Raw genomic sequence first — 54,809 nt, forward strand, 5'->3', positions numbered from 1 at the left:
TCCGTGGTCTTCCTGGACACCACGGAAGAGCTGCGGCCGAGAGGGTCGCCACCCAGGAACTGCCGGAGCACCGGCCATCCCATTGGAGTCTTCCGTGACATGAGCCCCACCCTAGTCGATGTCAGGCCCCACGTCAGGAGCCACCCCTCTTCCCTTTCAGTCGCTTCGACCCTAAGATGTGACGGAACTTAAAGTCAGGTCGACCAGAAGGGGTGTCGCCATGGTGCAGGAGCGGGAGCCTCCGGGATCGCACGGATCTCAGGGATCGGGGCCGCAGGGAGCGCCCCCGGCGATCGCTGTGTCCACCGTCATCTTCGCCCTGCGGCCGGAAGGCGATGCCACTGGTTCCACGCCATCATTGTGGACTCCGTTCGTGCTGCGCACGCGTGAACCGCATCTGGACCGTTGGGCCCTGCCCGGGGGGTGGCTTCCGGGAGGCGAGGAGCTGGAGTCGGCCGCGGCCCGCACCCTGGGCGAGACGACGGGGCTGCATCCCAGCTACCTGGAGCAGCTCTATACCTTCGGCGGGGTGGACCGCTCGCCCACCGGCCGCGTGGTGACCGTGGTCTATTCCGCCCTGGTCCGCACGGACGAGGTGGAACAGGCGGCCCCCGGGGAGAACGTCCGGTGGTTCCGCGCCGACCGGCTGCCCCGGCTCGCTTTCGATCACAACGCGATCGTGGACTACGCCCTGGAGCGCCTGCGCACCAAGGTCGAGTATGCGCACATCGCCCACTCCTTCCTCGGCGAGACCTTCACCCTCTCCCAGCTCCGGTCCGTCCACGAGGCCGTGCTCGGACAGGAGCTCGACGCCGCGAACTTCCGCCGCTCCATGGCTGCCTCCCCCGAGATCGTGGCCACCGGTGAGCTGATGGCCGGCACCCCGCACCGGCCACCCAAGCTCTACCGCTATCGCAACCAGACGCACGCCACCCGGCACCGTGACGCCCAATCCGAGAATCCCACCGCAGAAAGGGTCCGACCATGACGGCCCATCCCACCGCCACCGTCCTCCAGCACTCCCCCGCAGAGGCGTCTCCCTCAGACGGGACTCCGATCGACGCCTCCGTGGACCGGACCCTGAAGCTCATCGCCGCCGGTTCCGCCAGCGGGTCCTCCTGTGCGCCCGCATTGGACTCCGCACCCTGGATGCTCGACGCCGGCCCCGCCGGAGCACTGCCCGAGCCCGGCTACGGCCCGGGGGCCTCGCAAGACGATCCCATCCCCGGTGCCGCACCGCGCCAGGGTGCGCTGCCGGCGTCGTACACCGAGGCCTCTGAGGCCGAACTGCACGAGCGCATCCGCGCGGCCAAGGCCGACCTCGGCGACCGCGTGGTGGTGTTGGGCCACTTCTACCAGCGTGACGAAGTGGTGGCACACGCAGATTTCGTGGGCGACTCCTTCCAGTTGGCCAAGGCCGCCCGCACCCGCCCCCAGGCCGAGGCGATCGTCTTCTGCGGCGTGCACTTCATGGCCGAGACCGCCGACCTGCTCTCCACTCCCGAACAGTCCGTGATCCTGCCGAACCTCGCCGCGGGCTGCTCCATGGCGGACATGGCCGACCTGGACTCCGTCACGGACTGCTGGGAGCAGCTCGAGGAGATCTACGGGACCGCGCCGGACGCCGATGGCAGGGCGCCGGTCATCCCGGTGACCTACATGAACTCGTCCGCGGCGCTCAAGGGCTTCGTGGGCCGTCATGGTGGGATCGTCTGCACGTCCTCGAACGCGGCACAGGTGCTGGAGTGGGCCTTCGAACGCGGCCAGCGCGTGCTGTTCTTCCCGGACCAGCACCTCGGCCGCAACACCGCGAAGGCGATGGGCATCCCCCTGGAGCAGATGCCCCTGTGGAATCCGCGCAAACCACTGGGCGGCAGCACCGAGGACGAGTTGATGCGGGCCTCAGTGCTGTTGTGGCACGGCTTCTGCTCGGTCCACAAGCGCTTCACCGTCGCCCAGATCGAGAAGGCCCGGGCCGATTTCCCCGACGTCCACGTGATGGTGCACCCGGAATGTCCCATGCCGGTGGTGGACGCCGCTGATTCCTCGGGTTCCACGGACTTCATCGTCAAGGCCATCGAGGCGGCTCCGGCCGGGTCCACCTTCGCCATCGGCACGGAGATCAACCTGGTCCAGCGGCTCGCCGCGCAGTACCCGCAGCACACGATCTTCTGCCTGGACCCGGTGATCTGCCCGTGCTCCACCATGTACCGCATCCATCCCGGCTACCTGGCCTGGGCCCTGGAATCACTCCTGGAGGGGGAGGTCGTCAACCAGATCACCGTGTCCGAGGACGTGGCTGACCCGGCCCGCCTGGCCCTGGAACGGATGCTGTCCGTGGTTCCGGCCGGGGCGGCCCGATGACGGATCTCCGGCACATCGACGCCCTCGTCACCGCCGCGCTCGACGAGGACGCCCCCTGGGGTGACCTGACGTCCGAGGCCCTCATCCCGGCGGAAGCCATGCTCGATGCCCGGTTGATGGCCCGCGAGCCGGGCGTGTTCAGTGGATCCGAGGTGTTCGCCGCGGCCTTCCGGCTCGTCGATCCCCGGATCCGAGTCCACCTGCTGGCCGCCGACGGCGAGCGCTTCGAGTCCGGTGCGGTACTGGCCGAGGTCTCCGGTCCGGCGCGCGGCGTCCTCCGGGCCGAACGGATCGGACTGAATTTCGTGCAGCGCATGTCCGGCATCGCCACGCAGACAGCCCAGTTCGTGGCCGCCGCGGCCGGTACCGGGGCGCGGATCGTGGATACCCGCAAGACCACCCCCGGACTGCGTCTGCTGGAGCGTCAGGCCGTGCGCGACGGCGGCGGGCGCAACCACCGCACGACGCTCTCGGACGCGGTCATGGTCAAGGACAATCACCTGGCGGCGGTGGCCGGGGCCGGGCTGTCCGTCACTGAGGCGCTGGTACAGATGCGTGCCCGCCTTCCACACACCGCCCATGTGGAGGTCGAGGTGGATCGCCTGGACCAGATCCCGTCCGTCCTCGCGGCCGGGGTGGACACCGTGATGCTGGACAATTTCACCCTCGACGAGTTGCGTCAGGGCGTGGCCTTGATCGGCGGCGCAGCCCTCGTGGAGGCCAGCGGCGGCGTGGATCTGAACACCGTGGCCGGGATCGCGGCCACCGGGGTGGATGTCATCTCTGTCGGCGCCCTGACGCACTCGGTCCGATCCCTGGACCTGGGACTGGACGTCGCCTCGGTGGCTGCTTCGGTGGGACCCGTGACCGCCGAGGCTCGCCTCCCCGATGAGACCGCGCCCGAGCCGGCCACCGCGCCATGATCTATGCAGACCATGCCGCCACCACGCCGGTGCGCCGGGAGGCGTTGGAGGCCATGTGGCCGTATCTGACGGGGCAGTTCGGCAACCCCTCCAGCCATCACTCGGTGGGCGAGGCGGCCGCCGCGGGGCTGGAGGCGGCCCGGGCCTCCGTCGCCCAGGCCCTGGGGGTCCGGGCCGGTGATCTGGTCTTCACCGGCAGCGGGACAGAGGCGGACAACCTGGCCGTCAAGGGAATCGCCCTCGGACGTCCCCGCGGTCGTCACCTCATCACCAGTTCGCTCGAGCACGAGGCCGTCCTGGCCTCCGCCGACCACCTCGCCCGCCTCCACGGCTTCGAGGTCGAGTTCCTCACGCCCGATCGGGACGGCCTGGTGTCCGCCGACGAGCTGGCCGGACTGATCCGACCGGACACCACCCTGGTGTCCGTGCAGTACGCCAACAACGAGATCGGCACCGTGCAGCCACTGGCCGACCTGGCGCGGGTGACACGGGCGGCCGGGGTGCCCTTCCACACCGACGCCGTCCAGGCCGCCGGGTGGCTGTCCCTCAACGTGGCTGCACTCGGCGTCGACGCCCTCAGCCTGTCTGGGCACAAGCTCGGCGCCCCCAAGGGCATCGGCCTGCTCTGGGTCCGCGGGCGGTTCCCCCTGGAGCCGGTGCTGCACGGCGGTGGCCAGGAACGGGGCCGGCGCAGCGGCACGGAGAACGTGCCCGGAGCCGTGGCCCTGGCCGCCGCGCTCGCCGCAGCCGAGACCGAACGGGAGGCGGTCTCCGCACGGCTGACTGAACTCCGCACCAGGTTCACGTCCACTGTGCTGGGCCAGGTACCCGGCGCCCAGCTGACCGGTCATGCGGAACGCCGACTACCGGCGTCGGCGTCCTTCGTCTTCGACGGGACCGGCGGCGAAGCCGTCTTGCTGGAACTGGAACGCCGGGGCATCCTCTGCTCCTCTGGTTCAGCCTGCGCGGCCGGTTCAGACGAGCCCTCCCACGTCCTGACAGCCCTGGGCCTAGCGGACGATCTCGCCCGGACCTCCGTGCGGTTCACCTTCGGGCCCGAGACCACGGAGGCCGAAGTCGAGGGGGCCGCCCGGGCGGTGATCGAGTCCGTGGCGGCCATCCGTCAGGCCTTTCCGGCCGGGATGAGCCTCCCGTAGCGTGACCGACACCACGGGCCACCCCGGCTCGGGAGTGATGAACGGAGAACACCTTGGCCAACAACGTGTACAACGTGACCGAGCTCGTCGGCACCTCCCCCGACAGCATCGACACCGCCGTCACCAATGCCGTCACGGAGGCCGGCAAGACCCTGCGGAACCTCGACTGGTTCGAGGTCCAGTCGGTACGCGGTCACCTCTCGGACGGCAAAGTCGCCGACTGGCAAGTCACCGTCAAGATCGGTTTCCGTCACGAGGGCTGATACCGGGACTCCACCAGGAAAGGCCGTGCCGTGAAGGCTGTACAGGCGTGCGTGGCCGGTCCGGCGACAAAGGCTCCGGTCGCAGCCAGGGCGTACCTGACTAGGGCCGCACCTCGGCCAGGAGCCCTGCCTCCAAGGCCGCCCACACGGTACGGTCCGCGGCCACAGCCAGCCCGTGTGGTTCGCTTCCCGGCGTCGGCAAGTCGATCAGGATCATCGCGCCGTCCTGAGCGATGTGTCCGAGCTGGGTGGAGCCCCACCGTGATGCCCACGGGACCGGCAGCGTCAGTGGGCAGGTCGAAGGCCTCGACGGCATCTCCTCCGGCCGGGAGCCGACCGATGGCATTGCCCTGGTTGAGGGTGAACACGATCTCGTCCCCGGACGACGCGATCATCGATGGCATCCCGCCGGCAGGTCCCGACGGGATCTCGGTGACGGTGCCGTCGGGATGAAGGCAACCGATCGAGTCGGCCTGCATCTCGGTGAACCAAACAGCCCCCGCGATGGTGACTGCGACGCCGAACAGGCCGGCGTCGGGCGTGGGCACGAAGACCGCTCTCCGGACACCCTCCGGACCGATCTGTATGAGGCGGCCGCCCGCGGTGTCCGTCACCCATACAGAGTCCTTGGAGGCCGTGGCGCAGAGGGCCGGTCGTGATGCCTCCCCCAGTGGGATCCTGCTGATGGCGCCGTCCACCGTGCGCCGCAGGACGGCGCGCCCGGATATCAGGGTGATCCAGACTGCACCATCGCCGGTCACCGCAACGTCGTAGGGCTCGTCTCCGGTACCGGTGATGCGGTGTTCGACGATGGTCGGTGACCGGGCCATCCGGTGAGACCGTTCAGTCATGGTCCGGTGTGGCTGTGACGCCCAACTCTGCGGCGTGATCGCTGATGATGCGCGCGAGGTCGATGTCCCGGCTGGTGATGCCGCCGACGTCGTGGCTGGACAGCGTCACGGCCACCTCGGGATAGGTGAGGGTCAGGTCCGGATGGTGGTTGGCGTCCTCCGCGGAGGCACCGATTCGGTTCACGAATTCCAGGCCGGTGGTGAATCGCTTGGTGGCGAACCGCACCGTCAGGGTCTCCTCCACCTGGCGCCAGCCGGTGAGGCCGGCGTCGGAGATCTCGGACGGGGTCAGCTTCTGCTTCGGATCACTCATGAACCCATCCTGCCGCCGGCCCAGGTTGAGATCTACCTCTAACCGCTCATCGGCCGGTCATCGGCCGGAGCACTGGTGGCAGCGGCAGCGCCAGCCCGGGCCTCTCGGTAGCCGCGGCACCAGGTGAGTGCCTTACCGTGAGGGAATGCTCCAACGCCTCACCGCCCGTGCGTTCTGGACGTTCAGCCGCTGGAAGCTGGTCTCCGAGCCCGCGCCCGACCGACCCACCGTACTCATCGGCGCGCCGCACACTTCCAACTCGGACTTCGCGTTCATGCTCGCCATCACTTGGCAGCTGGGCATCGACCTGCGCTGGCTCGGGAAGAAGAGCCTGTTCCACGGATGGCGCGGCCCGATCATGCGCACCCTCGGCGGCATCCCCGTGGACCGTGCTGATCCCGGCCGCGTCGTCTCCGAGATGGTCGAACGGGTGCAGTCCGGGGAGGTTTTCGGCCTGGTGGTCACTCCGGACGGCACCCGAGGGGCGCATACGCACTGGAAGTCTGGTTTCTACCGCATCGCCCTCGAGACGGGAATGCCGGTGACCCTCGGCTTCGTGGATCGCACCACGAAGACCACCGGCCTAGGACCGACCTTGGAGCTGACCGGGAACATTGGCACCGACATGGACCGCATCCGCACCTTCTACGCGGACAAAACCGGATTCCACCCCGATCTGCGCGTGGAACCGCGGCTGCGCGAGGAGGACGAGACCGACTGACCACCAGGACGCGGTCTCGCCGGATCTCTCGCCTCGACTCTCCCCGGCTCTCCCCAACTCGCCCCGCGTGGCAGCGCCCAGGGCCTCGATCCGGCACACTCGTGGTGTGGACGATCTGCATGTGCCCCCAGGCCCCGGCGCGCCCCGCGGCCTCACCGTGCCGGCGGGAGAGCTGCTCGAGCAGTTCTCCCATGCCTCCGGCCCCGGCGGCCAGGGCGTCAACACCACCGACTCCCGGGTACAGCTCAGCCTGGACCTGGCCACGACGACGGCCCTGAACGAGGTCCAGCGCGAGCGTGCCCTCGACCGGCTCGCCGGGAAGCTCACGGGCACCGTCCTCACCATCAGCGCGGCGGAACACCGTTCCCAGCGGCGCAACCGCACGGCAGCACGGCAACGCCTCGCTACACTGCTCCGCGAGGCCCTGGTCCCGGCGATCGCACGGAAGCTGACCCGGCCCACCCGAGGCTCACAGCGGCGCCGGATCGAGGCCAAACGCCAGCGCGCCGAGACCAAGCGCCGCCGCAGGCGCCCCGACCGCGATTGATCATCCAACCTTGTTGAGGCGTCCACTCCTGGAAAGGAGCATCCGAGACCGTGCCACTCGATCTCGACTATCCCTTCACCGGCCGGTGGCTGGTGCAGAACAGCCCGGCAAATCGGGTGCCGAGCCACGGCACCCCGCTGTTCGGCCTCTCCCACGCGATCGATTTCGTCCCGGTGGACGACGCCGGCCGCTCAGCCCCATACACGCTCACATCGTTCCTGCGACCGGAACCGGCCGCGGTCTTCCCTGGGTTCGGCCGCCCGCTCACGGCCCCGGTCGACGGCGTCGTGATCGGCGTGCACGGTGACGAGCCGGACCACCGTTCCCATCGAGGTCTTCCGTCGGTCGGGTACGCCATGACCCAACGGCGGCGGCTGGCGGCCGGGTGGCTGGGGTTGAGCGGCAACCACGTGCTCATCGAGACGCGTGGAGCCGACGGCGAGGTGGCCGTCGTCGTGCTCTGTCATCTCCAGCAGGGCAGTCCTGTGGTCAGGCTGGGACAGCCCGTCAGGCGGGGAGAGGCTCTCGGACAGTGCGGGAACTCCGGGAACAGCACCGAACCGCACGTACACGTCCACGCCGTGGACGGGCGGGACATCAGCCGCGCCACGGCCGTGCCGATCTCGTTCCACGGCAGCCTCCCCCGCAATGGTGAAATCGTGGACGCTGGCCAGTGAGCCTCAGGTAGGGGTTATAGCGTGGCGGTCAGCGTTCCGTGACACGGCCTACGTCCACGTTCCACCGTCGGTCGGTCCGGACCGTGGAGAGCATCCTCCGGTCGTGCGTGACCAGCAGCAGCGCGCCGTCGTAGGACTCGAGGGCCTGCTCGAGCTGCTCGATGGCCTCCAGGTCCAGGTGGTTCGTCGGCTCATCGAGCACCAGCAGGTTGACCCCGCGCGCCTGAAGCAGGGCCAGCCCGGCACGCGTGCGTTCCCCCGGCGAGAGATCGTCCACCGGGCGGTTCACATGCTCGGCCCGCAACCCGAACTTGGCCAAGAGCGTTCGCACCTCCGCGGCAGACTGGTCCGGGACAAGCGCCTCGAAGGTGGCCGCGAGCGGCAGGGATCCCGCCAGCAGGGAACGGGCCTGATCGATCTCCCCGATCCGCACACTCGCCCCCAGGCTCGCGGATCCTTCCTCCGGCTGTTGACGGCCGAGCAGTCCGCGCAGCAGCGTCGACTTCCCGGCACCGTTCGGCCCGGTGATGCCGATGCGCTCCCCCGCATTCACCTGGAGCGAGACCGGCCCGAGCGCGAAGGTCCCCTGCCGGAACACCGCCGCACTGAGCGTCGAGACCACGGAGCTCGAGCGGGGCGCCGCACCGATGGTGAACTCGAGCCTCCACTCCTTGCGCGGTTCCGCGACCTCCTCGAGCCGCGCGATCCGGCTCTCCATCTGCCGCACCTTCTGGGCCTGCTTCTCACTGGATTCTGTGGAGGCCTTGCGCCGGATCTTGTCATTGTCCGGCGCCTTCCGCATCGCATTGCGCACGCCTTGGCTCGACCACTCCCGCTGGGTCCTGGCACGCGAGACAAGGTCGGCCTTCTGGCCGGCGAACTCCTCGTACTGCTCCCGCAGATGCCGGCGGATGGTCGCGCGCTCCTCCAGGTAGGAGTCGTACCCGCCGCCGTACACGCGGTTCGAGTTCTGCGCCAGATCGAGCTCGAGCACCCGGGTCACGCTGCGCGCCAGGAACTCGCGGTCGTGACTGACCAGGACCACGCCGCCGCGGAGTCCGCGCACGAAGGCCTCGAGCCGTTCCAGTCCGTCCAGGTCGAGGTCGTTGGTCGGCTCGTCCAGCAGCACGATGTCGAAGCGGGACAGCAGCAGGGCGGCCAGGCCGACGCGGGCGGCCTGGCCTCCAGACAAAGAGGTCATCAATGCCTGCTCGGCCGGGGCATCACCGAGGTCGAGTCCGAGGTCCGCCAGCACCAGGGGAAGCCGCTCGTCCAGGTCGGCCGCGCCGCTGGCCAGCCAGCGGTCCAGCGCCGAAGAGTACGTCTCCGCGGCCACCTCGGCTGCCGCCGGGTCTGCGAGGGCCTCGGCCGCCGCGTCCATCTCCCGAGTCGCCTCGGCGCAACCGGTGCGGCGGGCGATGTAGTCGGCAACGGTCTCGCCGACCACCCGCTCATGCTCCTGGGGCAGCCACCCGACGAACGCATCGCCCGGGGCCAGGGCCACGGTTCCCGCCTGCGGCTGGTGCACGCCGGCGAGCAGCTTCAGCAATGTCGACTTTCCGGCCCCGTTCGCGCCCACCACCCCGACCACGTCACCGGGGGCGACGGTCAGGTCCAGCGAGTCGAAGAGCGTGCGGTGGCCATAGCCGCCGGCCAGGCCCGTAGCCACCAGTGTTGCGGTCATTCATGACTCCTTTGTGAAGGCGGCTGCCGAGCGGCCGGGAAGGCAACGCCACCTCCAGTGTCCACCACGTGCGGTGGTCGACGTTCAGTCCTGGACGCGGATGACGATCTTGCCTTGGGCCTCACCCTCGCGGCTGAGGCGGTAGGCCTCGGGCAGCTGCTCCAGGGGCAGGGTCCGGTCAATGTCCACCGTGAGATCCCCGGCCTGCACCAGGCTCAACAGCTCGGTCAGGCCGGCCCCATCGGGCCGGACCCACAGCCACCGCCCGCCGTGCTCCAGGACGGCCGGATCGGCGATCGAGACGTGCCGGCCGCCGTCATTCAAGACCGACAGGGTGCTCTCCAGCACTCCACCGACGAAGTCAGCCACGGCGTCCACGCCCTTCGGCGCGGCGTCCCGCACGCGATCGACCAGCCCATCACCGTATTCCAGCGGGACGACCCCGATGTGGCGCAGCTTCTCGAAGTTCTCGGGTGAGCAGGTGCCCAGCACCGTCGCGCCGGTGCGGACGGCCAGCTGTGAGGCGAGGTAGCCGACGCCACCGGAGGCCGCGTGCAGCAGGACGGTGTCCTGGTCCGTGAGATCCAGGGCGTTGACGGCACGCCGGGCCGTCAGCCCGGTGAGGGGCAGCGCGGCAGCGACGTCGTCCGAAACGCCCTCCGGGATCCTGGCGGCGAACTCCACCGGGATCGTCACGAATTCCGCACTGGTCCCGCCCTCATTGACCATCTTCCGTGCATACGCGGCCACACGGTCCCCGACGGAGAACTCCGGGGTGTCCGGACCGACCTTCTCCACGGTCCCGGCTACATCCCATCCGGGGATGGCGGGGAACTTCGTCTCCAGCATCTCGTCCAGACCGCCGGCCATGACCTTCCAGTCCACCGGGTTCACCGAGGAGCGGGTCACCCGCACCAGGATCTGGCTCGGGCCGACCTTGGCCTCGGGGCGCTCGATCAGTTCCAGGACGTTCTCGTCGCCGTACTTCGCATAGGTCATTGCTTTCATGCCCGGTGCAACAGTCCTGGGCCGCGGGCGTATTCCGGAACCCGCCACGAGCCATGGCTCAGTTCTGCGCTCGTACCCGTCACGGATCTTCTGTTTCGGCACGGCATGCCGGCCCTGCGCACGCGTTCGATGACGCGTGGCACAGTGAGTGCGACGCGGACCATGATCACGTGCGAGTGCACCAAATAGCCGGCATCGACGGCATCAGGGGCCCGCGTGGATGACCACGTTGCCGTCCTCGTCGAGCTCGGAGTGGGACTCATCGGCGGCAGAGAACTCAGCAGCGTAGTCCAGCGCTCACCTCAGGGCCGCCATGCCGTCGGCCGACCCTCGGATGGCCTGTTACTGCTCGCTCAGCACGTCGTAGGAGCCGGTCACGCCACCCTCAGCGGCGTGATCGCGGCGACCTGCTCGGCGACACGATCCTCCGCGAGCTCCAGCTCATACCGTGTCTGCAGGTTGAGCCAGAACTGCGGCTCCACAGCGAAATACCGACCCAATCGCAGCGCCGTGTCAGCCGTGATGGCCCGCTGGCCGTGCACGATCTCGTTGATGCGTCGCGGCGGCACACCGATCGACACCGCGAGCTTGTTCTGCGTGATGCCGAACCCCTCGATGAAGTCGTCCATCAGGACCTCACCCGGATGGATCGGCGGGTAGAGCTTCTCGGACATCATCCCTCCTCGGTGGTAGTCAACAATCTCGACGCCATCAGCACCGGCATCCGTCCAACGGAAGCAGATCCGCCACTGGTCGTTCATCGACAACCCAGGGGCGAAACGCCCAGCGAGCTGAGGTTAGACGTTGAAGCGGAACTCCACCCCATTCCGACACCGAGCAATCTCTTCCGCCACTGTCGTTGTGCGGGCCAGCACTGATGAGCCGCGCCTTCGCGCACCGGCGGTCAGACAACGGTGTGAGCGGACTCGTCGCCCTCCGTTCGAGCGCACACCATGAGCAGGTTCCCGTCAGGATCCCGGAACTGGACGAAGGCCACGCTCCCGATGTCGACGACGTCCGAGGCGAGTTCGGCCCCGAGATCGCGCAAATGCGCCACGACTGCGCCGAGGTCATCGGCCCACCAGAAGAAGCGTGGCGGACCGTCCGGCGTGAACGGCGCGTTCGCGTCCAGAGCAAGGCCGGGGCCCGGTTCCATCGGGACGTCGACGATCGTGTCGTCATGCGAAGGCAGGGACACCTCCGCACCGAGCAGCCTGCCGTACCAGTCGGCAGAGCGGTGGATGTCCCGCACCGGGATGAAGACTTGGCCGATCTCGCGGCGTATAGGAGTCGTCACCGCTCAATCGTATGGCAACGCGTCTCGCGGATCGGCTCGCAGGGTCGTCATCCAGCTGTCCACCGACACGAGCGGACCCGGGAGGTCATGGACAAGGGCAGCAACGCGGTGACCAAACGCAGAGGAAGCGCATGACACCACGCGCAACCAGAGGTTATACGGCAAAACGAAATTCCACCGAGTTCCGGCACATATAGCCATCTAAAAGAGACTCCAGATCGTCCGGCACGTTCCGGCGGCACAGCCCGGTAGTGAGAGGCTTGCATCGGCTAGAAGATTGCGCGCCAAGTGCTTCCGCACGATTCACGGCAGCAGTGCTTAGATAGCGCTATGAACAGCGCCGATCGCAGCCAAGAGAGACCTCCGACCGACGCGCCGATCACCTCCTCGGACGAAGATGACCTTGGGCGTGCACCGGTCGCGCACGACTTCGCGGAGTCGATTCGAGAACTCAACGCCAGCCAGGGACTCGTCGTGGGCATATTGGGACCTTGGGGGCACGGAAAGAGCTCATTCATCAACCTGATGCGTGAACAGTTTTCGGTTGTGCCCGCCCTCACTGTCGTCGACTTCAACCCTTGGATGTTCTCCGGCTCGAACCAGCTCGTCAACTTCTTCTTCACTGAGATCGCAGCGGAGCTCAACGTTCTCAGCAAGAGCCGCTTCGGGAAGACTGCAGACTGGCTCGCTCAGTACGCCAACATCCTCAAACCTGTGTCTCAGTTCGTTCCGTTTCCGGGCGCAGCGGCCGTAGGCGAAGTCGCCGCAGCCGCGCTCGGAGGACTGGCTGCGACAACGGACGCAGAGCGCAGCGCGAAGAAGGTGCGGGAAGAGATCACGAAGGAGCTCGTCTCACTCGCGCAACCTATCGTGGTCGTCATCGACGACATCGACCGTCTCACCACTCTCGAGATCCGCGAGATCTTCAAACTCGTCCGTTTGACGGCGAGCTTCCCAAATATTGTTTACGTGTTGGCTTTTGACAGAGAACGTGTGGAACAGGCCCTCACCGAAGACGGAATCCCCGGACGGGCGTACCTCGAGAAGATTGTCCAGTTGAGCTTCGATGTTCCGCATGCGCCAGAGAAGCTTCTGCGGTCCCAGGTTTTCGAAGAACTAGATCGCATCCTCACCCCCGTCGCGAACGCCACCCTCGACGACCGCCGATGGAGTGACGTCTATTGGGAAGTGATCGATCCGCTGTTCTCCAACATGCGCGATGTCACGCGCTACGCGATCTCCGCCAGGTCGACGATCAAGAGTCTCGGCGATGAAGTCGATCTGGTCGATCTTCTCGCAATGGAGGCACTTCGCGTCTTCCGTCCTGAACTCGTCCAACGGCTATCGAAGCTTCGAAATGAGCTCACGAGCACACGCGAGATCATGGGACGCAAGGACGAACGGGCGCAGAAGACCATTGCTGCACTGCTCGCTAAGTTTCCTGATGACGACGACGTGATTCGGGCGCTCTTTCATCGTGTATTCCCGGTCGCGCTGCAATACATCGAGAACAATCACTATGGATCTGACTGGTTGAGCGTATGGCGAACCGCACACCGTATGGCCCACATCGACTTCCTCAACCTCTATTTCGATCGAGTCGCACCAGACGAACTCGTCACGTTCCGAAGCTCCGAGCAAGCCTTTACGTTTCTCAGCGACGGAGTAGCGCTCAAGGGATACCTAACCGCATTGGACCCTGAACAGCTCGAAACCGTCCTCGAAGGACTCACCTCATACGAAGCAAAATTCACGACCGAGATGGTCGTCCCAGGATCAATCACTCTTCTGAACCTCATCGACGCCATTCCCGAGAAGAAGGAGCGAGGCTTCTTCGACATCGGACGCCGTGAGATCACCGTTGGCCGCGTTGTCCTTCGACTCCTCCGCCGCGTGGAGGATGAGGCAGAGCGAGAGGGCTTGGTCTCACGAATCCTCGACGGCATCGAAACGTATTCATCCCAGCTCAATTTCATCCACAGCGTGGGCTATCGCGAAGGCGTGGGGCACAAACTCGTCAGTGAAGCGTTCGCAGCGCGGATCCATGAGGAATTTGTTGCACGACTCCAGCGAACCTCACCAGCCGAGCCGTCACGCGAGTGGGATGCCTGGCGCATCTACGATGCCGTCCATACAGCAACAGGCGAAGCACCTCTGACGTCGAATGACAATCCTGTTCTGCTACGAGCGGTACTGCACTCACTTATGTCCACTGCGCGATCACAATCGATGGGCTCTCGACAGGTCAGATCTGAAGACCGTCTCGCTTGGGAGCTTCTCGTCGAGCTATTCGAATCTGAAGCCACAATCGAAGAGGTCCTGAACAACGTGCGCAAGAACCTGGGTGACGACAATGTTCTTCAACTCGCGGACAAATACCTATCGGGCTGGCGGCCGGAGAGCTTCTAGACAACACACAACGACGGGATCAGCCTTTCTCTGGCCGTTAACCCAAGCTATCGAATCAGAAGTCAGGCTGGGCGATAGTTAGACATTAAATCTAAATTCCACCACGTCGCCGCACGTAGGACTATCTGGACCATTCCTTGAGCAGCCCCTGACACCAGTCCACGGCCTGCCTCGGTGATACCGGCTCCTCAGGAGAACACGCTGATGCCGTATAGGACGAACACGAACAGGTGGGCCGCGCCGTGGAGGGCGGTGACCCGCTTGGCGCTGAAGGTCGTGAGGCTGAGCAGCAGGCTCACGCCGAGCAGCAGGAGGTTCGCAGGGCTCTCGGCAAGCACGACGGTCTGATCGGTGAGCAGACCGATCACGAGCACGACCGGGAGGGTAAGACCGACGCAGGAGACGAGCGCGCCGTGGGCGAGGTTGGTAACCCGCTGCGCCTCTCCCATCCAGGCCGCTCGGATCGTGGTGATGCCTTCGGGGAGGAACACGATCAGCGCGATGAGCACGCCGGAGAGAGCCAGCGGCGCACCGAGCCGGTCGAGCCCGTCGTCCAGGAAGACCGCCATGTCGTGCGAGAGCAGGACGATTGGAGTGACCGTGACCAGCAGGAGGAGGATCCGCGCGATGACCTCGGCGCGGTGCTCGCGCAGGATCGCGCCGATGCCCGGCTGCCCCTCGTCTGCTGCGGTGCCCGCGTCCGCATTGGCTCGTGCTCCGCTGACCTCCTGGAAGTCGGTGCTCTGCGCGCCGGTCTGGCGGTAGAGGAAGAACCCGTACAGCACGACCGTGAGCACTGTGATCGGCACCCCCTGGCCGGGCGTGTACGCGCCGCCGGTACCGATGACGGTGGGGAAGGCGAAGGCGACGGCGACGAGGACGACCAGCATCGAGAGGTAAGCGGAGATCCCGGTCGGGTTGACCCGCAGATCGCTGTGGCGCATGCCCCCGATCAGGAGGGCTGCTCCGACGATGAGAGTGAGCACGATCATCGTCGCGGCCATGACGGAGTCACGGGCGATGGTCGCGTGGTCGCCGGGGCCGAGCATGACCGCGGAGATGAGGATAACCTCGATGAGCACGATCGACAGCGTGAGTATGAGGGTGCCGTAGGGATCGCCGATCCGGTGCGCAAGATGCTCCGCCTCGTTGACGACACCGACGGCGCACACGATGATCACCGCCACGATCGCGGCGAGGACCGCGAACAGCAAGAGCGTCGGGAGATGGCCGTCGAGCACTGGTTTGGCAAGAGTCAGGGCGAGAAAGGCGACCCAGCCGAGCACAACGCGCGCGAGAGCGGACGGGGTCAAGACGGTTCGGGGCGAGGTGGTTCCGGACACGGGGCGAGAGGGCCTGTTCTGCGGGGCCGTCCCCGCGCGCGTCGTCTCCCGCCGGGCCGTCCCGTCGGCGTCGTTCCGGCACCGATTCTACCATTCGGCCTGCCTACGACGCCCGCGGTTCGTCGGGGAGCGGTGACCGCGGGTCAGGTTCGATCCCTGCTCCGCTCGACCAGACAGACCGCTGCCGCAGCAGTTGAGAGGGCGGCGACGATTGCGACCGGCAGCCAGGCGGTGCCGCCGATGAGCGCTCCGGCGACGGCGGTGCCGGCCGAGCCGGCGGCGATCTTCAGCGCGCCGACCCAGATGAAGATCTGCCCGCGCGCCTCGGGCGGGGCGTACTCGCTCCGAGCCGCGAGCGTAGCCGCGAAGAACAGTGAGTTCGCAATCCCTGCTGCGCCGAACGCGACGAGGGCAGCAGTGAAGTTCGTCGTCGCGATGACCAGGAGCAGTGCCGCAGGGACGACTACCGCGAGGACGCCGGTGAGCTTGTCGGCGTCCCCGTGCAGCGGCCGGACCATGAGCAGCCCGGAGCCGGCGAGGGTGCCGATTCCGTAGCTTGCGACCAGGCTCCCGGCCAGCGCCGCCCCGCCCAGGGACGGCGCGACCGCGACGGCGTAGATCGGCAGCGCCGCGACGGAGAATGCGACGACGACGGTCAGGACGAGAGTGCGCCGCAGCGGGCCGGATCGCCGGATCGTGACGAGTGTGCGTCCTGGGGACGGGACCGCGCCGGGGTCGTCGAGCGGGGACTGGCGCGGCAGGGCGAGCACGGCTCCGGCCCCGACGACCGCAGCGGCCGCCAGTGCCAGGGTCGCGACGAGCGGGCTCGCGGCTGCGGCGAGCCAGGCGACCGCGGCCGGTCCCAGGGTGCCGCTGAGCCCGTAGCTGGCGACGTCCCAACTCTGCGCCCGCCGCTGGGACTTCTGTGAGGGACCGGCGATCGACGGCAGGCGGCTGCTGACGCCTCCGGTGAGCATCGGGCCGAACAGTCCCGAGACGATCAGCAGCAGCGACGGGACCACGGCCCAGGTGACCGGTAGCAGGAGTCCGGCGACGCCGAGGAGCGTGCCGTGCGCGACCGCGGAGGCTGCGATGACCTTCCGCCCGTCGCGGGCGGTGTCGAGGCGGCGGGCGATGAATGGGCCGAGGAGGTGCGGCGCGGTGATCGACGCGCCGAGCAGGCCTGCGATCCACCCGGGCTGACCTGAGACGTGGGCGAGAAGGACGATCGCGACGACCGCTCCGCCGTCGGCGGAGCGCACGAGCGTGGCCGCGAATACGTAGCGCGCGAGCGCCGACCGCGATCCGGCTGTCGTCGCTGTGTGGGTCTCAGGCAAGGCCGAGCTCGTCCAGGACGCCGGAGATCCTCGTTCGCTGGTCGTCGGAAAGCGGCTGGATCGGCAGTGGCAGGCAGCCGCGCGGGGCGAGACTGAGCTGCTCGGCGATCGCGGCGACGACACGCAGGCTACCGCCGAACTCGGTGAACAGGCCCCACAGCGGCGCGAGCCGCTCCGACTTCGCGACGGCGTCGGCGGCCCGGCCCTCCTGGGCGGCGCGCGTGATCGCCAGTGCTGGCTCGGGCAGGGTCCCGCCGATGACGGAGTACCAGGCCTCGCAGCCGGCGTTGAGGCCTGTCGCGGCGGAGGCGTCGCCGGAGACGCCGATCGTGACGTGCTCGGGGATGACGGCGCGGATCGCGGCGACGTGTTCCCGGGCTGCCTCGGGGTCGGCGGGGACGCCGGGGATCTTGATCGATGCGATTCCGGGCAGCTCGGCGATGCGGGCATAGAGCTCGTTGGTGAACTCGAAGCGCGTCGTGCCGGGGTTGTCGTAGACGATGACCGGCAGGTCGGTCGCGGCGGTGACCGCGCGGAAGAGTTCGACGACGTCGTCGTGGGTCAGGGGCTGGTAGGTCATCGGGGCCAGCAGCAGCCCCGCGGCCCCCGCAGCCCCGGCGCTCTCGACGTTGGCAAGGACCTGGGACGTGCGCAGCGCCCCGACGCCGACGAGCACCGGGGTGCCGTCGGCGTTCTCGACGGCCAGGCGGGCGACACGGGCACGCTCCTCGGCGGTGAGATAGGCGTAGGAGCCGGTCGACCCGAGCGCGGTGATCGAGTCGACCCCGGCGGCAGCGAGCCGCCGGACGAGACCGGCGAACGCGCGCTGGTCGACCGCATCGTCCGCCAGCGGGGTGAGGGGGAAGGCCGAGAGGCCGGTGAAGAGGCTGGTCATGCGCTGCTCCTGTCAGCGATCGAGGGCGATGCCGGCCCGTAGACGGCGATGAGGGCCGCGTCGAGGTCGGCGATGAGGTCCTGGGCGGACTCCAGGCCGATGGCCAGGCGGATCAGGCCGTTCTCGCGGAAAGGGCAGCTCAAGCCAGCGGCACGCGCGGGCGGGTACGCCTCGTAGGCGATGAGTGTCTCGTCGTGCCCGAGTGAGACCGCTGAAGTGATCAGGCGCAGGTCGTTCACGAACCGCACTCGGTCGGCATGGCTGCCCTCGAGAGCGAAGGAGACGACGCCGCCGTAGCCGCCGGACAGCTGCCCCGACGCCGCTGCGTGGTGGGGGTCGTCCATGAGCCCGGGGTAGGCGACGTGGGCGACGCGGGAATCGGCGGCCAGGAACTCGGCGACGGCCTGGGCGTTCTCGCAGTGGCGCTGCAACCGCAGGGGCAGGGTGAGGGAGCCGCGCATTATGAGCCAGGCGTTGAACGGGGCGATCGCCCCGCCGACGTGGTGCAGCGCCCTGAACTTGATCGCATCGACCAGCTCGCGGCCTCCGATCACTGCTCCGCCCATGGCGTCACCGTGGCCGTTGATGTACTTAGTGAGCGAGTGGACGACGAGGTCCGCGCCGTGGTCGAGCGGCCGCATCAGTGGCGGCGGGGTGAAGGTCGAGTCCACGGTCAGGAGGGCGTCGTGCTCGTGGGCGATCCGGGCGAGGGCGGCGATGTCCGCGACCTTCGGGTCGGGGTTGCAGATGACCTCCGTGTGGATGAGCCGGGTGCTCGGGCGGACGGCTGCGCGAACGGCGTCGAGGTCTGTAATGTCGACGAGGTCGACCTCGATGCCCATCTTCTGCGGCAGCAGCGAGCCGAACAGGTCGAAGGTGCCCATGTAGACGACGTCGGAGACGACGACGTGGTCGCCCGGGCTCAGGATCGTGAAGAACGCGCCGTGCAGGGCCGCCATCCCCGTGGCGAACACCGCGGCTGCCTCGCCGTGCTCGGCGCGGGCGAGCTTGTCCTGCAGGCCGAGCTGATTGGCCCCGGACTCTCGCGTGTAGATCAGCAGATCAGGGTCGCCCTCGGGCAGGGCCGCGGGGTCCGCGGGCAGGCGGTAGGAGTTCGCCATCACGATCGGGGTGCGGATCGCGCCGGTGGTCTCGTCCGCGCGGTTGCCGCCGTGGACGGCCCAGGTGTCGTCGGTCAGCGTCGCGTGGTCGCGCCTGTCGGGCCGCGTGCCGGCCGGTGACGGGTGCTCGGTGCTCATGAGTCTGCTCCTAGAGTCGGCGAGGTCGTCGGCGAGGGGTGTTCGGTCACGGCGTCCCGAGCAGCCGGCTGGCAGCCCGAACGCCGGTGCCGAGGTCCGAAAGCGCGTCGACAAGCGCGTCACTGGCGGCGTGCAAGGCCTCGTCGGTGACGGGCGCGAGGGCATCGAGAATGAAGAACGCGGTTCGGGTGTCCTCGGTGAGGGCGGTGCGGCGGCCCTGCCGCCAGTTCCAGCGCCGGCAGGTCACCCCCGCGTCGTCGCGCCAGACGACCTCCCCTGGCTCCGGTTTCTCGATGACCGCCTCCCCGTTCGCGGTCGTCTCGAAGGGCTCGTCGCCGCCGGCCCGGACCAGCCGCGCGGGCCCCTCGTACCGGTCGAAGTCCTCGCCGCCGAGCGGGATCTGGTGGAGGACTGAGATCGCGTTGTAGATGTCGGTGAGCGCGTTGATCCGCGGCAGGCCCTTCTCCGCGCGCCGGGTGAGCGCCTCGAGGCTGTTGCGGGTGCGCTGCGGCTTCGCGCCGAACGCCCGGTACGCCTGCCTCCACGCGGCGACGTGGCCCAGCTCGTCGACCGGAGAGGCGGCCAGCAGCTCTCTTGCATGCGCCTCGGCCCGGTCGATCAGCTCAGCCGCGGCCGCGGAGGACGCTCGAGGGTCGAGCCCACTCACCACGATGAGCAGCGCGCGGTAGTCCGGGCGCAGGTCGAGCACAGCGGGGTCAATCTCGCACGCGGCGAGGAACGCGTCGGGGGCCCGGGTCTCAGTCATCGGCGGTCTCCGTTCTGTGGGCGTGCCCCACTCCTGGCTCGTGGACGCATAGCGCGAATCGGGCCGGGTGGTCGTGCGGGTTGGAGTAGGAGTGCTCGGCGTCGCCGTGAAAGGCCAGCGCGTCGCCGGCGGCGAGCACATGGGGCTGCCCGTCGGCCTCGACCGTGACCGTTCCCTCCAGGACCTGGAGCATCTCGCGGGTGCCCGCGGCATGGGCCTCGCTCTCATGGCGGTCGCCGGGCCCGAGCGTCCAATCCCATAGCTCGACGACGTCCGGCGGCTCCGTGCCGGCCACGAGTACGCCGCGACCGCCGTGCTCGCCGGTCCACAGCACCGCGCCCTCACCGGCGCGGGTCACCTTCGCCGCCCTCGGAGCCAGGGGCTCGACGAGCGCGGGTAGTCCGACCCCGAGTGCGTCGGAGAGCCGCAGCAGCGTGCCCACGCTCGGATTCACCGATCCCTGCTCGACATTGACGACCATCCGCCGGCTCACCCCGGCGGTCTCGGCGAGCCGGTCGAGCGTCCAGCCGTGGACTGTGCGTTCCTGCTTCACCCTCGCGCCGATGGCGCGGGCCAGACCCTCTGCGTTCACATCCATGAGTGCACCATACTGCACTCAATGCGCATTATCATCCCCGAACGGCGAGGCCGCTTGGCCGGGCACTCGCGCCAGACGTTAGAGCGAAAATCTCCATTCGACCACATCGCCGTCCTGCATCACGTACTCCTTGCCCTCCATGCGCACCTTGCCGGCGGCCTTGGCCTCGGCCATGGAACCGGCGGACACCAGGTCGTCGAAGGAGACGATCTCGGCCTTGATGAAGCCGCGCTCGAAGTCGGTGTGGATCACGCCGGCGGCCTTCGGGGCGGTGTCACCCTTGCGGATGGTCCAGGCTCGGGCCTCCTTGGGGCCGGCGGTGAGGTAGGTCTGCAGTCCGAGGGTGTGGAAGCCGGTGCGGGCGAGCTGGTCCAGGCCGGACTCCTCCTGTCCGTTCATCTCCAGCATCTCGCGGGCCTCCTCCTCGTCCAGCTCCACGAGGTCGGACTCGAGCTTGGCGTCGAGGAAAACGGCATCGGCCGGCGCCACCAGGTCGCGCAGTTCCTGCTGCTTCGCAGCGTCACCCAACACGCCGTCGTCGGCATTGAAGACGTAGATGAACGGCTTGGCCGTCAGCAGGCTGACCTCCCGGAGGCGGTCCATGTCCAGCTTCTCGGAGTCGATCGCCGAGTAGATGGTGTCCCCGCGCTCGAGCACGGTCTGGGCGGCCTGCAGGGCCTCGAGCTCCGCGGCCTCACGTTTCTTGCCCTTGACTTCCTTCTCGACGCGCGGGAGCGCCTTCTCGAGGGTCTGCAGGTCCGCGAGGATCAGCTCGGTGTTGATGGTCTCCATGTCCGAGGCGGGGTTGATCTTCCCGTCCACGTGGATGACGTCCGGATCGTCGAAGGCGCGGACGACCTGCGCGATCGCGTCGGACTCCCGGATGTTGGCCAGGAACTGGTTGCCCAGACCCTCCCCCTCGGAGGCGCCCTTGACGATGCCAGCGATGTCCACGAAGGAGACCGTGGCCGGCAGGATCTTCTGCGAGCCGAAGATCCCCGCGAGGGTGTCCAGCCGTTCGTCCGGGAGATTCACCACCCCGACGTTGGGTTCGATCGTGGCGAACGGGTAGTTCGCCGCGAGAACGGTCTGGCGGGTGAGTGCGTTGAAGAGGGTGGACTTGCCAACGTTGGGCAGGCCGACGATTCCGATAGAGAGAGCCACGGTTGTCCATGGTACCGGTGACCGATAGCGTCGAGAGCGTGACTGACCAACCAGAACAGACCACCAACCCAACCACCGACCCCGCAGGCGTTCCCGGCCTCGGGGTGAACGGAGAAAACGGGGACAGCGGCAACACCGCTGACCCGACGACGGACCCGAACCTGGTCGCCGCCGGAACCGCGCTGCCCGAGGGCCAGCCGCAGCCGCCCTCCGAACGCATCTCGCCCCTGGTCTTCCTCGCCATCGAGCAGGCGCTCGAGTTCGCCTCCGAGGGATCCGACGCCGTGGCGCCGTTCCTGCTGGGCTACATCGACGAGGAGCAGAAGGGGATGTGGAAACTGCCCGGTGCCGACGAGGACCAGATGCGGGCACAGGTCGCCCAGCTGGAGCCCCGCCCGGAGATGGCCGTTTCTGTGTTCGACGCCCGCCTCGAGGTCGAGGGCCAGCCGCACGACGCCTTCGTGATCGAGGCCTTCGACAACGCCGAGGGCGTCTCCGCCACCGTCATCCAGCTGTACTCCCCCGCCGATGCCACCGGTGGGGCCGAGGCCGTCGGCGCCCCGCAGCTGTTCGCCAACGGAGAGAACATCCTGCGCGCCTGATTCCCCTCATCGCCGTCAGGGCGTGGGTCGTCAGTTGGCGTGCCGAATGGACGCCCCATGGGCACACGATCTGACGACTCACGGACGGGCCTCGGTGACTGAGGCTCCTCGGATCCTCAGATCGCCGGGGCCCGGTCGGCGTAGCGCGTGGCCTCGTCATAGGCCCGGGCCACTCGCAGCAGGTCAACATCGTGGTCGGGCGCACCCACCAACTGCAGGCCCACGGGCAACCCCGCCGCCGTGAACCCGCCGGGCACCGAGATGGCCGGGCAGCCGGTCGCCGAGATCAAGGTGGCCGAGCGCATCCAGTCCACGTAGGACCCCATCGTCACCCCGGCCACCTCCTGCGGCCAGGCCCACGCAGCCGGGAACGGAACCAATTGCGTGGTGGGCGCCAACAGCACGTCGAACGCTCCCGCGGCGGCGGAACCGGCAGCACCGCCCCGTCCGGCATCACCGACCGCGTTGACGGAGATTCCCGCGGTGCCGGCGGTCCCGAAGAAGCGTGCGATCTCCCGGTCCAGCCGACCCCGCGCGATGGCCACGTCCATGAGCTCCGCCGAGGTCAGCGCCAGCCCGCGCTCCACGTTCCAGATGACCTCCTCCTTGACCTGACCGGGGAATCCGGCCACCACGTCCCGCAGGGCGAGCGCCATGTCGAAGGCCCGGGTCGCGTCGAAGACTCGGTCCGCCTCACGCAGCCGCGGGCACGCCTCCTCCACCGTGGCGCCGAGGTCGGCCAGCACCTCCGCCTCTTCCCGCACGACGGCGGCCACCTCGCCTTCCACGGGCACGCCCAGCCCGAAGTCGGTGGTCACCGCCACCCGGACCCCCGCCAGCGGCCGGTCCGGCGTGGCAGCACGCCGCGTACGGTCGCCTCCCGTTCGCGCGACTCCGTGCCGGCCTGCTCCGACCTGACCCACGGACTCGGTGAGCAGCTCAGCGAAGCCCGCGGCCGGCGTCGGGCACGGCACCGGGACCCGGGCGTCCGGGCCGGCGAGGACGGACAGCGCCAGGATGACGTCTTCCACCGAACGTGCCATGGCGCCCTTCTGCCCGAGCCAGGCGCGAGGGTCCCGCGCGGGGGCGTTGGGCACCACGCCGTGCGAGGCACGAAAGCCGACGACGTTGTTGAAGGCGGCGGGGTTGCGCAGGGAACCGCCCATGTCCGAGCCATCGGCCAGGGGCTGGATGCGCGTGGCCAAGGTGACGGCGGCCCCGCCCGAGGACCCGCCGGCGCTGCGGCTCGGGTCGTAGGGATTGAGCGTGGTCCCGAACACCGTGTTGTAGGTGTGGGAGCCGGCGGCGAACTCGGGGACGTTGTTCTTGCCGGTGGAGATCACGCCGGCGCGCTGGAACCGTTCGATCACCAGGTCACTCTCCCGGGGCACCAGGTCGGCGAAGATCGGGGAGCCGGAGGTCGTGCGGATGCCCGCGGTGGCATGGGTGTCCTTGTGCGTCATCGGGATCCCGTGCAGCGGAGGCAGGTCCTCCGGTGCCGTGGCGGCGGCGCGGTCGTCAGCGGCGAGCGCCTGCTCGTAGGCGCGTTCACGGACCTGGGTCACCACGGCGTTGACGCTCGGATTGACCTCGTCGATCCGAGCGAAGTGGGCTTGAAGCACCTCCCGGGCGGACACCTGACGATGACGCAGGGCGGCGGACAGGGCTCGGGCAGACAGGCTCAACGGGTCCATGCCGGAATCCTAGGCGGTCCTCATCGTCCAGGCCTTCGCGGACCGTCCAGCGCCTCGCGGAAGGCCCGTTCGGCCGCGTCAGAGAAGGGGACGAAGACGACCGAGGCGACCGGGCCGGCGTCGGGACCGACCTCTGCGGCCATGGCGCGGCAGGTCTGCACGGCGATACGGGCCGCGTCGTCCATCGGCCAGCCGTAGACGCCGGCGGAGATCGCCGGGAAGGCCACGCTGCGGGCTCCGAGCCGGGCGGCCACGCGCAGGGATTCCCGGTAGCAGGAGGCCAGCGTCTCGGACTTGTCGATGGTCTTCGCGTACACCGGCCCCACCGTGTGGATGACCCAGCGCGGCCTCAGCCGGCCCCCCGTGGTGGCGACGGCCCTGCCGGCTGGCAAGCCGTCCGGCAGCTCGGTCTCGCGTAAGTGCTTGCATTCGGCGAGGATCTCGGGGCCGCCGCGGCGGTGGATGGCCCCATCCACGCCCCCGCCGCCGAGCAGCGTGGAATTGGCGGCGTTGACGATCGCGTCCACGGACTGGTCCGTGATGTCCCCGGGTTCGATGCGCAGTTCCATGGCGCCACGGTACGTCCCCCGCCGCGTGAGTGGGCAGATCCCGCGGCGGTCGCAGGGTCGATCGGCACATCACCTGACCAGTCACGGCCGGCCACGCTGGCATGACGGATGTCATGGAGCATCGGTGACGCTCGGCAGATCCGCTGTGGGGCACGCTTCCACAGACTGGAGGCATGAACACCACAGCCCCCAGCACTGTCCCGGGCACCGTCCCGCCTTCCGGCCAGCGATCCCCCGCGGCCGGTGCCGACCCTGCCGGCCCCGAGACCGCCGCCACCGCCCTCCACGCCACCGGCGTCCACCGTCAGTTCGGCAGCGGGGCCGGCGCGGTCCGGGCCGTCAACGGCGTCGACCTGCAGATCCAGCGTGGGGAGATCGTGGCCCTGCTCGGTCCCAATGGCGCCGGCAAGACCACCTTCCTCGACCTGGTCCTCGGCTTCACCGCCCCGACGTCCGGCTCCCTCACGGTCCTCGGGATGCCTCCGAAGCAGGCCGTGCTCGAGGGCCGGGTCGGCGCCGTGCTCCAGACCGGTGGCCTGCTGAGCGACCTCACGGTCAAGGAGACCATGTCCATGGTCGCCGCCTGCCAGCCTCGCCACATCCCGGTCGAGACCGCCCTCGAGCGGGCCGGCGCGGCACAGATCGCCGGACGCAAGGTCCGCAAGTGCTCCGGCGGCGAACAGCAGCGGTTGCGCTTCGCCCTCGCCCTGCTGACCGAACCTGACCTCCTGCTCCTGGACGAGCCCACCGCCGGCATGGACGTCCGGGCCCGCAAGGAGTTCTGGGAGACCATGCAGGCCGAGGCCGAGCGCGGCCGCACGGTAGTCTTCGCCACCCACTTCCTGCAGGAGGCCTCAGACTTCGCCGACCGGATCGTGCTGATGCGCGCCGGCCGCAAGGTGGTGGACGGTCCTGTGGACGAAGTCATCGATACCGGCCACCGCACCGTCTCCTGCGTGTGGGACGGCCCCGGTACCCCCGAGGAGGCCGCGGTGAAGCTGGGACTTCCCGACGCCGTCGCGCACCAGAACGGCCGGGTGCGGTTCACCGCACAGGACACGGACCGGCTCGCCGGCTTCCTGCTCTCCACGGGACTGGCCCACGACCTCACCATTGCGGCGGCCTCACTGGACGAGGTCTTCCTTGATCTCACGTCCGACGACGCCACGGAAGGAACCCTGACATGAGCACCACCGTTTCCCCCCAGATCCAACAGCGCCAGTATGGCCAGCAGGGCCGACACGGCCGGAAACGGTCCCGGCTGCGGATCATCACTGCCTTCGCCGGCTGGGAGTTCCTCCGCAACGCACGGATGGTCGAGTCCACCTTCTTCATCGTGGTCCTGCCCACCGTGCTCTACCTGATGTTCGGTGCCCTGTCCGCCTTCGGGGAGAGCCCGGTCGGCAACGGCACCATCGCCACCTACAACATGACCGCCATGACCGTCTACGGCGCCACGATGGCGACGAGTGCGATCGCCGGATCAGCCGCCCTGGAGCGCCAGCAAGGGTGGGGACGCCAGCTGGGCCTGACCGGGCTGACCAGCACCGGCTACATGCTCGGCAAGGTGCTGGTGGCCCTGGGCATCGCCCTGATGCCCATCGTGGTGGTCTTCACGGTCGGCTCCCTGACGGGTGCGGCCTTCGACGAAGCGTGGATGTGGCCGGCGTCCGGTGCCCTCGCCCTGCTCGGGGCCATCCCGTTCGCGCTCTACGGGCTCGCGGCGGCCCTGCTGTTCCGCTCGGAGGCGGCCGTCTCGGGGGCGTCCGGCATCCTCGTGGTCCTCGCGTTCTTCGGCAACCTGTTCATGCCGCTGTCCGGCACCCTGCTGGAGATCGCCCGGTTCACGCCGATCTACGGCATCGCGGCGCTGGCGCGGTGGCCCCAGCTGGAGGGCACGGTCGTCAGCATGGAAGACGGCGGGGCCCCGATCAGCGACCCGTTGTGGGCGATCGTGCTAAACGTAGTGGCATGGACCGTCCTCTTCGCCGCGATCTGCCTGGTCGCCTCCCGCCGTTCCACCCGGCGGGGCTGAGCTGATGCCCCGGGGGGCCAGGACCAGGCCGAAGGGGACAGAGGGGTCCGAGGTGCCAGAGGGGTCCGAGGTGCCCGCCGGCCGGATCGCCGTCCAGCCGGCGGGCCCCTTCGGGGCCGGCGAATGGCCTGAGGTCCCCCTGAAGGCCAATGAACGGGTACCCGTCCTCATCACGGCCGGGGTCTGGCTGGTGTTCCTGGTGGTGCCGCTGGTGGCCATGGTCACCGGGGATGCTCCCCTCGGGACGAAAGTGCTCGGCTGCGCCGGGCTGGCAGCCTTCGTCGCGGTCTACATGGGGCATTTCATCTGGCCGTGGCCCTGGCGCACTCTGCCGCATTGGGTGAACACCACTGCGGTCACCGCCGTCCTGCTCCTCTGTGTCCTCGCCACCATCCCGGCAGCCGGCCTCAACTCGTTCAATTTCCTGCCGTTCACGCTGGCCATCTGGATCTTCCCGCATCGACTCCGGATCGGCCTCCCGGTCTCCGTGGCCCTGTCGGCGGCCTGGGCACTGGTGGCCCTGAGCGTAGACGCCGGAGGCAGCCGCTTCTGGCTGATCATCCCCACCGTGATGTCCCTGGTGATCATGCTCGCGCTGCGCCTGGCCATGGAGCGCGAGGAACGCTCCCGCATCCTCGGTGAGGAGTTGGCCCTCTCCCGCCAGCGCGAACGGGTCGGCCGGGACGTGCACGATGTCCTGGGCCATTCCCTCACCGTCATCACCCTGAAGACAGAGCTGGCCCGCCGCCTGGTGGACGCCGACCCGGAGCAGGCCAAGGCCGAGCTCGACGAGGTCCTCGAGTTGTCCCGGCAGTCCCTGGCCGAGGTCCGCACCACCGTCGGCGGTCTGCACGCCCCGGACCTGGGCGCCCAGCTCGCCTCGGCCCGCACCGCCCTCCAGGCCGCCGGCATCGCGTTCCGTCTGCCGGAGGCCGCCTCCGTCGCCGGTTTCCGGCCCGACCGTCGCGAACTCTTCGCGTGGTGCCTCCGGGAGGCCGTCACCAATGTCATCCGCCATTCCGGCGCCTCGCACTGCACGGTCACCATCACCGCGGACCGGCTCACCGTGGCCGACGACGGCACCGGACTCGGCGCGTCGGCCTCGCCCGGCAACGGGCTCAGCGGTATGCGCCATCGGATCACCGATGCCGGCGGAACCCTGTCCCTGGGCCGGACCCATCCGGGTTCGGACCGGCCGGGTACAACGCTGGAGGTGCACCTGTGACGATTCCGACCGGCGGGGCCGACGTCGGGCCCATTCGCTTGTTGCTGGCCGATGACCAGGCCCTGGTCCGCGGGGCCCTCGCCGCGCTGCTGTCCATGGAACACGACCTCGAGGTGGTGGCGCAGGTGGGCGACGGGACCACCGTGGCGGCCACGGTGGCCGAGCTGCGCGTGGACGTGGCCCTGCTGGACATCGACATGCCGGGACTGGATGGGATCGAGGCCGCCCGGGCCATCGCCGCCGACGGGACGGGATGCCGCTCGCTGATCGTCACCACCTTTGGCCGGCCCGGCTACCTGCGGCGCGCCCTGGAGGCCGGGGCCAGTGGCTTCGTGGTGAAAGACACCCCGGCGGAGCAGCTGGCCCAGGCGGTGCGCTCCGTGCACGCGGGACGGCGGGTCGTGGACCCGTCATTGGCGGAGGAGACGCTCGTGTCCGGGTCGAATCCGCTGACCGAACGTGAGCGGGACGTGCTGCGTGCCGCGCTGAACGGTTCCAGCGTGCGGCAGATCGCCGCCGCCCTGTTCCTCTCCCCCGGTACGGTGCGCAACCACCTGTCCTCGGCCATCGGCAAGACCCACACCACCAACCGGACCGAGGCGGGCCTCGCGGCACGGGACAACGGCTGGCTGTAGATGGCTAGAGAGGGTCAGAACACCAGACCGAACGCCCACACGCCGAGGGTCATGGTGACCAGGGTGATGAGCACGATGCCGATGAGGTTCAGGTACAGCCCACCCTTGACCATCTGACCGATAGTCACATAGCCGGAGCCGAAGGCGATGGCGTTCGGCGGCGTGGCCACGGGCAGCATGAAGGCGCAGGTGGCGGCCAGTGCCACCGGGATGCACAGCAGCAGTGGGTCGATCCCGACGCCCATGGCCACCCCGCCGGCCACGGGCAGGAAGGTCGCCGCCGTGGCGGTGTTCGAGGTCAGCTCTGTCAGGAAGAGGATCGCCGTGGCCATGATGGCCACGAGCAGCCAGACGGGAATGCCGGACAGTCCGGCGACCTGCTCGCCGATCCAGTCGGCGAGTCCCGATTCGCTGAACTGAGCGGACAGGGCCAGCCCTCCGCCGAACAGCAGCAGGACGCCCCACGGCAGCTTGACCGCGGACTCCCAGTCCAGGAGCCGGACGCCCCGGGCGGCACCGGCCGGCAGCAGGAACAGCAGGAGCCCGGCGACCATGGCGATGCCCGCATCGCTGATGAGGTCCTCGAAGAGCAGCGGGATGGTGATCCAGGAGGCGGCGGCCAGCACGAAGATCGCCAGGACCCGGATCTCGCCGGAGGACATCCGCCCTAGCTTGGACAATTCGTCCGAGATGAGTTCGCGGCCTCCCGGGATCTCCTTGATCTCCGCCTTGAACAACACGCGCGTCAGCAGGAACCAGACGATGAACATCATCACGATGGACAGGGGAACACCGACGAGCATCCACTGTCCGAAGCCGATGGTCACCCCGTGGGACTCGGCCATGTAGCCGGCCAGCAGGGCATTCGGCGGCGTTCCGATCAGCGTGCCGAGCGAGCCCACGGAGGCGGCGTAGGCGATGCCGAGCATCAGGGCCGTGCCGAAGTTCGACTTGATGACGGCGTCCTTGACCTCCCCAGAGGTCGGATCAGAGGACTCCTCCACGGGATTGGACTTGTCCGCCGCCACCACGAGGGTCAGCACGGACACGCCGATCGGGATCATCATCACGGCAGTGGCGGTGTTGGACACCCACATCGAGAGGAAGCCCGTGGCGATCATGAAGCCGGCCACCACGCCGCCGGGCCGGGTGCCCATGGCCCGCACCGTCACCAAGGCGATCCGCCGGTGCAGGTCCCACCGCTGCATGGCCAGCGCCAGCATGAATCCGCCCATGAACAGGAAGATGATGTTGTTCCCGTAGGAGGCCCCCACGTCGTCCACACCGATGTCCTCCCCGAACACCGGGAAGAGGATGAGCGGCAGCAGGGCGGTCGCCGGGATCGGGATGGCCTCGGTCATCCACCACACCGCCATCAACACCGCGACGGCGGCCGTCAGCCGCGCGTTGTGCTCCACGTCCGCGGGCATCGCCAGGAACACGACGGCGGCCAGCACCAGTCCCGCGCCGAAGCCGATCCACCGCCTCAGGTGCAGGTTCCGCTCGTCCCCCGGCGCTTTCTCCCCGGGCGACCGGTGGTCGGTGTGATCGGTGGATCGTCCCCGGCCGGCCGATTCCGATGGTTCTGTCGGTTCTCTCGGTGTTGGGTCTGTGGTCTCCGAGCGCGCCTGTCCCGCAGTGTCGGACATGGTGGACCGTCCTTTCGTGGCCTGGTCAGACCGTCTGTGACTAGCACCACAGTACGGGCGGCTTCACCGGGAAATCGATGGTTGACCTGCGCCGCGACCGTGTAACCCGCACTCCCCTTCTCCTTGCCTCCTCCCTGCCTCCTCCTTGCCTCTTCCTTCCCTCTTCTGGGGCGTTCAGCGCCTCCGTGCCGGCTTCACGGCGGTGCGCACCTAACGCGTCCGTGGCCTTTGGCAGTCTGGAGGCATGGAGACTTCTGCAGTGGTGTTGGTGGCCGTGGTATGCGTGATGGCGGGCCTGGTCGTGGGCGCAGCGGCAGGCGGGTGGCTGGTCTGGACACGACTGCGCGGGACGTGGGAGGCGTCAGAGCGAGGTGCCAGGGACGAGGCCCGAGCGGCACGGACCGAGCTGTCCGAAGTCCAGGCCGCGCTGGCCGCAGCAGAGGCCGAGAGCCGGGTCCTGGCCGCCGAGCGGACGGCGGACCGGGACCGCTCCGCCGCCGAGTCCAAGGTACTGACCGCCCTCGCCCCGGTCGGACAGCGGCTGGAGACCCTGCAGCGACAAGTCGGGATGCTGGAGCGGGACCGAGTGGAGCAGTACGGGCAGTTGTCCGAGCAGCTCAAGACCGCCGCCGCCACGGACTCGGCACTCCTGGTCAACACCAGGACCCTGGTCGCCACCCTGAAGTCGACCTCGGCCCGGGGACACTGGGGCGAGGTGCAGCTGCGCCGGGTGGTGGAGGCCGCCGGGATGCTGCCCCACACCGACTTCTCCGAACAGGAGGTGCTGCGCGGAGACGAGGACCAGCTCCTCCGGCCGGACCTCGTGGTGCGGCTCCCCGGCGGGAAGTCGCTCGCCGTGGATGCCAAGGCGCCACTGGCGGCCATCCTCGAGGCCGAGGAGTTGGCCGGCGACTCGACCACCGAGGGTGCCAGCCGGCGACATGAGCTGCACCAGGCCCACGCCAAGGCCGTCCGCGCCCACGTGGACGCCCTCTCCGCCAAGGGCTACTGGCAGGGGTTGCAGGACTCGCCCGAGTTGGTGGTCTGTTTCTTGCCAGCCGAGTCCTTCCTGGCCGCCGCGCTCGAGGCCGACCCCGGCCTGCTGGACCACGCCTTCTCGAAGAACGTCGCCCTGGTGGCACCGGTATCCCTGCTGACCGCCCTGAAATCGGTCGCCTACTCCTGGCGCCAGGAGACCTTGACCGAGAACGCCCGGGAACTCTTCGCAGTCTCCCGGCAGCTCTACCAGCGCCTCGGAACCCTCGGCGGACATGTCACCAAACTGGGGAGTTCACTGAAGTCGGCGGTGGAGAAGTACAACTCCATGGTCGGCACGCTCGAGACCCGCGTGCTGCCCTCGGCCCGGCGCATCGGCGAGCTGAACCCCTCCAGCGTGGAGGGGATACCCTCTGCCCCTCCCTTGGAGTCCACGCCGCGCGTCCTGTCCGCGGCGGAACTGCTGGAGGAGCCGGATATACCTGCGTACGTGTCAGCGGATCTGCCCGTTGATCTCCGACGCCAGGCATGACGGAGGTCACACCGGAAAGAGTGGGTCCGGCGGAATAGGCCTGACGCCCTCCGGGTTGACCATGGATGACTAGTTGAAATTTCAACGTCCTTACGTGCACGCCCTGATCCTGTCTGAAAGGACACCCATGCGCATCGGCTACATCGTCGGCTCCCTCGCCCAGAACTCCATCAACCGCCGCCTGGCCAAGGCCCTCTCGGCGCTGGCCCCCGAGGGTGTGGAGTTCTTCGAGGTCTCCATCAGCGACCTGCCCCTGTACAACTCGGACTTCGATACCGACTATCCGGCCGCCGCCCTGGACTTCAAGGAGTCCGTCTCATCGGCCGACGGCATCCTGTTCCTCACCCCGGAGTACTCCCGCTCCATCTCCGCCGCCCTGAAGAACGCCATCGAGTGGGGCGCCCGCCCCTGGGGCCAGGCAGTGTGGGGCGGCGTCCCCGCCGCCGTCATTGGCACCTCTCCGGGCGGCACCGGGACCGCCATGGCCCAGCAGCACCTGCGCAACATCCTGTCCCACCTGGACATGAAGACCATGGGCCAGCCGGAGACCTTCATCCAGTCCCGCGAGGGCGCCCTCGCCGAGACCGGCGAGGTCCAGGACGCCACGCTCCTGCCGGTCCTGCAGGGCTTCGTGGACGCCCTCGTCGCGCACGTGGAGGCCAACGCCCGCGTCGCCGTCTGACCCGTCCTCCTTCCCGCGACATTGCGCGCAGCGCCTGGCGCTGCACCCGCGAGCCCCTCGACCCGAGTACCAGGGTCGAGGGGCTCGTTGCTGTTACCGCCTCGGACCTGATGCGGTGCGGTGACGACGTCTGACGACGTGGTGCCGCGGAGTCCGACCGCCTGCCCACCACGGCCGATGCCGGGATCCCACCCGCCATGCCGTAGACTGTCCGCTAGCCAGCCGGTCAGGATCCTTCCTCATCGGTGCCGGCCAGCACCGCGTTGAGTGGCTCTTGTGATGCCGCAGCCGCCAGTGCCAGGGCCGGGTCTTTCTTCCACCCGGACGGATTCCTTTTTCGTGACTTCTCTTCAGCCTGCCGCCGTTTCCGGCGGTTCTTCCACCATGCCCACTTCATCCGACTCGGAATTCGCCGAGCTCGGGGTGCCCGCCGGCCTGGCCGCCGCGCTGGCTCCGCAGGGCATCATCTCCCCCACCCCGATCCAGAAGGCCACCCTTCCGGACTCGCTCACCGGCCGTGACGTGCTCGGCCGCGGTCGGACCGGTTCCGGCAAGTCCTACGCCTTCCTGCTGCCGCTGGCCTCCCGCCTGAGCGGTGGCCGTCCGGCTGCTGCCCGCCGGCCGCGGTCGCTCATCTTGGCCCCGACCCGCGAGCTGGCCCTCCAGCTCGAGGACTCCTTCCAGCCCCTCTCCGCCGCCAGCGGCTTGTCCTCGCTGACGATCTTCGGCGGTGTCGGCCAGAACCCGCAGGTCAAGGCGCTGGCGCGCGGCGTGGACGTCCTCGTCGCCTGCCCCGGCCGCCTGCTGGACCTCATGGGCCAGGGCCACGTGGACCTGTCCGGCGTGGAGATCCTCATCATCGACGAGGCCGACCACATGGCGGACATGGGCTTCCTGCCGATGGTCCGCCGCATCCTGGACAAGGTGCCCGCCAAGGCCCAGAAGATGCTCTTCTCCGCCACCCTGGACGAGGGCGTCGGCGTGCTCGTCAAGAAGTACCTCAAGAACCCCGTGGTGCACGAGGCCGATTCGGCCGTCTCCCCGGTGGCGAAGATGGATCACCACGTGGTGTCCGTGGACGGGGATGACAAGCTGTCCGCCCTGGCCAACCTGTGCGCCGCACCGGGCCGGACCATCGTGTTCACGCGCACCAAGTACGGCGCCAAGAAGGCCGCCAAGCAGTTGCGCCAGCGCGGCGTCTCCGCCCTGGAGCTGCACGGCAACCTGTCCCAGAATGCCCGCACCCGGAACCTGGACGCCTTCCACAACGGCACCGCCGGAACCCTGGTCGCCACGGACATCGCTGCCCGCGGCATCCACGTGGACGATGTCTCCCTGGTGATCCACTCGGATCCGCCCACGGAGCACAAGGCGTACCTGCACCGTTCCGGCCGCACGGCCCGTGCGGGTCAGGCCGGCACTGTGGTGACCCTGGCCGGGCGCGAGCAGCGCAATGAGGTCCGCACCCTGATGCGCGCCGCCAAGATCACCCCGACCGTCCATGCCGACGGTGCCGACGACTCCCTGCTGGAGATGCTCGCCCCCGGTGAGCGCTCGTTCTTGGAGGCCACCGAGCTCGAGAAGCTCCTCGCCGTCTCCACGCCCAGCACTCAGCAGTCCGGCCAGAACGGCGGCGGCGGCAGCGCAGGCCAGAGCGGCGGTCGCTCCGGCGGTCGCCAGGGCGGCGGTGCCGGTGGCGGCGGCCGTTCCGGCGGTCGCACTGGTTCACGTGGTGGCCGCAACGGTGGACGCTCCGGCGGCCAAGACGGTCAGCGCGAGGGCCAGCGCGACAGCGGCCGGCCACGCGGCGACGCTCCGTCCGGTGAGCGTTCGGAACGGCCCCGCAACGGGCGCCCCTCCCAGGATCGTGCCGGCAACGGTGGCGGCCAGAGCGGTCGCGGAACCGGCCGGCCGGGCAACCGCCGCGCGGGCTCCTCGGCCGGGACGCCGACGTCGGGCGGCCGGGTGTACTCCTCGGAGACCGGTGGACGCAACACCGACTTCCGGGAGAACCGGGACCATGAGGGCGGCCGCGAAGGCCGTGGTGGCGCCGGCCGCTCCCGCGGTGGCCGCAGCCGCCGCTCCTCCAGCGCGCAGGGCTCTCCCCGCGGCTGAGCTCCGGCGGATCTCCGGCTGAACCCCAGCCGCCCCTGTCACTGGGAAGCCCCCGCATCCAGCCGGATGCGGGGGCTTCTCTCTGGGCAGAGGCGGGATCAGCCCATGGCGCCAGCGAGGGCGAAGATCGCCCAGGCGATCACGAAGCCCATGACGCCGATGAGGGTCTCCAGCACCGTCCACGTCTTCAGGGTGGTCTTGACGTCCATCCCGAAGAACCGGCCGACCAGCCAGAAGCCGGAGTCGTTGACGTGGGAGGCCACCACGGAACCGGCGCCCACGGCGAGCACCATGGCGGCCAGCTGGACGGCGTTGTAGTCCGCGGCGGCCACTCCGGCGCTCACCAGGCCGGCCGCGGTGGTCAGGGCCACGGTGGCCGAGCCCTGAGCGATGCGCAGCACGGCCGCGATGAGGAAGCCGGCGAGGATCAACGGCACACCCAGGTCAGACAGGGAGTCCTCCAGGGCGTCCCCGATACCGGAGGTGCGCAGCACGGAGCCGAACATGCCGCCGGCGCCGGTGACGAGGATGACGGAGCACACCGGCCCGAGGGCACCCTCGAGGGTCTTCTCCAGGACGGACTTGTCGGTGCCGCGGGCCCGGCCCAGGACGACCGTGGCCACCAGTAGGGTGATCAGCAGGGCCACGGGGGTCTCGCCCAGGACGCGCAGGACCTGGAACCAGGTGGCCTCGCCCGTCCCCTCGGGCAGCATGCCGCCGCGGTTGAGGGTGTCCAGGCCGGTGTTGAGGAAGATCAGGATCATCGGCAGCAGCAGAACCAGGACCACGGTCACGAACCGCGGCGGGTTCTGCTCCTCATCTGCCCGTCCGAGCAGGGAGGGCACCGGCAGTTGCCAGCGCCGGCCGGCCCAGCGCCCGAAGAGGTAGCTGGTCACGTACCAAGTGGGCAGAGCGACCAGCAGACCGAGGAGCATCACGAGGCCGACGTTGGCCTCGAAGAACGTGGCGGCAGACACCGGCCCCGGGTGTGGCGGCAGGTAGATGTGCATGACGGAGAAGGCACCGGCCACCGGCAGCCCGTAGGACAGCACCGAGCCACCGAGGCGGCGCGCCACGGCGAAGACGACGGGCAGCATGACGACCAGGCCGGCGTCGAAGAAGATGGGGAAGCCGAACAGCAGGGATGCGACGCCGAGGGCGAAGGGGGCCCGTTTCTCACCGAACCAGCCGATGAGGGTATCCGCCAGGACCTTGGCGCCGCCGGACATCTCCACGAGCCGACCGAGCATCGCCCCCAGGCCCACCAGCAGGGCGACGGTGGCCAGGGTGCTGCCGAAGCCCTCCGTCGCCGTGGAGACCACGAGGTTCGCCGGGATTCCCGCGGCGAAGGCGGTCAGGACACTGACGAGGACGAGCGCGGGGAACGCGTGCATCCGCAGGTACATGATGAGGAACAGCAACAGCACGATCGCTGCGGCGGCGATGCCGAGCAGCGGTCCGGCCCCCAGGGTAGGGGTCCATTCTTCGATGGTCATGGGTGGGCCTTCGGGTCGGAGCGCAGCCCGGCGGCCCGGTCAGGACGGGGGCTTCAGCGCATGATGGTTTGCCGCTTGCCGCCCCGGCACACGATGGTCAACGGCCGGCGGCCTCAGAGGTCGGCGACGATGGTCAGCGCCTGTTCGACAAGCTCGTCCACACTACCGGAGTTGACCAGCACCGCTCCGTCCTCGTCCGTCCCGAGTTCCTCGAGTGTCGCGAGCTGGCTGGGCACCAGCGAGGCCGGCATGAAGTGGCCCAGACGGTGTTCCATGCGATCCGTGATGACCGCCGGATCGCAGATGACGTGCAGGAAGAACACCCGGCCGGAGGCCTGGCGCAACAGGTCGCGGTAGGAACGCTTGAGCGCCGAGCAGGTGACGATGGTCCCGCCGGCGTTGGCCGCAGAGTCCATCCAGTCACGGATGGACTCCAGCCAGGGCGCGCGGTCCGCGTCTGTCAGCGGGGTCCCCGAACGCATCCTCTCGATGTTGGCGGGCGAGTGGAACTCATCGGCCTCCGCGTAGGCGCGGTCCAGCTCCTTGGCCAGGCGCTCGGCCAGCGTGGTCTTGCCCGAGCCCGAGATGCCCATCAGGACCAGGTGGACAGGCTCCTGCACGGCTGCTGGTGTACCGGATGCCATCAGTTGGCGGAGTTGGTCCGGCGGCCGCCGAGGGAGCGGTCGTTGTCCCCAACCTTCTTCATCTCGGCGCGGAGCTCCTTGGGCAGCGAGAAGATGATGTCCTCCTCGGCCGTGACGACCTCCTCCACGGTGCCGTAGCCGTACTCGGCGAGCAGCGTCAGCACCTCCTGCACCAGGACCTCCGGGACGGAGGCGCCGGAGGACAGGCCGACGGTGGCCACGCCCTCGAACCAGGACTCATCCACCTGATTGGCGAAGTCCACGCGCTCAGCACGCTGTGCACCGTACTCCACGGCGACCTCCTTGAGGCGCACGGAGTTCGAGGAGTTCGCGGAGCCGACCACGATCACGAGATCACAGGAGGGGGAGATCTTCTTGATGGCGGCCTGGCGGTTGGAGGTGGCGTAACAGATGTCATCCGAGGGTGGGTCCTGCAGGTTCGGGAACCGCTCGCGCAGGATCGAGACGATCTCCAGGGTCTCGTCCACGCTCAGGGTCGTCTGGGACAGCCAGATCAGGTTGTCAGGGTCCTCCACCTCAACGGTCCGGGCCTCCTCCGGGTTGTTGACGATGGTCGTGTGGTCGGGGGCCTCACCGTAGGTACCCTCGACCTCCTCATGGCCCTCGTGGCCGATCAGCAGGATGCTGCGGTTCTGCTTGGCGAACCGGACGGCCTCGCGGTGCACCTTGGTGACCAGCGGGCAGGTGGCGTCGATGGTCTGGAGGTTGCGTTCGGCGGCCTCGTTGACGACGGCCGGGGACACCCCGTGGGCGGAGAACACGGTCAGCGCACCCTCCGGCACCTCGTCCAGCTCCTCCACGAAAACCACGCCCTGCTGCTCGAGGGTGTCCACCACGTGCCGGTTGTGGACGATCTCCTTGCGCACGTAGACGGGCGCCCCGTGGTGCTCGAGGGCCTTCTCCACGGCGATGACGGCGCGGTCCACGCCGGCGCAGTAGCCGCGCGGCGCGGCCAGCATGACCTTCTTGTCCCCGCTCACGACGGCGGCGGCCTCCACATCCTCGCGGGTGCGGCGGGCACGGGGCACCTGGGGCATCCCGATGGCGACCGGCGAACCGGCGGTGGGGGCGGGGGCGGCAGCGGCTGCGGAGGGAACGGCTGCTGAGAGAACGGCGGACATATGTTCCAGTCTACCGGCGTACCGGGCACGGGCCACCTGCGGGTGAGGCACGCCTCAATGCCCGGTGCGGCCCCCGGAGCGCAAGCCGGAAGCCAGGCCCACGAGCAGGCCGAGCGCGGCGACCACCCCGCCGCCCACGATCAGGATCAGGGTGTCCGGCATCGCGTAGTCGCGGATACCCTCCAGCAGCGACTCGGCGGCGACCCGGGCGATGCCCTGCAAGTCTGTGGCGGGCTCCATCCGTCCCAGTGCCCACCGGCTGACTCCCCCGGCTGCCAGGACCGCGAGGCCGGCGATGAACAGCGGGGTGCCCTTCCGGCGGCGCGGCGCTGCCCATAACGCCAACAAGGTCAGCACGGCGGCTGTTCCGGCCAGCCAGGGCCAGCGGTACAGGTTGTCCACGACCAGAACGACGGCGTCCATGGGCACCGTGTCGGGGTCCGGAACGGCGAGGTCCACGGACAGCAGCGACTCCCCCGTCTCGCCAGCACCTGCGTCCATCCCCTCCCGCAGCATCTCCGCCACGGCCTCGCCGCCGGGCACCCCGGAGATGGCCTCGGCCATCCGGTCCAGACCGAGGTCCACGAGCGGTGCCGCCTGCAGGTGTACGGTGCCGGACACAGCAGCCTCCGCACCTCCGCCGTCCGCCGCACCGCCAGCACCCGAGGTGCCGGCCGGCGTCGTGCCCTCGGTGGCGAGGCGGTCGATGCGGCTGACCCAGTCCAGTCGGGTCTCCTCCAGGACCGCGGACCAGGCCGCCGGGAAGCGGTCGTCCTCGACGAGGCCGCTGGCGACCCCCTCCACGAGCCTGGAGGCGGCAGACTGGGCGAATCCCGGCATCTCCTCCGGCAACTGGTCCTCGACGAGCGAGCTGATCTCCCCGGGCAGGGCCTCCCGCAGCTGTGGGTCCTCGGACATCGGGGCGGCGATCTGCTGCAGCGGCCCCGGGGTGTAGACCAAAGCCTCGGCCCGGGCCCCCACGAGGGACAGGGCCGCGAGCAGGCCGGCGAGCACGGCCAGCAGGATGGACAGTACCGTGCGCATGTTGGCTCCGTTCGCTCAGGTGGATGTAGCCAGGGTGGCACACGTCGGGCGTATCCCGTCCTAGCCTAGAGAGAGAATGGCATGACGACCCTGCCACCGAGGAGACACATCACGCATGGACGACCAGCCGTCACCGGTACCCCTCCCGGCCACCGCCTCCGGGACCGCGCCGGATGCCCCGTGGCCGCTGCGGGTCCTCTCGGAGAACCTCAAGAAGTACTTCGAGCGTGCTCCGGAGGCCTGGATCGAGGGGCAGCTGATCGAGTTCAAGGTGATTCGCGGCAATGCCTGGATGACCCTGCGTGACCTGGACGAGGATTACTCGCTGCCGGTGACCGCCTGGCGGAATGTGGCCTCCACTCTAGAGGGCGCAGTGGAGCAGGGCTCCCGCGTGGTGGCCTGCGTCAGACCCAGCTTCTACACGAAGACCGGCCGGCTGAACATGATCGCCTCCGCCATGCGGCCGGTCGGCATCGGGGACCTGCTGGCCCGGGTGGAGAAGCTCCGCCGCACGCTGGAGGCCGAGGGCCTGACCTCGGCGGCCCGCAAACGGCCGCTGCCCGTGCTGCCGCACCTGATCGGCTTGGTCACGGGCAAGAACTCGGACGCCCTCAAGGACGTCATGCGCAACGCCCACCTTCGCTGGCCCGAGGCCCGCTTCGAGGTCCGCGAGGTGGCCGTGCAGGGGGCGAACGCGCCGGCGGAGGTGATGGCCGCCGTCGCCGAGCTGGACGCCCACCCGGAGGTGGACGTGATCATCATCGCCCGCGGTGGCGGCGCACTCGAGGAGGTCGTGCTGCCGTTCTCGGACGAGGCCCTCGTCCGCGCCGTGGCCGCCACGCGCACCCCGGTGGTCTCCGCCATCGGGCACGAGGCCGACCGCCCCGTACTGGATGACGTGGCCGATGTGCGGGCCTCCACCCCCACGGACGCCGCCAAGCGAGTGGTCCCGGACGCCACGCTCGAGCGTGAGGCGATCTCCGCGGCCCGGATGCGCCTGGCCTCCGGCGTGGAACGCCTGGTGCTGCAGGAGTCCCAGTCCCTGCAGGCTCTGCGCACCCGGCCCGTGATGGCCCAACCGGAACGTCTGGTGGACGAACGCGCACAGGACCTGGAGCGGTGGCGGGGGCGGGCCCGCACCTCGCTCTCCGGCCGGCTGGACCGGGAGCACGACGCCGTAGGGCACCTGCGCGCGAGGGTGCGGTCCCTGTCCCCCCAGAAGACCCTGGACCGCGGCTATGCGGTCGTCCAGCACGAGGGCGAGGTGGTCCGCCACGCTGGCCGGGTCGCCGTCGGGGACCGGCTGGACATCCTGGTGGCCGCCGGCCGGGTGGGCGCCACCGTCACGGACACCACCGATCCCGCTGATGCTGCCGACCACACCGACATCACCTCAACCACGACCACGACCACCGAGGAGACCGCATGAGCGACGCGACCGAGAACACCGACCCCACTACCTCGGGTCCGGAGGGAGCCGCCGTGGGGGGGTTCTCCGCGGCGGACACCTCGGACATCGCCACCCTCAGCTATGAGCAGGCACGGTCCGAACTCGTCGAGACGGTGACCCGGCTGGAGACCGGCGGGGCCGGCCTGGAGGAGTCCCTGGCCCTCTGGGAGCGGGGCGAAGCCCTCGCCGACCGCTGCGAAGAGTGGTTGAACGGGGCCCGGGCGAAGCTCGACGAGGTCCGGGCCAAGACGGCCGACCGAACGGACTGAAGATCCGCCCGGCCACAGCCGGGCCGGGATCGGACGGCCCGGCCAGGCGGTCTGACCGGTTCAGGCGGACTCAGGCGGTCTGGCCGGAGTGCTTTCCCTCGGCGAACTCCTCCACCATCTTGGCGTTGAAGGCGTCCAGGTCACCCGGGTTGCGGCTGGTGGTCAGACCCTGGTCCACCACCACCTGCTCGTCCACCCAGGTGGCGCCGGCATTCTTCAGGTCCTCGGAGAGCGAGTGGTAGCTGGTGAGCTTGCGCCCCTGGACCACGCCGGCATTGATGAGGGTCCACGGTGCGTGGCAGATGGCCGCCACCGGCTTGTGCGCCTCGAAGAACCCGCGAACGAATTCCTGGACACTGGCGTCCACGCGGAGTGCATCCGCGTTCAAGGTGCCGCCGGGCATGACCAGGCCGTCGAAATCCGAGGCAGAGACGGAACCGGCGGCGTGATCGACGGTGAAGGTGTCCCCGTGCTCCCAGTCACCGTTCATGGCGGTGATGGTGCCGGGCTCGACCGAGACGAGCCGGGGCTGTCCCCCGGCGGCGATGACGGCATCCCACGGCGAGGTGAGTTCGACCTGCTCCACCCCACGGGTGGCGAGGAAGGCAATGGACTTTCCCTGGAGCTGCTGTGTAGTCATGCCCCACCCTAAGCACGTTCCCCCGGGGCCAGTGCAAGCCCTGTTCGCCGACGGCGGCACGCAACGCCTTCATTGACCTCGTGATATCACGGGGCTAGCCTCTGCAAGGTTGAAGCGAAAAACGTCATGAGCATCACTCAAGGCAACACAACCGCCGGTTGACCACGCACCTCTGGTCGCTGGCAATTCGGAGGGGACCGCACCGTCATGCCCAACATCCTTGATCGAGAGGCCATTGTTGCCCCTCGACAATTCAACCGCTGGCTGATCCCGGCCGCCGCACTGGCGATCCACCTGTGCATCGGCCAGGTCTATGCCTTCAGCGTCTTCAAGATCCCCATGATGGGCCACTTCGGCACCGGTGAGGTCGCCGTCGGGTGGATCTTCTCCGTGGCGATCGCCATGCTCGGCCTGGCCGCGGCCTTCGGGGGTACCTGGGTGGAGCGTTCCGGGCCCCGCAAGTCCATGGTCGTCGCCGGTTCCTTCTGGGTGGTCGGCTTCCTCGTGGCCACCCTGGGCCTGGCCACCGACCAGCTCTGGCTGGTCTATCTGGGCTACGGCGTGATCGGCGGCATCGGCCTCGGCATCGGATACATCTCCCCCGTGTCCACGCTCATGAAGTGGTTTCCGGACCGGCCGGGCCTGGCCACCGGCCTGGCCATCATGGGCTTCGGCGGCGGCGCGCTCATCGCCAGCCCCATGTCCAACGGCTTGATGTCCTTCTTCGGAGGCGGATCCGAGGCCGAGCAGCTGGAAGCGGGCCTCATGCAGACCTTCCTGACGCTGGCCGGCATCTACGCCGTGGTCATCGCCCTCGGTGCGATCGTGATCCGTGTCCCCCATCCGGACTGGAAGCCCACCGGTTGGGATCCCTCGAAGGCCGCCAGCAAGCCGATGCAGACCAAGGGCAACGTGTCCGCCAACTCGGCCCTGAAGACACGGCAATTCTGGTTGCTGTGGATCGTCCTGTTCTGCAACGTCACGGCCGGCATCGGCATCCTGGAGAACGCTGCCCCGATGATCCAGGACTACTTCGATTGGATCACCCCGGCCGCGGCCGCTGGCTTCGTCGGCCTGTTGTCCATCGCGAACATGGCCGGTCGGTTCGTCTGGTCCACCACTTCGGACTACTGGGGACGAAAGAACAACTACATGATGTACCTGGGCATCGGGCTGGCCATGTATCTGGTCATCGCCCTCATGGGTGGGGCCAATCTGGTGGTCTTCATCATCGCCACCATGGTCATCATCTCCTTCTACGGCGGTGGCTTCTCCACCGTGCCGGCCTATCTGAAGGACATGTTCGGCGTGTACCAGGTCGGGGCCATCCACGGGCGTCTGCTGACCGCGTGGTCAGCGGCCGGTGTGGCCGGTCCGCTGATCGTCAACAGCGTCATCGAGGCGCAGGCCGCAGCCGGACTCACCGGAGCCGACCTCTACACCGCCTCGCTGTACATCATGGTCGGCCTGCTGGCCGTCGGCTTCATCGCCAACCTGCTGGTCCGTCCGGTCGACAAGAAACACTACGTGCCTGAGGATCGGGTGCGCGAGAAGGAGCCCATCACATGAGCAACAGCACCGAGAACTCCCACGAGGACCTCTCCCGGGCCGAGGCTGCCGCCGGCGGCAGCGCCCCGGCCCGAGACACCGGCGGTCCGTACCGCGCCGTGGCCGTCTTCCTCGCGCTGATCGTCATCGCGGCCCTGGCCTACGGCCTGATCGACACGGGCATCAAGGCCTCGGCGCTTTTCACCGGCTGAGACCGAGCGTCCTTCACAGACCGACGACGGACCGGGGGCCGTGCACTGGATCCGGTGCACGGCCCCCGGTCCGTCTGCATGCGGCCGTATCAGGTAGGGATCGACTGACTATCAGCTGGCGGCGAGACGCTTCTGCTCTGCCGCCACGTCGAAATCGGCCGGCGGCCAGTCCAGGTTCATACCCTCCAGCACGCTGATCATCAGCTCCTGGACGGCGATCCGCGAGTACCACTTGCGGTTGGCCGGGACGATGAACCAGGGAGCGTCATCGGTGTCCGTCTCGCCGATGGCGGCCCGGTACGCCTCCATGTACTCGTCCCAATACGCCCGTTCATCCACATCTGAGGGGCTGTACTTCCAGAACTTGTCCGGGCGCTGCAGCCGCTCAGCCAGGCGCTCCTTCTGCTCATCCTTGGACAGGTGCAGCATGACCTTGATGATGCGGGTTCCACCCGCCACGAGTTCCTGCTCGAACGCACGGATGTCCGCGTAGCGTTGCTCGATCTCCTCCATCGGAACCAGTCCGCGGACCCGGTGGATCAGCACATCCTCGTAGTGAGACCGGTCCCAGACGCCCACGTAGCCGTCCTGCGGGACATGCGGGCGGATGCGCCAGAGGAAGTGCTGCTGCTTCTCCTCCTCGGTGGGAGCCTTGAAGGCCGCGTCCTCCACCCCCTGGGGGTCCATCGCGCCGATCACGTGCCGCATGATCCCGCCCTTGCCGGCGGTGTCCATCGCCTGGACCACCAGTAGCAGGGAGCGGCCCCGCCCGTGCTCGTCCAGGGTGCCGGCCACGCCGTTGGCGTAGAGCAGCTCCTGGAGTTCGGCCAGCCGTTCGGCACGGGCCTGGAGGGTGGCCTCCCCCTCGGCCTTGCCGCCGAGGTAGCCCGGTTTGGTGTCCGGGTCCACGTCGACCGGCCCCAAGGGCGCCGGGGGCTCCGGCGCCCCCGGCGCACCATCAGAGGAGCGGGCCCGCAGCACACGCCACGGGTCCAGATTGAACTCCATCACGTGCCTTTTAACGCTCACGGTAGTCCTCCAGGAAATCGGCGATGCGGCCGATGCCCTCCTCCAGGTCCCGCACGTTCGGCAGCGTGACGAGGCGGAAGTGGTCGGTGTCCGGCCAGTTGAAGGCGCGGCCGTGGGAGACCAGGATCTTCTGGGCCCGCAGCAGCTCGATGACGAACTTCTCATCGTCCTCGATCCGGTAGACCTCCGGATCCAGCCGCGGGAACAGGTACAGGGCACCCTGGGCCGGCTGCACGCTCACCCCGGGAATCTCGGACAGCAGCTTCTGCGCCAGGTTGCGCTGTTCCAGCAACCGTCCGCCCGGCAGGATGAGGTCGTTGACGGACTGGTAACCACCCAGGGCGGTCTGGATGGCGTGCTGGGCCGGGACATTGGCGCACATGCGCATGTTGGCCAGCAGGGTCAGGCCCTCGAGGAAGTCCGTGGCCCGGTGCTTGGGCCCGGAGATGGCCACCCAGCCGGAGCGGAACCCGGCCACCCGGTAGGCCTTGGACAGCCCCGAGAAGGTCAGGGTCACCACGTCGTCGGACAGTCCGGCCGCGTTGATGTGGCGGGCGCCGTCGTACAGGATCTTCTCGTAGATCTCATCACTCATCAGCACCAGGTTGTGCCGGCGGGCGATGTCCACGATCCCGTTGAGCACCTGGCGGGAGTAGACCGCCCCGGTGGGGTTGTTCGGGTTGATGATGACGATGGCCTTGGTCCGGTCCGTCACCTTGGACTCGATGTCCTCGAGGTCCGGGGACCAGCCCTCCTCCTCGACGCAGCGGTAGTGCACCGCGTTGCCGCCCGAGAGGGTGGTGGCACCCGTCCACAGCGGGTAGTCCGGGGCGGGGATGAGCACCTCGTCGCCGTCGTCCACGAGCGCCTGCAGCACCATCGAGATCAGTTCGGAGACGCCGTTGCCGATGAAGACGTCCTCCACGTCGATGCCCATGATCCCGCGGGACTGGTAGTACTGGCTGACCGCGGTCCGGGCCGAGTAGATGCCGCGGGAGTCGGAGTACCCCTGGGCGTGCGGCAGGTGGGAGACCATGTCCTTGAGGATGGCATCCGGGGCCTCGAAGCCGAAGGGGGCCGGATTGCCGATGTTCAGCTTCATGATGCGGTGGCCCGCCGCCTCCATGCGCTGGGCCTCTTCCAGGATCGGTCCGCGCACGTCATAGCGCACGTTGAGGAGCTTCGAAGACTGCTTGATCTGACCGGTCCGTGTCTTTGCCATGGGCCCCATCCTAGAACCGCGGGCCGGCGGATCGCGGGAGTGACGGCGGGACACTGCGGGTCCTCCCGCACTGTCTTGCCTGCGGCGCTCTCGCGACTGCGAGCGGACAGCCGGTCAGAACCAGTTCTCGGGAGTCTCCTCGAGTCCGGCGGAGACGAGCCAGTACTGGGCGGCCTCCTCGCCCGGGAGGCGGTCCGGTCCGGTGGCGAGCCGCTGGAGTTCGACCAGCATCTCACCGTTGAGTTTCCCGGCGACCTCGTTCACCGCGTCCGACGCCCCCTGGGGCAGGACGTCCGGTTCGGCCACCATGAGCACGCGTCCTTCCGGAAGCACCCGGCCCGCGTCCCCGAGGGGTTCCAGGGCGTGGTCGGGGATCGCCGGGTCGGTCCCGTACAGCAGCGCGACGTCGGCCCGTCCGGTCACCAGGTCCACGGCGGCACCGGCCTCGCCCTCCTCGATCCACTCGGCCGGTTCGCAGCCGGCCAGCACGTCCAGCCGCTCGCCGTGCACGGCCGCGGCGGAGGCCGGGGCGAACACCATCCGGTCGCACAGGCCGTTGAGGTCGGTGAGCTCTTCCATCTCGTACAGCCCGGACAGCGCCGAGGTGGTGACCGCCTGCAGCCGCATGGTGCCCGAGGAGGCCCCGATCACCTCGGTGTCCTCCGGGAAGTACTCGGAGACCATCGCCGTGGTGCCCTGGGCATCTGCTGCGGGACGCCCCTCGGGCAGGGGCGTGGGCGAGCCCGTGGCGGTCGGATGGCCGGTCGGCGAGGCCGGGGCGGGGTCCGACGGCGGCGCGCTGGGTGACGCTGTCGCGCTCACAGCGGAGCTCGGGCCGGCTGCGGACGGGGTGCCGGAGCCGGACGCCGCGGGCGACGGAGACGGCGTCGGGACCTCTCCGGCGAGCAGGTCCGGAACGAGCTGTGTGGCCATGGCGAGGGTGTCCACCACGGCGACCTGCTGTTCCCCGGCCGCGCCCCAGGGTTCGGCGGACGGCTCTCCCACGGCCGCGGGGAAGCCCTTGTTCTCGAGGTGGCGCGCCAGCACCACGGCCAGCAGCTGTTCCTCCGGACGGGACCCGGTGATGACGGAGACGGGCGTCTGGGTCGGGGATGTCGTGGCCGCAGGGGTGCCCTCGGCCGTCGGGTCGTCATGGCCCGGGGTGGGCGTGCAGCCGGCCAGGACGCCGGCCGCCAGCGCGGTGGCCGCGATCAGGCCGCCGGCCTTCTGCGCCCTCATCGGCTGACCCCGGCGAGCTCGAGGGCCCGGTGGACGGTCGGCGAGGTGCGGTGGCGGTGCAGCTCCGCGAGGGGGATCCAGGCGGCGTCGATGGAGGATCCGTCCACCTCCGGACGCAGTTCGCCGGAGACGATGGCGGCACGGTACAGGACCTGGACGGTCAGCAGGGGGCGTCCCGGGTGGGAGATGCGGTGGCCACCCTCGATAGTGCGGCTGGTGACGCCGAGCAGGTCGCCCAGCTCGGCCAGGTAGCCGGTCTCCTCCATGATCTCTCGCACGCAGGCCTCGTGGGGTTGCTCCCCCAATTCCACCTGGCCGCCGGGCAGCGTCCAGATGTTCTCGGTGGGTCCCTCCCAGAGGCTCAGCAGGAGTGCACGGTCACGGATGACGACGCCGTAGGCGCCGACCCGGCTGTCGAAATCCATGCTCACCAGTCTAGATGTTGGGGACGGGCGCGTCTGGAATACTGGATGGGTTGCAGAGCACACAGGAACGACATGGGATCACGAAGGGCTGGGATGACCGAGCACGACGGCGCTGAGCCGACGCCGGAGCTGCCGGAGGACCTCACGGTCCGCCTGAACGCCGTCCTGGCCCGCCGTTCGCCGACGGGAGGGCCCCAGGGCGAGCCGGACACGGCCCGCGGCTGGCTGGACGTCTCCTACGAGGCTGCCTACGCCGAGGACCTGGCGCGTGCCACCCGTGCTGCCGAGGCGGGCCTGACGGCACCCGGCGGCCGCGACCCGGTCAACCGTGCCAGCCTGTACCGGGCCCTGGCCTCCGTGGCCGCGCTGACCGGCGACCATGCCGCCGCCACCCGTCACATCGCCGACCGCGCCCAGGTCCTGGCCGAGGCCGGCTACCCGCACCAGGCCCGGTTGGAGGCCGAGCTCGGCACCATGTTGCTCCGTGAGCCCGAATCGTTCGAGGCCACCGTGCTGGAGGGCGTGCTGGAGGGCGAGCGGACCCGGTCCGCCCACTCCGTGGATACCGTGCTGCCCGACGTGCTGGCGGCCCTGGCCGTCCGGCAGGTCGAGGACGGTCGGTTCGATCCCGCCGTCGACCTGCTGGAGGAATGCCTCGAGATCCTCGATGCCCGGGTGGCCGCCGGCGTACCGGTGCCCCCGGAGTCGTTGGCGTCCACGCGCATGTTCCTGGCCCACGTCCGTCTGATGGGCCACGAGCCGGAAAGGTCCGCCGAGGTTGCCGATGAGGTCCTCGCCGGTCAGGCCAATCGCGCCGTGCGGGCCGCCATGTGGATGCTGAAGGCCGTCGTCGCCCATGAACGGGGGGATTCGGCCACTGCCATCCTCGATGCCCTGCGCTCGGTGGAACTGCACGCCGCCGCCGGGGTGCGCAAGGGTGCCGCCTCGGCCGCGGCCCTGCTGGCCGGCATGGCGGACGACGCCGGCGACCAGCAGGCCTCCATCCTCGCCTGGAAGGTGGCCGTGGCCCAGGCCGAGCAGGGGGAGGTCCCGGAGGCCTCGGACCTGACGCTCGCCTTGGGGCACCAGTTGCTGGAGGCCGAGGAGCATGCCCTCGCCGAACGCGTGCTGGCCGGCCTGGTGCGCCGCGAGGAGGCCGCCCGGCGACTGCCCGGCCTGGCCCGCGCGTTGGTGGACCTGGGCCATGCGGCCCGTCATCAGAACCGGCCCGCAGAGGCCCTGGAGCATTGGGGCCGTGCCTCCACCCTGTTCGAGCAGGCCGGTGCCACCGATGAGGCGGCCCGCATGTACCTCGCCTCCGGCGCCCTGCTGAACCGGCAGGAGAAACCGGAGGAAGCCGCCGAGCGGTTCGCCCGTGCCGTGGAGCTGGCCCGCCGGGGCGAAGGCCCCGATGGTTCTGAGGACAACGATCCCGCGGTCCTCCCCCAGGCCCTGCACGCGCTCGGGCACGTCCTGTGCGAGTTGGGCGAGGAGCGCGGGGTGGCCCTGCTGGATGAGGCCATCGCCCTGGCCCAGGACTCCTCCGCGTCTTGGTACGAGGCCGACTTCACGGACACCCGGGCCCGCGGCCTGTGGGCCCTGCGCAAGGGCGCGGCCGCCGTGTCCTCCGCCCTCACAGCAGCGGACCTGTTCGCCGCCTCGGAGGACGCCATGGCCTCCTCCAACGCCGAGCTGTTCGCCGCCTACGTCCTGCTGGAGCAGGAGCGTGCCGAGGAGGCTGCCTCCCTCTTCCGGATGATCACCGAGCAGGAGGACACCGCCCGGTACCTGAGGATGGCCGCCTGGCTCGGGCTGGCCCAGTCCCTGGACCTGTCCGGGGACGAGGAGGGCGCCACGAAGGCACGCCTCGAGGCCGATGCCGCCGCCAGCACGGAGGACCCCGACGGTGCCCAGACTGGTCAGACCGGCCAGGCGGGCACGGCGGACAGTGGTCCGGACAGCGACCGAGAGACCGACTGACGGACTGACCGGCTGACCGGCGCCGGCGGACTCGGCCGAACTGACCTGGCCGCCCGTTCTCTTTCACCGGTTTCTCATGCGGAACGGGCGGTTTCTCATCTTGGACTCATGATCACGCGCGATCATGGAGGGCATGAAGAACGCCGGGAAGGGACTCAAGGCCACCGTCATCATGATGGTGGTCGCGGTCATGGCAGCCCTGGGAATCGCCGTGGTCTCCGCTCAGCCGAGGCCGGTGGACCTCGGCGCGATGATCGCCGTGAGTGATGCCCCGTCCGCGAGCGAGCGCAACGCTCCGTCCTCGGCCGGCGTCGCCTCCACTCCGCCCGGCACCGCCTCCCCCTCCCCTTCTCCGTCTCCGTCGTCTTCCGGCAGCTCGTCCGGAGCTGCCACCGAGCCCCCGTCCTCTCGGGTCAAGATCTCCTCCAAGCCCGGTCCGTCGACCACCGCCCCGGCCGAGGACGGGTCCGGTTCCGGCGGCTCTGGTTCGGGTGGTTCCGGCTCGGACTCACGTCTCGCCGTGCCGGCTCCCCAGCCGGTGCCAAACCCCGCACCCCAGCAGCCCACGTACGACGACGATGATGACGACGATGACTGGGATGATGACGAGGACGATGACGACTGGGAGGATGACGATGATGACGACGACTGATCGCCACCGCACTCCCGGAACGTGGCGATGACCGCTCCCCCGGGATCGCACCCAGCGTCGCCGGCCCGGGAGCAATCCCGGGCCGGCGGCCGTTTGCGGACCCTTCGGGCCCTGGTCACCGACTGGAGTGCCCTGCCCGTGCGCACCCGGGTGGTCGCCCTGTTGGTCTTCCTCACCGCCGTGGCCCTGCTGCTCTCCGGGGCGACGGCCTACGCCCTGCAGCGCAGTGACATGGCCCGGCAGGTCGACGACTCCCTGACGCGCTCGGTCCAGGAGTTCCGCATCCTCGCACAGGAGGGCATCGATCCGGCCTCCGGTGAGCCGTTCTCCGCCTCCGACCAGTTGGTGTTCACGGCCATGCAGCGCACCCTGCCGGCCGAGTACGAGGGCATGCTGGGATTTCAGGACGGGGAGATCAGCTGGACGGCGTCCTCGGCCGTGAAGCTCCGCCTCGAGTCGGATCCCGAACTCGTGCAGTGGGCGGCGGACCAGTCCGGCTCGAGCGAGGTGGCCATCCAGACGGTCACCACCGCCCAGACCACCTACCGGGCCGTCGCCGTGCCCATCCACTTCGACAATGACACGGCGCCGTCACTGATGCTCCTCGCCTACGACTTCTCGGCCGAGCTCGGTGACCTGGACAGCACCTTCCTGACCTACGGCCTCGTCGGCTTCGGCGTCATGATCGTGGTCGGTGTGGCCGGGTGGCTCCTGGTGGGCCGGTTGCTCCATCCCTTGCGTATCCTGCAGTCCACGGCAGCGGAGATCTCCGGCACGGACCTGCGGCGCCGCGTCCCGGTCTCGGGGCAGGACGACGTGGCCGAGCTGGCCGAGACCTTCAACGAGATGCTGGACCGTCTCCAGGGCGCCTTCTCGTCCCAGCGGCAATTGTTGGACGACGTCGGGCACGAGCTGCGCACCCCCATCACCATCGTCCAGGGGCACCTGGAATTGCAGGATGCCCAAGACGCGGCCGACGTCCGCGAGGTCCGGGAGATCGCCCTCGACGAACTGGACCGGATGCGTCTGTTGGTGGACGATCTCGTCACCCTGGCGAAGTCCGGCCGGCCGGACTTCGTCGATACCGCACCGACCGACGTCGGGACCCTCACCCGAGATGTGCTGGGTAAGGCCTCCCCGCTGGGACCCCGGATCTGGACCCTGGACCATGCGGCCGACGTGACCGTGTCCCTGGATGCCCAGCGCATCACGCAGGCCTGGCTGCAGCTGGCATCCAACGCGGTGAAGTACTCGGAGGAGGGCTCCAAGGTCTCCCTCGGCTCGCAGGCGCTGTCCGGCACCCTGCGTCTGTGGGTGCGGGACCAGGGCATCGGCATCCGACCCGAGGACCGGGAGGGCATCTTCGAGCGTTTCGGGCGGGGATCCAACAGCACCCGAGCCGAAGGCTCCGGACTGGGGCTCAACATCGTCACAGCGATCGTCCAGGCCCACGGCGGCAGCGTGGATGTCCAGTCCGCGCCGGGCATTGGATCCACCTTCTACATCGACCTGCCGTTGGACGGCCCCGTAGACGGCCTTCTGGACGTCACCGAGTTTGATGGAGCGGACAGCGGCCACGTCCGGCAGGTAGGTTCTCCAGTGAGCAAGACTTCCCACCCCAAGGACGGTGCGGCGTGAGCCAAATCCTGATGATCGAAGACGAGCCGCGGATCAGTTCCTTCGTGGCCAAGGGCCTCAAGGCCGAGGGGCTGGCCACCACCGTGGCCGCCACCGGACGCGAGGGCCTCATCCTGGCCTTGACCGGCGGCTTCGAGCTCGTCATCCTCGACCTCGGCCTGCCGGACATGGACGGCTTCACGGTGCTGGACAAGATCCGGGCCCAGGACCCGGGCCTGCCGGTCATCATCCTGACGGCGCGGGCCTCCGGTGAGGACACCGTCACGGGGCTAACCTCCGGCGCCGACGACTACATGCCCAAGCCGTTCCGCTTCGCCGAGCTGGTCGCCCGCGTGCGGTTGAGGCTGCGCTCCGAGGGCCACTCGTCCTCGGCCCCGGCAGATCCGGTGCTGCGCCATGCCGACCTCGAGCTGGACCCGATCCGGCATGTGGCGGCCATCGGCGGCGTTGAGGTGGACCTGTCCGCCCGCGAGTTCTCCCTGGCCGAGACGTTCCTGCGCCACCCCGGCCAGGCCCTGAGCCGCGAGCAGCTGCTGTCCCGGGTGTGGGGCTACGATTTCGATCCGGGCTCCAACGTGGTCGATGTCTACGTGCGCTACCTGCGCAACAAGCTCGGCGTCACGCGGTTCACCACTGTTCGCGGCGTCGGCTACCGCCTGGTGGACGAGAAGGACTACCAGCCCGCTGACGGCTGAGGCGGGCCTCGGAGCCGGGAGATCTGAAGGTCTGAGGATCTGAAGATCTAAAGGTCCAAAAGCGATTCGGCGATGTCCAGCCGCTGCCGAGCCGATCCCTGCCAGTCTCTCCGCCCCGATTCCCGGGCACCGGCCACCAGGGACAGCGCCACCGCGGCGGACCGGCACGCCAGCGCCTCCGGGTCGACTCCGGTCGTGAAGTGCCCGTGGAAGCGCCGCAGGGCCTCGTCCACGTGGACATATCGGCGGTCGACGGCCGGCAGCACGGCCAGGTGGCCGAGGAAACAGGCCAGGTCGTCCACCCGGTGGCCCGGCCCCGCGCCGTCGATGTCCAGCACGCAGCTGATGCGGTTCTGCTTCACCAGCAGGTTGGCCTCGTAGAAGTCGCCGTGGGTGGGCACCACCGGCCCACGGTCTGTGACAGCCAGTTGCCGCTGCAGGTGCTCCACGAGGGACCGGATCCGCCGGGCCTGGTCCGGGAGAGCGGTGGCGGCGGCGTGCCCGTAGTCGGGCGTGCGGTCAGACCAGGCGTCGCGTCGCGGCAGTTCCAGCAGACCGGCGGGCATCCGGTCCAGGATTCCCACGACGTCGGCCGGTTCCACCTGCCGTGCCCCGTTCGCCATGATCGCGTTGGCCAGGACCTGGCCCTCGCCCTGTTCGAAGGCCAGCACGTCGGCCACCGGAGGGCCGAGCACCACGGGTACCGGCACGCCGGCCGCCGCCAGCAAGGTGTGGCGGTGGTGGAGCCGGGTGGCCAGCCCGGCGCGCATGACCTTGAGGAAGAGGGTCCGATGCCCGGGAGCGCCAGAGATATCGGCGGTGCCGGAGGCGCCAGAGGCGTCGCGTGTGCCAGGAGGGTTGTCGACCACCGCGCGGAGGACGGCTCGACGCAGCGGGCGGTAGCTGACCGTCTGCAGGTCCACCAGTGTCCCGCCGCGGCCCCAGAGAGCAGCCACTGACGTCGGATCGGACGCCAGCGCCAGACCGGTGAGCAGCGGGTCATGTGGATGGAACCAGGCCGACCAGGTGGTGCCGCCATCCTCGCCGGCCGCCAGGACAGCGTCGTCCGGCACGGCTTCTGCGGTCAGCGCGACGAAGAGCTCTTCCGACTGGTCCTCGGTGACGTGAACGCGGAAGACGCCCGTGGCCCCGGCACCGGGGCGGTGCTGCAGGTCGACGAGTTCGGCGCGATCGAGGTGAAAGCCCTGCCCGTCGAGGACCTCTTCAAGACGGTCTCGGACGGCTCCTGAGGAGAGGTACTGAACCTGCCGATGCTCCGCTTCGTCCCGGTGCGCGCCCTTGCGCATCGGTGCCGGCCCGGGTCTCAGACGGCCCGGCGGCGTTCCAGGACCTTGTCCAGGTCCAGGGTGCGGTTGGCCGTGGCCTCGACCTTGGCGCGGTATTCCGCGGAGACCCCGGACTTCAGCTTGACGCCGGGGCTGGCCTGCGGCGCCTCGGGCTTGGCCATCGGAGCCGGCACCAGCCGGTGGGCCTCCTCGGCGTCCAGGTAGGTGGGACGCGGGACGGACGGAAGGGCGGAGGCACCCTCATCTGCCGCAGCGTCACGGGACACCTGTCCGGTGGCCGCCTGCTCGGTGCTCGTCGCGGCGGCCGGCTTCTCAGCCGGTGCCGTCGCGGCACCATGTCCGGAGGTGGAACCGGCGGCCGCATCGAACACCCGTGTCGGCCCGGTGGTGGGCACGGTTGACTCGGCTGCCGGCAGGGCGGGGTTCATGGCGTCATCGAAGGCGCTCTCGATCCGACGGTCCTTGCGCTTCTTGCGGTCCCGGAGGGCCAGGGCACGCAGGGTGGCCACGCCGGCCACAGCGACGGCTGCGGCGATGCCGGAGACCAGGAGGGTTCCCGCGCCGAACGCGGCGGCGATGCCGGCCCCGAGGAAGGTGAGGGTGGCCAGCAAGGCAACGGCGGCGATGATGGTCCGGTCCCACTTGACGCGGAAGCCGGCGGCAGAGTCCTTCGCGGCGTCCACGGGACGGGCATTGTTCCGAGGCATGGACTGGGCGGTGCGCTTCATGGTCTTCCTCCGGTGGCTCCTGGGCTGGGGCTCCTTGTTCGCCCTCCGGTAGATGGCTATCAACCACGCCACCACCAGTGCACACAGCACCAGTGATCCGTGCAGGTGAATGTCCGGAAGGTAGCCCAGTGCAAGGCTGAGCGACTCCTCAAGACTACCTGTGCCTGCATCCACCCCTCAAACGGTACCGGCCGCGAACTACACCCGTGTGATTCAGCGCATTTTGTTGTCCGTGTCGCCGCGGATTCGGGCTCGTCAGCGCCCCTCCCACCGGGCGAGCAGTCCCTCCGGGACCTCGGGAGAGGTCAGGGCATAGGCATCATGGTCTCGCCAGGCCCCGTCGATGTGCAGGAAGTCCCGGCGCATACCCTCGTGCCGGAAGCCGAGCTTCTCCACCACGCGCCGGCTGGGGCTGTTCTCCGGCCGGATGTTGATCTCCATCCGGTGCAGCCCGAGCGTACTGAAGCAGTAGTCGGTGGCCAGCGCCACGGCGGTCGGCACGAGCCCCTGCCCGGCCCGGGCCTGGTCGATCCAATAGCCCAGCGACGCCGAGAGCGCCGAACCGCGCACGATCGAGGACACGCTCAACTGCCCGGCGATCACCGGCGCTCCGGCAGCGGACGTCCGCACGCAGATTAGCCACGGCAGCGCCGTCCCCTCCTTCCCGGAGCGGTTGAGGACCTTCACCATCTCGCCGTAGCTCTTCAGGGCGGTGGCCGGCTCAGGGTTGGTGGCGTCCCAGCGGCGGAGCCAGTCCCGGTTGCGGGCCCGCAGCGAGGTCCATTCCTCCTGGTCCCACCGGCGGAACGGTCGCAGCACGAGGTCCCCGTGTTCCAGGGACACGGGCCAGCGATGGGTCGTCCGTAGGGTGGCGGCAGGCGGCATGTGCCTGATCCTAGGTCCGAGAGGCGGTGCCCGTCCCCCGCCCCACGGCGGGGGCAGAACTTCGGGGCAGGGAAAAGTACTCATCCTCGCCCCGCAAAGTCGCCCCCCACAGCCGGGCGGTTGCGGGAGGGAGGCAGAATGGGAGCGTGTCGTTCAATGAGTCGTTCCACCAGTCAGCCTCCTCCCCGTCGCCGGAGGGAGGAGAGGCCCAGTACTCCGCATCCCTAACCGGGAACCGGGGCGAGAGCCCCGAG

The 54,809-nt window shown here is 69.2% G+C and carries 54 protein-coding genes and 1 pseudogene (2 of these 55 cut by a window edge); 26 read left to right on the top strand and 29 right to left on the bottom strand.

Annotated features, from left to right (window positions below):
- Positions 1-101, bottom strand: a pseudogene (fdh, locus tag IEX49_RS08355) (formate dehydrogenase); its annotated part reaches 3,283 nt to the left of the window's first position; the annotation flags it as partial.
- 119 nt (positions 102-220) lie between these two features.
- Between fdh and IEX49_RS08365 the strand changes: the two are divergent.
- From IEX49_RS08365 to IEX49_RS08385, 5 genes are read left to right on the top strand one after another with little or no spacing between them, the layout of a single operon-like run.
- On the top strand, positions 221-988 hold the full coding sequence (locus IEX49_RS08365) for an NUDIX hydrolase (protein ID WP_188805704.1): 768 nt from the start codon (positions 221-223) through the stop codon (positions 986-988).
- Positions 985-2,364 (top strand): quinolinate synthase NadA, encoded by a 1,380-nt coding sequence (gene nadA / locus IEX49_RS08370; RefSeq protein ID WP_229672431.1) that lies wholly within the window; start codon positions 985-987, stop codon positions 2,362-2,364. Before IEX49_RS08365 ends, nadA begins: the two co-directional genes overlap by 4 nt.
- The gene (nadC, locus tag IEX49_RS08375; protein ID WP_188805705.1) at positions 2,361-3,287 is read left to right on the top strand and encodes a carboxylating nicotinate-nucleotide diphosphorylase; all 927 of its coding nucleotides are present in this window, start codon (positions 2,361-2,363) and stop codon (positions 3,285-3,287) included. Before nadA ends, nadC begins: the two co-directional genes overlap by 4 nt.
- Complete coding sequence (locus tag IEX49_RS08380) at positions 3,284-4,444, top strand: cysteine desulfurase family protein (protein ID WP_188805706.1); 1,161 nt, start codon at positions 3,284-3,286, stop codon at positions 4,442-4,444. Before nadC ends, IEX49_RS08380 begins: the two co-directional genes overlap by 4 nt.
- 53 nt (positions 4,445-4,497) lie before the next feature.
- Positions 4,498-4,707, top strand: a complete 210-nt coding sequence (locus tag IEX49_RS08385; RefSeq protein ID WP_188805707.1) for a dodecin — start codon at positions 4,498-4,500, stop codon at positions 4,705-4,707.
- Here the strand turns inward: IEX49_RS08385 and IEX49_RS08390 are convergent.
- Complete coding sequence (locus tag IEX49_RS08390; RefSeq protein ID WP_188805708.1) at positions 4,695-5,558, bottom strand: Vgb family protein; 864 nt, start codon at positions 5,556-5,558, stop codon at positions 4,695-4,697. The two genes, IEX49_RS08385 and IEX49_RS08390, sit on opposite strands and share 13 nt — an antisense overlap.
- The gene (locus tag IEX49_RS08395) at positions 5,551-5,871 is read right to left on the bottom strand and encodes a 4a-hydroxytetrahydrobiopterin dehydratase (protein WP_188805709.1); all 321 of its coding nucleotides are present in this window, start codon (positions 5,869-5,871) and stop codon (positions 5,551-5,553) included. Before IEX49_RS08395 ends, IEX49_RS08390 begins: the two co-directional genes overlap by 8 nt.
- Positions 5,872-6,016: 145 nt before the next feature.
- Between IEX49_RS08395 and IEX49_RS08400 the strand changes: the two genes are divergently transcribed.
- From IEX49_RS08400 to IEX49_RS08410, 3 genes are all read left to right on the top strand, one after another.
- A complete protein-coding gene (locus tag IEX49_RS08400) occupies positions 6,017-6,592 on the top strand; it encodes a 1-acyl-sn-glycerol-3-phosphate acyltransferase (protein ID WP_188805710.1) in 576 nt (191 codons plus the stop codon).
- 106 nt (positions 6,593-6,698) lie between these two features.
- Positions 6,699-7,139 (top strand): alternative ribosome rescue aminoacyl-tRNA hydrolase ArfB, encoded by a 441-nt coding sequence (gene arfB / locus IEX49_RS08405; protein WP_188805711.1) that lies wholly within the window; start codon positions 6,699-6,701, stop codon positions 7,137-7,139.
- Positions 7,140-7,189: 50 nt separating this feature from the next.
- Positions 7,190-7,816: a M23 family metallopeptidase gene (locus IEX49_RS08410; RefSeq protein ID WP_188805712.1), complete on the top strand. Its 627-nt coding sequence runs from the start codon at positions 7,190-7,192 to the stop codon at positions 7,814-7,816.
- A gap of 28 nt (positions 7,817-7,844) precedes the next feature.
- Here IEX49_RS08410 and IEX49_RS08415 read toward each other — a convergent pair whose 3' ends face one another.
- From IEX49_RS08415 to IEX49_RS08430, 4 genes are all read right to left on the bottom strand, one after another.
- The gene (locus tag IEX49_RS08415) at positions 7,845-9,500 is read right to left on the bottom strand and encodes an ABC-F family ATP-binding cassette domain-containing protein (RefSeq protein ID WP_188805713.1); all 1,656 of its coding nucleotides are present in this window, start codon (positions 9,498-9,500) and stop codon (positions 7,845-7,847) included.
- Positions 9,501-9,584: 84 nt separating this feature from the next.
- Positions 9,585-10,508 (bottom strand): NADP-dependent oxidoreductase, encoded by a 924-nt coding sequence (locus IEX49_RS08420; RefSeq protein WP_229672432.1) that lies wholly within the window; start codon positions 10,506-10,508, stop codon positions 9,585-9,587.
- A 374-nt stretch (positions 10,509-10,882) separates the two neighbouring features.
- Positions 10,883-11,182, bottom strand: coding sequence for a HigA family addiction module antitoxin (locus tag IEX49_RS08425; RefSeq protein ID WP_188805714.1), 300 nt, complete (start codon positions 11,180-11,182; stop codon positions 10,883-10,885).
- A gap of 230 nt (positions 11,183-11,412) precedes the next feature.
- Complete coding sequence (locus IEX49_RS08430; RefSeq protein ID WP_096255885.1) at positions 11,413-11,805, bottom strand: VOC family protein; 393 nt, start codon at positions 11,803-11,805, stop codon at positions 11,413-11,415.
- A 330-nt stretch (positions 11,806-12,135) separates the two neighbouring features.
- Between IEX49_RS08430 and IEX49_RS08435 the strand changes: the two genes are divergently transcribed.
- On the top strand, positions 12,136-14,214 hold the full coding sequence (locus IEX49_RS08435; RefSeq protein ID WP_188805715.1) for a KAP family P-loop NTPase fold protein: 2,079 nt from the start codon (positions 12,136-12,138) through the stop codon (positions 14,212-14,214).
- A gap of 188 nt (positions 14,215-14,402) precedes the next feature.
- On the opposite strand, the gene IEX49_RS08440 is transcribed toward IEX49_RS08435, so the two are convergent.
- The 7 genes from IEX49_RS08440 to ychF all read right to left on the bottom strand — a co-directional run bounded on the left by IEX49_RS08440 (position 14,403) and on the right by ychF (position 21,576).
- Positions 14,403-15,557 carry a calcium:cation antiporter gene (locus IEX49_RS08440; protein ID WP_188805716.1) on the bottom strand — a complete coding sequence of 385 codons (1,155 nt, stop codon included), beginning with the start codon at positions 15,555-15,557 and terminating at the stop codon, positions 14,403-14,405.
- Between the two features lie 143 nt (positions 15,558-15,700).
- Entirely contained in the window at positions 15,701-16,894 is a 1,194-nt protein-coding gene (locus tag IEX49_RS16810; RefSeq protein WP_229672433.1) for an MFS transporter, read from the bottom strand.
- Entirely contained in the window at positions 16,887-17,789 is a 903-nt protein-coding gene (locus IEX49_RS08450; RefSeq protein ID WP_188805717.1) for a dihydrodipicolinate synthase family protein, read from the bottom strand. The genes IEX49_RS16810 and IEX49_RS08450 overlap by 8 nt, the downstream gene beginning before the upstream one ends.
- On the bottom strand, positions 17,786-19,048 hold the full coding sequence (locus tag IEX49_RS08455; RefSeq protein WP_188805718.1) for a trans-sulfuration enzyme family protein: 1,263 nt from the start codon (positions 19,046-19,048) through the stop codon (positions 17,786-17,788). Before IEX49_RS08455 ends, IEX49_RS08450 begins: the two co-directional genes overlap by 4 nt.
- A gap of 46 nt (positions 19,049-19,094) precedes the next feature.
- Complete coding sequence (locus IEX49_RS08460; RefSeq protein WP_188805719.1) at positions 19,095-19,814, bottom strand: B3/B4 domain-containing protein; 720 nt, start codon at positions 19,812-19,814, stop codon at positions 19,095-19,097.
- Positions 19,807-20,412, bottom strand: a complete 606-nt coding sequence (locus IEX49_RS08465) for a helix-turn-helix domain-containing protein (RefSeq protein ID WP_188805720.1) — start codon at positions 20,410-20,412, stop codon at positions 19,807-19,809. Before IEX49_RS08465 ends, IEX49_RS08460 begins: the two co-directional genes overlap by 8 nt.
- A 78-nt stretch (positions 20,413-20,490) precedes the next feature.
- Positions 20,491-21,576, bottom strand: coding sequence for a redox-regulated ATPase YchF (ychF, locus tag IEX49_RS08470; protein WP_188805721.1), 1,086 nt, complete (start codon positions 21,574-21,576; stop codon positions 20,491-20,493).
- Positions 21,577-21,614: 38 nt separating this feature from the next.
- On the opposite strand from ychF, the gene IEX49_RS08475 reads away from it, so the two are divergent.
- On the top strand, positions 21,615-22,178 hold the full coding sequence (locus tag IEX49_RS08475; RefSeq protein WP_188805722.1) for a hypothetical protein: 564 nt from the start codon (positions 21,615-21,617) through the stop codon (positions 22,176-22,178).
- A 116-nt stretch (positions 22,179-22,294) separates the two neighbouring features.
- Here the strand turns inward: IEX49_RS08475 and IEX49_RS08480 are convergent, their stop codons facing one another.
- Both IEX49_RS08480 and IEX49_RS08485 read right to left on the bottom strand, forming a co-directional pair.
- Positions 22,295-23,872 carry an amidase family protein gene (locus tag IEX49_RS08480; protein ID WP_188805723.1) on the bottom strand — a complete coding sequence of 526 codons (1,578 nt, stop codon included), beginning with the start codon at positions 23,870-23,872 and terminating at the stop codon, positions 22,295-22,297.
- 20 nt (positions 23,873-23,892) lie between these two features.
- Positions 23,893-24,441 (bottom strand): O-acetyl-ADP-ribose deacetylase, encoded by a 549-nt coding sequence (locus IEX49_RS08485; protein ID WP_188805724.1) that lies wholly within the window; start codon positions 24,439-24,441, stop codon positions 23,893-23,895.
- Positions 24,442-24,614: 173 nt separating this feature from the next.
- Here IEX49_RS08485 and IEX49_RS08490 point away from each other — a divergent pair, with 173 nt between their 5' ends.
- From IEX49_RS08490 to IEX49_RS08505, 4 genes are read left to right on the top strand one after another with little or no spacing between them, the layout of a single operon-like run.
- A complete protein-coding gene (locus IEX49_RS08490; RefSeq protein ID WP_188805725.1) occupies positions 24,615-25,628 on the top strand; it encodes an ABC transporter ATP-binding protein in 1,014 nt (337 codons plus the stop codon).
- Positions 25,625-26,476 carry an ABC transporter permease gene (locus IEX49_RS08495; RefSeq protein WP_229672434.1) on the top strand — a complete coding sequence of 284 codons (852 nt, stop codon included), beginning with the start codon at positions 25,625-25,627 and terminating at the stop codon, positions 26,474-26,476. Before IEX49_RS08490 ends, IEX49_RS08495 begins: the two co-directional genes overlap by 4 nt.
- A 52-nt stretch (positions 26,477-26,528) precedes the next feature.
- Positions 26,529-27,701 (top strand): sensor histidine kinase, encoded by a 1,173-nt coding sequence (locus tag IEX49_RS08500; RefSeq protein ID WP_229672439.1) that lies wholly within the window; start codon positions 26,529-26,531, stop codon positions 27,699-27,701.
- Entirely contained in the window at positions 27,698-28,336 is a 639-nt protein-coding gene (locus IEX49_RS08505; RefSeq protein WP_229672441.1) for a response regulator transcription factor, read from the top strand. Before IEX49_RS08500 ends, IEX49_RS08505 begins: the two co-directional genes overlap by 4 nt.
- 14 nt (positions 28,337-28,350) lie before the next feature.
- On the opposite strand, the gene IEX49_RS08510 is transcribed toward IEX49_RS08505, so the two are convergent.
- A complete protein-coding gene (locus IEX49_RS08510; RefSeq protein WP_188805727.1) occupies positions 28,351-29,985 on the bottom strand; it encodes an SLC13 family permease in 1,635 nt (544 codons plus the stop codon).
- Positions 29,986-30,229: 244 nt separating this feature from the next.
- On the opposite strand from IEX49_RS08510, the gene IEX49_RS08515 reads away from it, so the two are divergent.
- The 3 genes from IEX49_RS08515 (at position 30,230) to IEX49_RS08525 (ending at position 34,310) form a co-directional block, all read left to right on the top strand.
- Positions 30,230-31,513 (top strand): DNA recombination protein RmuC, encoded by a 1,284-nt coding sequence (locus tag IEX49_RS08515; protein WP_188805728.1) that lies wholly within the window; start codon positions 30,230-30,232, stop codon positions 31,511-31,513.
- 127 nt (positions 31,514-31,640) lie between these two features.
- Positions 31,641-32,195 carry an NADPH-dependent FMN reductase gene (locus tag IEX49_RS08520; protein ID WP_188805729.1) on the top strand — a complete coding sequence of 185 codons (555 nt, stop codon included), beginning with the start codon at positions 31,641-31,643 and terminating at the stop codon, positions 32,193-32,195.
- A 384-nt stretch (positions 32,196-32,579) separates the two neighbouring features.
- Entirely contained in the window at positions 32,580-34,310 is a 1,731-nt protein-coding gene (locus tag IEX49_RS08525; protein WP_188805730.1) for a DEAD/DEAH box helicase, read from the top strand.
- A 98-nt stretch (positions 34,311-34,408) separates the two neighbouring features.
- Here the strand turns inward: IEX49_RS08525 and IEX49_RS08530 are convergent, their stop codons facing one another.
- The 4 genes from IEX49_RS08530 to IEX49_RS08545 form a co-directional block, all read right to left on the bottom strand.
- Positions 34,409-35,806 carry a GntP family permease gene (locus IEX49_RS08530; protein ID WP_188805731.1) on the bottom strand — a complete coding sequence of 466 codons (1,398 nt, stop codon included), beginning with the start codon at positions 35,804-35,806 and terminating at the stop codon, positions 34,409-34,411.
- Between the two features lie 113 nt (positions 35,807-35,919).
- Complete coding sequence (locus IEX49_RS08535; RefSeq protein WP_373286701.1) at positions 35,920-36,426, bottom strand: gluconokinase; 507 nt, start codon at positions 36,424-36,426, stop codon at positions 35,920-35,922.
- Positions 36,427-36,449: 23 nt separating this feature from the next.
- Entirely contained in the window at positions 36,450-37,508 is a 1,059-nt protein-coding gene (locus IEX49_RS08540) for a 4-hydroxy-3-methylbut-2-enyl diphosphate reductase (RefSeq protein ID WP_188805858.1), read from the bottom strand.
- A 138-nt stretch (positions 37,509-37,646) separates the two neighbouring features.
- Positions 37,647-38,636 carry a hypothetical protein gene (locus tag IEX49_RS08545; protein ID WP_188805733.1) on the bottom strand — a complete coding sequence of 330 codons (990 nt, stop codon included), beginning with the start codon at positions 38,634-38,636 and terminating at the stop codon, positions 37,647-37,649.
- A gap of 115 nt (positions 38,637-38,751) precedes the next feature.
- On the opposite strand from IEX49_RS08545, the gene xseA reads away from it, so the two are divergent.
- Together xseA and IEX49_RS08555 are read left to right on the top strand one after the other, a co-directional pair.
- Complete coding sequence (gene xseA / locus IEX49_RS08550; RefSeq protein ID WP_188805734.1) at positions 38,752-40,065, top strand: exodeoxyribonuclease VII large subunit; 1,314 nt, start codon at positions 38,752-38,754, stop codon at positions 40,063-40,065.
- The gene (locus tag IEX49_RS08555; RefSeq protein WP_188805735.1) at positions 40,062-40,355 is read left to right on the top strand and encodes an exodeoxyribonuclease VII small subunit; all 294 of its coding nucleotides are present in this window, start codon (positions 40,062-40,064) and stop codon (positions 40,353-40,355) included. Before xseA ends, IEX49_RS08555 begins: the two co-directional genes overlap by 4 nt.
- A gap of 70 nt (positions 40,356-40,425) precedes the next feature.
- Here the strand turns inward: IEX49_RS08555 and IEX49_RS08560 are convergent, their stop codons facing one another.
- Positions 40,426-40,995, bottom strand: coding sequence for a type 1 glutamine amidotransferase domain-containing protein (locus IEX49_RS08560; protein ID WP_188805736.1), 570 nt, complete (start codon positions 40,993-40,995; stop codon positions 40,426-40,428).
- A 207-nt stretch (positions 40,996-41,202) separates the two neighbouring features.
- On the opposite strand from IEX49_RS08560, the gene IEX49_RS08565 reads away from it, so the two are divergent.
- Positions 41,203-42,564 carry an L-lactate MFS transporter gene (locus tag IEX49_RS08565; RefSeq protein ID WP_188805737.1) on the top strand — a complete coding sequence of 454 codons (1,362 nt, stop codon included), beginning with the start codon at positions 41,203-41,205 and terminating at the stop codon, positions 42,562-42,564.
- The gene (locus IEX49_RS08570; protein WP_188805738.1) at positions 42,561-42,755 is read left to right on the top strand and encodes an MFS transporter small subunit; all 195 of its coding nucleotides are present in this window, start codon (positions 42,561-42,563) and stop codon (positions 42,753-42,755) included. The genes IEX49_RS08565 and IEX49_RS08570 overlap by 4 nt, the downstream gene beginning before the upstream one ends.
- 111 nt (positions 42,756-42,866) lie before the next feature.
- Here IEX49_RS08570 and IEX49_RS08575 read toward each other — a convergent pair whose 3' ends face one another.
- From IEX49_RS08575 to IEX49_RS08590, 4 genes are all read right to left on the bottom strand, one after another.
- Entirely contained in the window at positions 42,867-43,763 is an 897-nt protein-coding gene (locus IEX49_RS08575) for a PPK2 family polyphosphate kinase (RefSeq protein ID WP_188805859.1), read from the bottom strand.
- Positions 43,764-43,773: 10 nt separating this feature from the next.
- Positions 43,774-45,006 carry a pyridoxal phosphate-dependent aminotransferase gene (locus IEX49_RS08580; protein ID WP_188805739.1) on the bottom strand — a complete coding sequence of 411 codons (1,233 nt, stop codon included), beginning with the start codon at positions 45,004-45,006 and terminating at the stop codon, positions 43,774-43,776.
- A gap of 114 nt (positions 45,007-45,120) precedes the next feature.
- Positions 45,121-46,245 carry a type 2 periplasmic-binding domain-containing protein gene (locus IEX49_RS08585; RefSeq protein ID WP_188805740.1) on the bottom strand — a complete coding sequence of 375 codons (1,125 nt, stop codon included), beginning with the start codon at positions 46,243-46,245 and terminating at the stop codon, positions 45,121-45,123.
- Entirely contained in the window at positions 46,242-46,670 is a 429-nt protein-coding gene (locus IEX49_RS08590) for an NUDIX hydrolase (protein WP_188805741.1), read from the bottom strand. Before IEX49_RS08590 ends, IEX49_RS08585 begins: the two co-directional genes overlap by 4 nt.
- 93 nt (positions 46,671-46,763) lie before the next feature.
- On the opposite strand from IEX49_RS08590, the gene IEX49_RS08595 reads away from it, so the two are divergent.
- The 4 genes from IEX49_RS08595 to IEX49_RS08610 all read left to right on the top strand — a co-directional run bounded on the left by IEX49_RS08595 (position 46,764) and on the right by IEX49_RS08610 (position 51,635).
- The gene (locus IEX49_RS08595) at positions 46,764-48,650 is read left to right on the top strand and encodes a tetratricopeptide repeat protein (RefSeq protein ID WP_188805742.1); all 1,887 of its coding nucleotides are present in this window, start codon (positions 46,764-46,766) and stop codon (positions 48,648-48,650) included.
- 133 nt (positions 48,651-48,783) lie between these two features.
- Positions 48,784-49,302 carry a hypothetical protein gene (locus IEX49_RS08600; protein WP_188805875.1) on the top strand — a complete coding sequence of 173 codons (519 nt, stop codon included), beginning with the start codon at positions 48,784-48,786 and terminating at the stop codon, positions 49,300-49,302.
- 27 nt (positions 49,303-49,329) lie between these two features.
- Complete coding sequence (locus IEX49_RS08605; RefSeq protein ID WP_188805743.1) at positions 49,330-50,940, top strand: sensor histidine kinase; 1,611 nt, start codon at positions 49,330-49,332, stop codon at positions 50,938-50,940.
- On the top strand, positions 50,937-51,635 hold the full coding sequence (locus IEX49_RS08610) for a response regulator transcription factor (RefSeq protein ID WP_188805744.1): 699 nt from the start codon (positions 50,937-50,939) through the stop codon (positions 51,633-51,635). The genes IEX49_RS08605 and IEX49_RS08610 overlap by 4 nt, the downstream gene beginning before the upstream one ends.
- 47 nt (positions 51,636-51,682) lie before the next feature.
- Here the strand turns inward: IEX49_RS08610 and IEX49_RS08615 are convergent, their stop codons facing one another.
- From IEX49_RS08615 to IEX49_RS08625, 3 genes are all read right to left on the bottom strand, one after another.
- Positions 51,683-52,942 (bottom strand): phosphotransferase, encoded by a 1,260-nt coding sequence (locus tag IEX49_RS08615; protein WP_188805745.1) that lies wholly within the window; start codon positions 52,940-52,942, stop codon positions 51,683-51,685.
- 17 nt (positions 52,943-52,959) lie between these two features.
- Complete coding sequence (locus IEX49_RS08620; RefSeq protein WP_188805746.1) at positions 52,960-53,670, bottom strand: hypothetical protein; 711 nt, start codon at positions 53,668-53,670, stop codon at positions 52,960-52,962.
- Between the two features lie 255 nt (positions 53,671-53,925).
- Positions 53,926-54,555: a GNAT family N-acetyltransferase gene (locus tag IEX49_RS08625; protein ID WP_188805747.1), complete on the bottom strand. Its 630-nt coding sequence runs from the start codon at positions 54,553-54,555 to the stop codon at positions 53,926-53,928.
- Positions 54,556-54,701: 146 nt separating this feature from the next.
- Between IEX49_RS08625 and IEX49_RS08630 the strand changes: the two genes are divergently transcribed.
- Positions 54,702-54,809, top strand: partial view of a 5-formyltetrahydrofolate cyclo-ligase gene (locus IEX49_RS08630; protein WP_188805748.1) — the beginning only. The gene runs 687 nt beyond the window's last position; only the first 108 of its 795 coding nucleotides appear in the window; it begins with the start codon at positions 54,702-54,704; its stop codon lies beyond the right edge, outside the window.

It is taken from the genome of Citricoccus zhacaiensis, assembly GCF_014645315.1.
GTDB classification, from domain to species: Bacteria; Actinomycetota; Actinomycetes; order Actinomycetales; family Micrococcaceae; genus Citricoccus; species Citricoccus zhacaiensis.

What these genes read in the sequence shown, in the direction of transcription:
- IEX49_RS08365 (WP_188805704.1), top strand. Translation starts at nt 221, where the DNA reads ATGGTGCAGGAGCGGGAGCCTCCGGGATCGCACGGATCTCAGGGATCG.
- nadA (WP_229672431.1), top strand. Translation starts at nt 985, where the DNA reads ATGACGGCCCATCCCACCGCCACCGTCCTCCAGCACTCCCCCGCAGAG.
- nadC (WP_188805705.1), top strand. Translation starts at nt 2,361, where the DNA reads ATGACGGATCTCCGGCACATCGACGCCCTCGTCACCGCCGCGCTCGAC.
- IEX49_RS08380 (WP_188805706.1), top strand. Translation starts at nt 3,284, where the DNA reads ATGATCTATGCAGACCATGCCGCCACCACGCCGGTGCGCCGGGAGGCG.
- IEX49_RS08390 (WP_188805708.1), bottom strand. Translation starts at nt 5,558, where the DNA reads ATGACTGAACGGTCTCACCGGATGGCCCGGTCACCGACCATCGTCGAA.
- IEX49_RS08395 (WP_188805709.1), bottom strand. Translation starts at nt 5,871, where the DNA reads ATGAGTGATCCGAAGCAGAAGCTGACCCCGTCCGAGATCTCCGACGCC.
- IEX49_RS08400 (WP_188805710.1), top strand. Translation starts at nt 6,017, where the DNA reads ATGCTCCAACGCCTCACCGCCCGTGCGTTCTGGACGTTCAGCCGCTGG.
- IEX49_RS08415 (WP_188805713.1), bottom strand. Translation starts at nt 9,500, where the DNA reads ATGACCGCAACACTGGTGGCTACGGGCCTGGCCGGCGGCTATGGCCAC.
- IEX49_RS08420 (WP_229672432.1), bottom strand. Translation starts at nt 10,508, where the DNA reads ATGAAAGCAATGACCTATGCGAAGTACGGCGACGAGAACGTCCTGGAA.
- IEX49_RS08425 (WP_188805714.1), bottom strand. Translation starts at nt 11,182, where the DNA reads ATGTCCGAGAAGCTCTACCCGCCGATCCATCCGGGTGAGGTCCTGATG.
- IEX49_RS08435 (WP_188805715.1), top strand. Translation starts at nt 12,136, where the DNA reads ATGAACAGCGCCGATCGCAGCCAAGAGAGACCTCCGACCGACGCGCCG.
- IEX49_RS08450 (WP_188805717.1), bottom strand. Translation starts at nt 17,789, where the DNA reads ATGACCAGCCTCTTCACCGGCCTCTCGGCCTTCCCCCTCACCCCGCTG.
- IEX49_RS08455 (WP_188805718.1), bottom strand. Translation starts at nt 19,048, where the DNA reads ATGAGCACCGAGCACCCGTCACCGGCCGGCACGCGGCCCGACAGGCGC.
- IEX49_RS08460 (WP_188805719.1), bottom strand. Translation starts at nt 19,814, where the DNA reads ATGACTGAGACCCGGGCCCCCGACGCGTTCCTCGCCGCGTGCGAGATT.
- IEX49_RS08465 (WP_188805720.1), bottom strand. Translation starts at nt 20,412, where the DNA reads ATGGATGTGAACGCAGAGGGTCTGGCCCGCGCCATCGGCGCGAGGGTG.
- IEX49_RS08480 (WP_188805723.1), bottom strand. Translation starts at nt 23,872, where the DNA reads ATGGACCCGTTGAGCCTGTCTGCCCGAGCCCTGTCCGCCGCCCTGCGT.
- IEX49_RS08485 (WP_188805724.1), bottom strand. Translation starts at nt 24,441, where the DNA reads ATGGAACTGCGCATCGAACCCGGGGACATCACGGACCAGTCCGTGGAC.
- IEX49_RS08490 (WP_188805725.1), top strand. Translation starts at nt 24,615, where the DNA reads ATGAACACCACAGCCCCCAGCACTGTCCCGGGCACCGTCCCGCCTTCC.
- IEX49_RS08495 (WP_229672434.1), top strand. Translation starts at nt 25,625, where the DNA reads ATGAGCACCACCGTTTCCCCCCAGATCCAACAGCGCCAGTATGGCCAG.
- IEX49_RS08510 (WP_188805727.1), bottom strand. Translation starts at nt 29,985, where the DNA reads ATGTCCGACACTGCGGGACAGGCGCGCTCGGAGACCACAGACCCAACA.
- IEX49_RS08515 (WP_188805728.1), top strand. Translation starts at nt 30,230, where the DNA reads ATGGAGACTTCTGCAGTGGTGTTGGTGGCCGTGGTATGCGTGATGGCG.
- IEX49_RS08520 (WP_188805729.1), top strand. Translation starts at nt 31,641, where the DNA reads ATGCGCATCGGCTACATCGTCGGCTCCCTCGCCCAGAACTCCATCAAC.
- IEX49_RS08525 (WP_188805730.1), top strand. Translation starts at nt 32,580, where the DNA reads ATGCCCACTTCATCCGACTCGGAATTCGCCGAGCTCGGGGTGCCCGCC.
- IEX49_RS08530 (WP_188805731.1), bottom strand. Translation starts at nt 35,806, where the DNA reads ATGACCATCGAAGAATGGACCCCTACCCTGGGGGCCGGACCGCTGCTC.
- IEX49_RS08540 (WP_188805858.1), bottom strand. Translation starts at nt 37,508, where the DNA reads ATGCCCCAGGTGCCCCGTGCCCGCCGCACCCGCGAGGATGTGGAGGCC.
- IEX49_RS08545 (WP_188805733.1), bottom strand. Translation starts at nt 38,636, where the DNA reads ATGCGCACGGTACTGTCCATCCTGCTGGCCGTGCTCGCCGGCCTGCTC.
- xseA (WP_188805734.1), top strand. Translation starts at nt 38,752, where the DNA reads ATGGACGACCAGCCGTCACCGGTACCCCTCCCGGCCACCGCCTCCGGG.
- IEX49_RS08555 (WP_188805735.1), top strand. Translation starts at nt 40,062, where the DNA reads ATGAGCGACGCGACCGAGAACACCGACCCCACTACCTCGGGTCCGGAG.
- IEX49_RS08560 (WP_188805736.1), bottom strand. Translation starts at nt 40,995, where the DNA reads ATGACTACACAGCAGCTCCAGGGAAAGTCCATTGCCTTCCTCGCCACC.
- IEX49_RS08565 (WP_188805737.1), top strand. Translation starts at nt 41,203, where the DNA reads ATGCCCAACATCCTTGATCGAGAGGCCATTGTTGCCCCTCGACAATTC.
- IEX49_RS08570 (WP_188805738.1), top strand. Translation starts at nt 42,561, where the DNA reads ATGAGCAACAGCACCGAGAACTCCCACGAGGACCTCTCCCGGGCCGAG.
- IEX49_RS08575 (WP_188805859.1), bottom strand. Translation starts at nt 43,763, where the DNA reads ATGGAGTTCAATCTGGACCCGTGGCGTGTGCTGCGGGCCCGCTCCTCT.
- IEX49_RS08580 (WP_188805739.1), bottom strand. Translation starts at nt 45,006, where the DNA reads ATGGCAAAGACACGGACCGGTCAGATCAAGCAGTCTTCGAAGCTCCTC.
- IEX49_RS08585 (WP_188805740.1), bottom strand. Translation starts at nt 46,245, where the DNA reads ATGAGGGCGCAGAAGGCCGGCGGCCTGATCGCGGCCACCGCGCTGGCG.
- IEX49_RS08590 (WP_188805741.1), bottom strand. Translation starts at nt 46,670, where the DNA reads ATGGATTTCGACAGCCGGGTCGGCGCCTACGGCGTCGTCATCCGTGAC.
- IEX49_RS08595 (WP_188805742.1), top strand. Translation starts at nt 46,764, where the DNA reads ATGACCGAGCACGACGGCGCTGAGCCGACGCCGGAGCTGCCGGAGGAC.
- IEX49_RS08600 (WP_188805875.1), top strand. Translation starts at nt 48,784, where the DNA reads ATGAAGAACGCCGGGAAGGGACTCAAGGCCACCGTCATCATGATGGTG.
- IEX49_RS08605 (WP_188805743.1), top strand. Translation starts at nt 49,330, where the DNA reads ATGACCGCTCCCCCGGGATCGCACCCAGCGTCGCCGGCCCGGGAGCAA.
- IEX49_RS08615 (WP_188805745.1), bottom strand. Translation starts at nt 52,942, where the DNA reads ATGCGCAAGGGCGCGCACCGGGACGAAGCGGAGCATCGGCAGGTTCAG.
- IEX49_RS08620 (WP_188805746.1), bottom strand. Translation starts at nt 53,670, where the DNA reads ATGAAGCGCACCGCCCAGTCCATGCCTCGGAACAATGCCCGTCCCGTG.
- IEX49_RS08625 (WP_188805747.1), bottom strand. Translation starts at nt 54,555, where the DNA reads ATGCCGCCTGCCGCCACCCTACGGACGACCCATCGCTGGCCCGTGTCC.